The sequence below is a fragment of the Streptomyces sp. NPDC087859 genome, assembly GCF_044742595.1.
Classification (GTDB): Bacteria; Actinomycetota; Actinomycetes; order Streptomycetales; family Streptomycetaceae; genus Streptomyces; species Streptomyces canus_F.
This window is the reverse complement of the sequence record NZ_JBIUUU010000021.1, coordinates 1-56,759: the sequence shown is the minus strand read 5'-3', so window position 1 is coordinate 56,759 and position 56,759 is coordinate 1. Positions and strand designations below refer to the sequence as shown.

The 56,759-nt window shown below is 70.6% G+C and carries 51 protein-coding genes, 1 tRNA gene and 1 rRNA gene (1 of these 53 running past the window's edge); 20 read left to right on the top strand and 33 right to left on the bottom strand.

Annotated features, from left to right (window positions below; genetic code table 11):
- Window positions 1–168 carry the 5' end (the start) of a M1 family metallopeptidase gene (locus ACIOHP_RS39950; RefSeq protein WP_401895170.1) on the bottom strand. 1,326 nt of this gene lie to the left of the window's left edge, so 168 of the gene's 1,494 nt are visible here — the first part of the coding sequence; it begins with the start codon at window positions 166–168; its stop codon lies beyond the left edge, outside the window.
- Between the two features lie 88 nt (window positions 169–256).
- On the opposite strand from ACIOHP_RS39950, the gene ACIOHP_RS39945 reads away from it, so the two are divergent.
- Entirely contained in the window at window positions 257–754 is a 498-nt protein-coding gene (locus ACIOHP_RS39945) for a hypothetical protein (protein ID WP_401895167.1), read from the top strand.
- A gap of 12 nt (window positions 755–766) precedes the next feature.
- On the opposite strand, the gene ACIOHP_RS39940 is transcribed toward ACIOHP_RS39945, so the two are convergent.
- The 4 genes from ACIOHP_RS39940 to miaA form a co-directional block, all read right to left on the bottom strand.
- Window positions 767–2,884: a RelA/SpoT family protein gene (locus tag ACIOHP_RS39940; protein ID WP_401895164.1), complete on the bottom strand. Its 2,118-nt coding sequence runs from the start codon at window positions 2,882–2,884 to the stop codon at window positions 767–769.
- Between the two features lie 288 nt (window positions 2,885–3,172).
- Entirely contained in the window at window positions 3,173–4,042 is an 870-nt protein-coding gene (gene dapF, locus ACIOHP_RS39935; protein WP_401895161.1) for a diaminopimelate epimerase, read from the bottom strand.
- A 99-nt stretch (window positions 4,043–4,141) separates the two neighbouring features.
- Window positions 4,142–4,645 carry a hypothetical protein gene (locus ACIOHP_RS39930; protein WP_361549411.1) on the bottom strand — a complete coding sequence of 168 codons (504 nt, stop codon included), beginning with the start codon at window positions 4,643–4,645 and terminating at the stop codon, window positions 4,142–4,144.
- Between the two features lie 108 nt (window positions 4,646–4,753).
- Window positions 4,754–5,692, bottom strand: a complete 939-nt coding sequence (miaA, locus tag ACIOHP_RS39925; protein ID WP_361549329.1) for a tRNA (adenosine(37)-N6)-dimethylallyltransferase MiaA — start codon at window positions 5,690–5,692, stop codon at window positions 4,754–4,756.
- 182 nt (window positions 5,693–5,874) lie between these two features.
- On the opposite strand from miaA, the gene ACIOHP_RS39920 reads away from it, so the two are divergent.
- Window positions 5,875–6,162, top strand: a complete 288-nt coding sequence (locus ACIOHP_RS39920; protein WP_401895158.1) for a hypothetical protein — start codon at window positions 5,875–5,877, stop codon at window positions 6,160–6,162.
- 24 nt (window positions 6,163–6,186) lie between these two features.
- Window positions 6,187–6,453 (top strand): antitoxin, encoded by a 267-nt coding sequence (locus ACIOHP_RS39915; RefSeq protein WP_401895156.1) that lies wholly within the window; start codon window positions 6,187–6,189, stop codon window positions 6,451–6,453.
- A 104-nt stretch (window positions 6,454–6,557) separates the two neighbouring features.
- On the opposite strand, the gene ACIOHP_RS39910 is transcribed toward ACIOHP_RS39915, so the two are convergent.
- The 5 genes from ACIOHP_RS39910 to ACIOHP_RS39890 are packed head-to-tail and all read right to left on the bottom strand — an operon-like array spanning window position 6,558 to window position 10,897.
- Entirely contained in the window at window positions 6,558–7,271 is a 714-nt protein-coding gene (locus ACIOHP_RS39910) for a class III extradiol dioxygenase subunit B-like domain-containing protein (protein ID WP_401895155.1), read from the bottom strand.
- 10 nt (window positions 7,272–7,281) lie between these two features.
- The gene (locus ACIOHP_RS39905; protein ID WP_361549337.1) at window positions 7,282–7,572 is read right to left on the bottom strand and encodes a hypothetical protein; all 291 of its coding nucleotides are present in this window, start codon (window positions 7,570–7,572) and stop codon (window positions 7,282–7,284) included.
- 43 nt (window positions 7,573–7,615) lie between these two features.
- Entirely contained in the window at window positions 7,616–9,139 is a 1,524-nt protein-coding gene (gene miaB, locus ACIOHP_RS39900; protein ID WP_361549339.1) for a tRNA (N6-isopentenyl adenosine(37)-C2)-methylthiotransferase MiaB, read from the bottom strand.
- A 58-nt stretch (window positions 9,140–9,197) separates the two neighbouring features.
- Window positions 9,198–9,866 (bottom strand): response regulator transcription factor, encoded by a 669-nt coding sequence (locus tag ACIOHP_RS39895; RefSeq protein WP_361483132.1) that lies wholly within the window; start codon window positions 9,864–9,866, stop codon window positions 9,198–9,200.
- Window positions 9,863–10,897: a sensor histidine kinase gene (locus tag ACIOHP_RS39890; protein WP_401895150.1), complete on the bottom strand. Its 1,035-nt coding sequence runs from the start codon at window positions 10,895–10,897 to the stop codon at window positions 9,863–9,865. Before ACIOHP_RS39890 ends, ACIOHP_RS39895 begins: the two co-directional genes overlap by 4 nt.
- An 86-nt stretch (window positions 10,898–10,983) precedes the next feature.
- On the opposite strand from ACIOHP_RS39890, the gene ACIOHP_RS39885 reads away from it, so the two are divergent.
- Window positions 10,984–11,469, top strand: coding sequence for a cation:proton antiporter regulatory subunit (locus tag ACIOHP_RS39885; protein WP_401895149.1), 486 nt, complete (start codon window positions 10,984–10,986; stop codon window positions 11,467–11,469).
- A 4-nt stretch (window positions 11,470–11,473) separates the two neighbouring features.
- On the top strand, window positions 11,474–12,727 hold the full coding sequence (locus ACIOHP_RS39880) for a cation:proton antiporter (protein ID WP_401895146.1): 1,254 nt from the start codon (window positions 11,474–11,476) through the stop codon (window positions 12,725–12,727).
- A gap of 59 nt (window positions 12,728–12,786) precedes the next feature.
- On the opposite strand, the gene ACIOHP_RS39875 is transcribed toward ACIOHP_RS39880, so the two are convergent.
- Window positions 12,787–13,194, bottom strand: coding sequence for a MazG nucleotide pyrophosphohydrolase domain-containing protein (locus ACIOHP_RS39875; protein ID WP_361549347.1), 408 nt, complete (start codon window positions 13,192–13,194; stop codon window positions 12,787–12,789).
- 149 nt (window positions 13,195–13,343) lie between these two features.
- Between ACIOHP_RS39875 and ACIOHP_RS39870 the strand changes: the two genes are divergently transcribed.
- Window positions 13,344–14,330, top strand: a complete 987-nt coding sequence (locus ACIOHP_RS39870) for a TAXI family TRAP transporter solute-binding subunit (RefSeq protein WP_401895145.1) — start codon at window positions 13,344–13,346, stop codon at window positions 14,328–14,330.
- On the opposite strand, the gene ACIOHP_RS39865 is transcribed toward ACIOHP_RS39870, so the two are convergent.
- Both ACIOHP_RS39865 and ACIOHP_RS39860 read right to left on the bottom strand, forming a co-directional pair.
- On the bottom strand, window positions 14,320–15,702 hold the full coding sequence (locus ACIOHP_RS39865; protein WP_401895142.1) for an ATP-binding protein: 1,383 nt from the start codon (window positions 15,700–15,702) through the stop codon (window positions 14,320–14,322). The two genes, ACIOHP_RS39870 and ACIOHP_RS39865, sit on opposite strands and share 11 nt — an antisense overlap.
- A gap of 9 nt (window positions 15,703–15,711) precedes the next feature.
- On the bottom strand, window positions 15,712–16,398 hold the full coding sequence (locus ACIOHP_RS39860; RefSeq protein ID WP_046257015.1) for a response regulator transcription factor: 687 nt from the start codon (window positions 16,396–16,398) through the stop codon (window positions 15,712–15,714).
- A 313-nt stretch (window positions 16,399–16,711) separates the two neighbouring features.
- Between ACIOHP_RS39860 and ACIOHP_RS39855 the strand changes: the two genes are divergently transcribed.
- The 8 genes from ACIOHP_RS39855 (at window position 16,712) to ACIOHP_RS39820 (ending at window position 23,231) form a co-directional block, all read left to right on the top strand.
- Window positions 16,712–17,488: an amino acid ABC transporter ATP-binding protein gene (locus ACIOHP_RS39855; RefSeq protein WP_327719741.1), complete on the top strand. Its 777-nt coding sequence runs from the start codon at window positions 16,712–16,714 to the stop codon at window positions 17,486–17,488.
- Window positions 17,489–17,556: 68 nt separating this feature from the next.
- Window positions 17,557–18,405 carry a glutamate ABC transporter substrate-binding protein gene (locus ACIOHP_RS39850; RefSeq protein ID WP_361549354.1) on the top strand — a complete coding sequence of 283 codons (849 nt, stop codon included), beginning with the start codon at window positions 17,557–17,559 and terminating at the stop codon, window positions 18,403–18,405.
- A gap of 97 nt (window positions 18,406–18,502) precedes the next feature.
- The gene (locus ACIOHP_RS39845) at window positions 18,503–19,168 is read left to right on the top strand and encodes an amino acid ABC transporter permease (protein ID WP_361549356.1); all 666 of its coding nucleotides are present in this window, start codon (window positions 18,503–18,505) and stop codon (window positions 19,166–19,168) included.
- Complete coding sequence (locus ACIOHP_RS39840) at window positions 19,165–20,073, top strand: amino acid ABC transporter permease (RefSeq protein ID WP_361549358.1); 909 nt, start codon at window positions 19,165–19,167, stop codon at window positions 20,071–20,073. The genes ACIOHP_RS39845 and ACIOHP_RS39840 overlap by 4 nt, the downstream gene beginning before the upstream one ends.
- A gap of 198 nt (window positions 20,074–20,271) precedes the next feature.
- Entirely contained in the window at window positions 20,272–21,873 is a 1,602-nt protein-coding gene (locus tag ACIOHP_RS39835) for an FAD-dependent monooxygenase (protein ID WP_401895139.1), read from the top strand.
- 224 nt (window positions 21,874–22,097) lie between these two features.
- Entirely contained in the window at window positions 22,098–22,184 is an 87-nt protein-coding gene (locus tag ACIOHP_RS39830; protein ID WP_365397949.1) for a putative leader peptide, read from the top strand.
- 79 nt (window positions 22,185–22,263) lie between these two features.
- On the top strand, window positions 22,264–22,788 hold the full coding sequence (locus ACIOHP_RS39825) for a cysteine dioxygenase (protein WP_361549362.1): 525 nt from the start codon (window positions 22,264–22,266) through the stop codon (window positions 22,786–22,788).
- Window positions 22,785–23,231 (top strand): rhodanese-like domain-containing protein, encoded by a 447-nt coding sequence (locus ACIOHP_RS39820; RefSeq protein ID WP_401895138.1) that lies wholly within the window; start codon window positions 22,785–22,787, stop codon window positions 23,229–23,231. Before ACIOHP_RS39825 ends, ACIOHP_RS39820 begins: the two co-directional genes overlap by 4 nt.
- A 168-nt stretch (window positions 23,232–23,399) precedes the next feature.
- Here the strand turns inward: ACIOHP_RS39820 and recX are convergent, their stop codons facing one another.
- The 3 genes from recX to ACIOHP_RS39805 all read right to left on the bottom strand — a co-directional run bounded on the left by recX (window position 23,400) and on the right by ACIOHP_RS39805 (window position 26,209).
- Window positions 23,400–24,320, bottom strand: coding sequence for a recombination regulator RecX (gene recX, locus ACIOHP_RS39815; RefSeq protein ID WP_401895136.1), 921 nt, complete (start codon window positions 24,318–24,320; stop codon window positions 23,400–23,402).
- 4 nt (window positions 24,321–24,324) lie between these two features.
- Window positions 24,325–25,449: a recombinase RecA gene (gene recA, locus ACIOHP_RS39810; RefSeq protein WP_401895134.1), complete on the bottom strand. Its 1,125-nt coding sequence runs from the start codon at window positions 25,447–25,449 to the stop codon at window positions 24,325–24,327.
- 238 nt (window positions 25,450–25,687) lie between these two features.
- Entirely contained in the window at window positions 25,688–26,209 is a 522-nt protein-coding gene (locus tag ACIOHP_RS39805; protein WP_401895131.1) for a hypothetical protein, read from the bottom strand.
- 199 nt (window positions 26,210–26,408) lie between these two features.
- On the opposite strand from ACIOHP_RS39805, the gene ACIOHP_RS39800 reads away from it, so the two are divergent.
- Entirely contained in the window at window positions 26,409–26,819 is a 411-nt protein-coding gene (locus ACIOHP_RS39800; RefSeq protein ID WP_401895129.1) for a hypothetical protein, read from the top strand.
- A 12-nt stretch (window positions 26,820–26,831) separates the two neighbouring features.
- Here ACIOHP_RS39800 and ACIOHP_RS39795 read toward each other — a convergent pair whose 3' ends face one another.
- Complete coding sequence (locus ACIOHP_RS39795; RefSeq protein WP_401895126.1) at window positions 26,832–28,079, bottom strand: AI-2E family transporter; 1,248 nt, start codon at window positions 28,077–28,079, stop codon at window positions 26,832–26,834.
- Between the two features lie 60 nt (window positions 28,080–28,139).
- Entirely contained in the window at window positions 28,140–28,334 is a 195-nt protein-coding gene (locus ACIOHP_RS39790) for a DUF3046 domain-containing protein (protein ID WP_361483189.1), read from the bottom strand.
- A gap of 80 nt (window positions 28,335–28,414) precedes the next feature.
- On the opposite strand from ACIOHP_RS39790, the gene ACIOHP_RS39785 reads away from it, so the two are divergent.
- Window positions 28,415–29,359 carry a hypothetical protein gene (locus ACIOHP_RS39785; protein WP_401895124.1) on the top strand — a complete coding sequence of 315 codons (945 nt, stop codon included), beginning with the start codon at window positions 28,415–28,417 and terminating at the stop codon, window positions 29,357–29,359.
- Window positions 29,360–29,392: 33 nt separating this feature from the next.
- On the opposite strand, the gene ACIOHP_RS39780 is transcribed toward ACIOHP_RS39785, so the two are convergent.
- Genes ACIOHP_RS39780 through ACIOHP_RS39770 form a run of 3 tightly spaced genes read right to left on the bottom strand, consistent with a single transcriptional unit; the run spans window position 29,393 to window position 31,277 of the window.
- On the bottom strand, window positions 29,393–29,698 hold the full coding sequence (locus ACIOHP_RS39780; RefSeq protein WP_361483195.1) for an AzlD domain-containing protein: 306 nt from the start codon (window positions 29,696–29,698) through the stop codon (window positions 29,393–29,395).
- Entirely contained in the window at window positions 29,695–30,414 is a 720-nt protein-coding gene (locus ACIOHP_RS39775; RefSeq protein WP_401895121.1) for an AzlC family ABC transporter permease, read from the bottom strand. The genes ACIOHP_RS39780 and ACIOHP_RS39775 overlap by 4 nt, the downstream gene beginning before the upstream one ends.
- A complete protein-coding gene (locus tag ACIOHP_RS39770; protein WP_401895119.1) occupies window positions 30,315–31,277 on the bottom strand; it encodes an AraC family transcriptional regulator in 963 nt (320 codons plus the stop codon). The genes ACIOHP_RS39775 and ACIOHP_RS39770 overlap by 100 nt, the downstream gene beginning before the upstream one ends.
- Window positions 31,278–31,616: 339 nt before the next feature.
- On the opposite strand from ACIOHP_RS39770, the gene ACIOHP_RS39765 reads away from it, so the two are divergent.
- The 3 genes from ACIOHP_RS39765 (at window position 31,617) to ACIOHP_RS39755 (ending at window position 38,250) form a co-directional block, all read left to right on the top strand.
- Window positions 31,617–36,449 carry an ATP-dependent helicase gene (locus ACIOHP_RS39765; protein WP_401895117.1) on the top strand — a complete coding sequence of 1,611 codons (4,833 nt, stop codon included), beginning with the start codon at window positions 31,617–31,619 and terminating at the stop codon, window positions 36,447–36,449.
- Between the two features lie 170 nt (window positions 36,450–36,619).
- Window positions 36,620–37,456 (top strand): DNA-formamidopyrimidine glycosylase family protein, encoded by an 837-nt coding sequence (locus ACIOHP_RS39760; RefSeq protein WP_401895115.1) that lies wholly within the window; start codon window positions 36,620–36,622, stop codon window positions 37,454–37,456.
- Between the two features lie 32 nt (window positions 37,457–37,488).
- Window positions 37,489–38,250, top strand: coding sequence for an SDR family NAD(P)-dependent oxidoreductase (locus ACIOHP_RS39755; RefSeq protein WP_401895113.1), 762 nt, complete (start codon window positions 37,489–37,491; stop codon window positions 38,248–38,250).
- Here the strand turns inward: ACIOHP_RS39755 and ACIOHP_RS39750 are convergent.
- The 9 genes from ACIOHP_RS39750 to ACIOHP_RS39710 form a co-directional block, all read right to left on the bottom strand.
- On the bottom strand, window positions 38,198–38,467 hold the full coding sequence (locus ACIOHP_RS39750) for a hypothetical protein (RefSeq protein WP_266887271.1): 270 nt from the start codon (window positions 38,465–38,467) through the stop codon (window positions 38,198–38,200). The genes ACIOHP_RS39755 and ACIOHP_RS39750 overlap by 53 nt on opposite strands.
- Window positions 38,468–38,768: 301 nt before the next feature.
- Entirely contained in the window at window positions 38,769–39,149 is a 381-nt protein-coding gene (locus tag ACIOHP_RS39745) for a helix-turn-helix domain-containing protein (protein ID WP_266821377.1), read from the bottom strand.
- 109 nt (window positions 39,150–39,258) lie between these two features.
- Complete coding sequence (locus ACIOHP_RS39740; protein WP_401895111.1) at window positions 39,259–39,795, bottom strand: CinA family protein; 537 nt, start codon at window positions 39,793–39,795, stop codon at window positions 39,259–39,261.
- Window positions 39,792–40,511 (bottom strand): CDP-diacylglycerol--glycerol-3-phosphate 3-phosphatidyltransferase, encoded by a 720-nt coding sequence (gene pgsA / locus ACIOHP_RS39735; RefSeq protein WP_361483217.1) that lies wholly within the window; start codon window positions 40,509–40,511, stop codon window positions 39,792–39,794. The genes ACIOHP_RS39740 and pgsA overlap by 4 nt, the downstream gene beginning before the upstream one ends.
- Window positions 40,508–42,004, bottom strand: coding sequence for a 30S ribosomal protein S12 methylthiotransferase RimO (gene rimO / locus ACIOHP_RS39730; RefSeq protein WP_401895108.1), 1,497 nt, complete (start codon window positions 42,002–42,004; stop codon window positions 40,508–40,510). Before rimO ends, pgsA begins: the two co-directional genes overlap by 4 nt.
- Window positions 42,005–42,102: 98 nt before the next feature.
- The gene (locus ACIOHP_RS39725; protein WP_401895105.1) at window positions 42,103–42,942 is read right to left on the bottom strand and encodes a RodZ domain-containing protein; all 840 of its coding nucleotides are present in this window, start codon (window positions 42,940–42,942) and stop codon (window positions 42,103–42,105) included.
- A 270-nt stretch (window positions 42,943–43,212) separates the two neighbouring features.
- Entirely contained in the window at window positions 43,213–45,939 is a 2,727-nt protein-coding gene (locus ACIOHP_RS39720; protein WP_401895104.1) for a DNA translocase FtsK, read from the bottom strand.
- A 124-nt stretch (window positions 45,940–46,063) separates the two neighbouring features.
- Window positions 46,064–46,750 carry a two-component system response regulator gene (locus ACIOHP_RS39715; RefSeq protein ID WP_401895102.1) on the bottom strand — a complete coding sequence of 229 codons (687 nt, stop codon included), beginning with the start codon at window positions 46,748–46,750 and terminating at the stop codon, window positions 46,064–46,066.
- 331 nt (window positions 46,751–47,081) lie between these two features.
- A complete protein-coding gene (locus tag ACIOHP_RS39710) occupies window positions 47,082–52,547 on the bottom strand; it encodes a HAMP domain-containing protein (protein ID WP_361549399.1) in 5,466 nt (1,821 codons plus the stop codon).
- Between the two features lie 376 nt (window positions 52,548–52,923).
- Between ACIOHP_RS39710 and ACIOHP_RS39705 the strand changes: the two genes are divergently transcribed.
- Window positions 52,924–55,674 (top strand): SpoIIE family protein phosphatase, encoded by a 2,751-nt coding sequence (locus ACIOHP_RS39705; RefSeq protein WP_401895100.1) that lies wholly within the window; start codon window positions 52,924–52,926, stop codon window positions 55,672–55,674.
- A 46-nt stretch (window positions 55,675–55,720) separates the two neighbouring features.
- Here the strand turns inward: ACIOHP_RS39705 and ACIOHP_RS39700 are convergent.
- From ACIOHP_RS39700 to rrf, 3 genes are all read right to left on the bottom strand, one after another.
- Window positions 55,721–55,796 (bottom strand) — tRNA-Thr (locus tag ACIOHP_RS39700).
- Between the two features lie 93 nt (window positions 55,797–55,889).
- On the bottom strand, window positions 55,890–56,552 hold the full coding sequence (locus tag ACIOHP_RS39695; RefSeq protein ID WP_401895326.1) for a DegT/DnrJ/EryC1/StrS family aminotransferase: 663 nt from the start codon (window positions 56,550–56,552) through the stop codon (window positions 55,890–55,892).
- Between the two features lie 114 nt (window positions 56,553–56,666).
- Window positions 56,667–56,759: ribosomal RNA gene (rrf, locus tag ACIOHP_RS39690) — 5S ribosomal RNA — on the bottom strand; the annotation flags it as partial.

Genomic DNA, 56,759 nt, shown 5'->3' with positions numbered 1-56,759 from the left:
CGACGCCACGTCGTACCCGGGGTTGCCCAGGTGCGGGAAGAGGCGGTCGCCGACGCCCAGCGGGGCGGCGGGCGCGCTCGCGGCGACGAGACAGACGGCGACGGCGGAGGCGAGCAGCGCGGCCGCCTTCAGCCGGCGAGGGCTCCTGGCGTGGGGGGTGAGCAGCATGCACCACGGCTACCAGCGCGCGCGTGCCGCACGGCGGCGACTCGCGCCCGGCCCACCCGAACGGGTAACGGCCTGGTTGGATGCGGACATGGACGTGAACGAGGAGTCCGGACTCACGAAGGCGGTCTGGAGCGACGCCGATTTCGAGCACATGGGGTGGCACGACGTCACCGTGCACGGCATGTACGTACAGCGGACCGATGACGTGCTGCCGCGCCTGCTGTTCGATCTCGACTACGTCACCCGCTGGGTCCATCCGGTCCCGCCCAAGACGCACTTCAGCTTCTGGATCGCGCCGTCGACGCTCGTCTTCGACGACGTCTGGGATCTCGAAGGGGATCTCGACTTCAAAGGGCTGGGCGTGGACCTGGAGCTCGACGCGCTGCACCGGCTGACGCCCGAGGACGACCGGCCCGGGTGGAGTGACGCGCCGCTGTGGCACCTGGAGGGACACGCGTTCGACCTCAGGTTCCGCGCCCCCGGCTTCCGCCAGTACGTCCGGCAACCGCCCCGGCTCTCGCCCCGTCTCGTCCTGGGTCACGCCGAGCGTGGCGGCTGCTCCTTCGCCGAGACGGCGTTCGAGTAGGGCGAGCGCCCGTCACACACCTGTCGTCTGCGCCCTGCTCACGTCGTACACACCCGGGACGTTCCGCATCGCCCGCATGAGCGCGGGCAGCAGTGCCGCGTCCGGGAGGTCGACCGTGTAGGTGTGGCGGACGCGCTGCTGGGTGGGGGGTTCGACGGTCGCCGAGACGATCTCGGCGCCTTCGTGTGCCATGGCCTCGGTGAGGTCGGCGAGCAGATGAGGGCGGCCGAACGATTCGGCGAACAGCGTGACCCGGCACGCGGTGGTGTCGCCCCAGCGCACATCGACCTCCGCGCGCTTCGCGTCCTTCATACGCGCCACCGCGGCGCATCCCACGCGGTGCACGGTGACCACTCCCCCGCGCACGGCGAACCCGGTGATGTCGTCGGGCGGTACGGGCGTGCAGCACCCGGCCAGCCGTACGGTCGCGCCGGGCAGGTCGACGAGGACGTCGGCGGTGCCGGGGCGGGCGGCCGGACCGTCCGCGACCGGCGCTTCGGCGGCGGAGCGCGGGGCCGGCTCGCGCTCCTCGGCCTCGTGCGGCTCCTCCTGCGAGGGATGCGTCGCGATCCAGCGCTGGATGGCGATCCGCGCGGCGGGCGTGTGCGCGTGCTCCAGCCACTCCCTGGAGGGCTCGGAGGCCGGGTCCTGGCCCATGAGCAGCTGGACGGTGTCCCCGTCCCGCAGAACGGTGCTGAGCGTCGCCAGCCTGCCGTTGACGCGGGCGCCGATGCACGCGTGCGCGTCCTCGCCGTACTGCTCGTAGGCGGCGTCCACACAGGTCGCCCCCTCGGGGAGGCCGAGTGTGCCGCCGTCGGGCCGGAAGACGGTGATCTCGCGGTCCTGGGCGAGGTCCTCGCGCAGGGTGGACCAGAAGGTGTCGGGGTCGGGTGCGGCCTCCTGCCAGTCGAGGAGGCGGGAGAGCCAGCCGGGGCGTGTGGGGTCCTCGCGCTCGCCGTCCACGGACTCCTCCGAGGGAGGAGCGTAGGGATTGGCGAGCGCGACGACGCCGGCCTCGGCGACCTTGTGCATCTGGTGGGTGCGGATGAGGACTTCGGCGACCTGGCCGTCACCGCGGGCGACGGCGGTGTGCAGCGACTGGTACAGGTTGAACTTCGGTACGGCGATGAAGTCCTTGAACTCCGAGACGACGGGCGTCAGACAGGTGTGCAGCTCGCCGAGCACGCCGTAGCAGTCGGCGTCCTCGTTGACCAGCACCAGCAGTCGGCCGAAGTCGGCGCCGCGCAGCCGGCCGCGCTTGCGGGACACCCGGTGCACGGAGACGAAGTGCCGGGGCCGGATGACGACTTCGGCCTGGATGTCCGCGTCGCGCAGGACGCCGCGGACCTCGTCGGCGATCTCCGCGAGGGGGTCGTCCGCGCGGGAAGCGTTGTCGACGATCAGCTCCCGTGTGTGCTCGTACTCCTCGGGGTGCAGGATCGCGAAGACCAGGTCTTCCAGTTCGGTCTTGAGCGCCTGCACGCCGAGCCGTTCGGCGAGCGGGATGAGGACGTCGCGGGTGACTTTGGCGATGCGCTCCTGCTTCTCGGGGCGCATCACGCCGAGGGTGCGCATGTTGTGCAGCCGGTCGGCGAGTTTGATCGACATCACACGGACGTCGTTGCCGGTGGCGACGAGCATCTTGCGGAAGGTCTCGGGCTCGGCGGCGGCGCCGTAGTCGACCTTCTCCAGCTTCGTCACACCGTCGACGAGGAAGCGGACCTCCTCGCCGAACTGCTCCCGTACCTGATCGAGGGTCACATCGGTGTCCTCGACGGTGTCGTGGAGGAGGGACGCCGTCAAAGTCGTGGTCTCGGCGCCGAGTTCGGCGAGGATCAGGGTCACGGCGAGCGGATGTGTGATGTACGGCTCACCGCTCTTGCGCATCTGGCCGCGGTGCGAGGACTCGGCCAGGACATAGGCGCGGCGCAGGATGTCGCGGTCGGCGTCGGGGTGGTGGGCCCGGTGGGCCTCGACGACGTGGCTGATGGCGTCGGGCAGCCGGTCGCGGGTCGCGGGGCCGAGCAGGGCGGCGCGGCCCAGACGGCGCAGGTCGATCCGCGCCCGCCAGCGCGCCGCAGGTCCTGTTACCGGACCTGGGGTCGCGGGGTTCGTGGCCTCCGCACTCATGGGCACCTCCGGCTGCGTCAACCGGCGGACGGGGTGCCCCAGGGCGGACACGGCTCAGGGGATGGCATCGGTCCCCCGTCCGGGCCGGTGCTTGATGCTACCGAGCCCACCACGTGCGACTGACCGCCTCTCGTCGAGCGTGAAACGGATCACCCATTCGAGCGACGATTCCGAGGTTTACGATTTCGCGCCAGCTGACCGGTGATCGTCCGTCGATTCAAACCGCTCCAGCTGCCTGGAGCTGCGGATCCCAGCGACCGGGGGCGCCGGACCCCATGATTCACGCGCTCAGCGGACCGCGCTTTCCAGCCATTCCGGTTCGATCTCCCCCTCGGCGACGATCACCGCGGGGCCGGTCATCTCGATCTCCCCGTCCGGCCGCTCGGTGATCACGAGGGTGCCGCCGGGCACATCGACGGTGTACGTCACCGGGGTCCCGGTCACGGCCGGGTCGGCGCCGTCCCTGCGGGCGGTGGCCACGGCGACGGCGCACGCGCCCGTGCCGCAGGACCGGGTCTCGCCGGAGCCGCGCTCATGCACGCGCAGGGCGACGTGACGCGGACCTCGGTCGACGACGAACTCCACGTTGACCCCGTCCGGGTAGGCGGCGGCCGGGCTGAAGGGCGGCGGGGTGTACAGGTCGCCCGCGTGGGCGAGGTCGTCCACGAAGGCCACGGCGTGCGGGTTGCCCATGTTCACGTTCCGCGCGGGCCAGCTGCGCTCGCCGACACTCACGGTGACGTCCCCTTCGGGGAGCCGGGCCGTGCCCATGCCGACGGTGACGTCACCGTCCTTCGCGAGATGCACGGCCTTCACACCCCCGCGCGTGGCCACGGCCAGGTCGCCCTCGGTGATGTGCCCGGCGTGCTGGAGGTAGCGCGCGAAGACGCGTACGCCGTTGCCGCACATCTCCGCGACGGAGCCGTCGCCGTTGCGGTAGTCCATGAACCACTCCGCCTCGGCTGCCATGTCCCGTGCCTCCGGGTGGGCGGCGGATCGCACCACGTGCAGCAGGCCGTCACCGCCGATGCCGGCGCGGCGGTCGCACAGGGCGGCGACGGCGGCCGGGGGGAGGTCGATGGCGTTCTCGGGGTCCGGGACGATCACGAAGTCGTTCTCGGTGCCGTGACCCTTGAGGAAGGCGATCCGCGTGCTCATTCCTCGATCGTACGGGGTGGGTACGACACCCGGTCACGGACAGCCGTACGACGTCTCCACGCGTACGTGGTCGTACGTCACGCCACGCGCGCGTGGAGGTCAGCGCAGCCGGGCCACGCGGAACACGGCCAGCGCGATCACCGCGGCCACGACCACGACGTACAGCAGCACCACGCGCCAGTCGGGACGCCGCCCTGAGCCCCGCTGCGGCAGCCCGGGCCACGTGTAACCCACCCGGCGGGCGGCCATCATGCCCCACCCCGCCGCACAGGAGCAGATCAGCAGGCCCAGCATGGCGATCACGGCCCCGCTGTCGCCGAAGTCGAAGGCCAGCGGGAAGGCGAACATCAGGGAGCCGACCGCGGCCAGGGTGACGATGGGCGCGAGCTGCCAGATGCGCATCCGGCGCTGCGGGCGCAGCTCGACCTCGACCTCCGGGCCGCCCGCGAACATCTCCTCGGGCTCGGGACCGTCGGCGGTCACACCGCCCTGCGTGTCGTCGGGCCCGTCGGGGCTCAGACGGTCGCCGTCCTGCTCCGCTTCACCGTCGTCGACGGTGAGGGGCTCGGTGCCTTGTGCGGTGTCGCGAGGGCCGGCCTCCATCGCCACGCGCCCTCCCAACTCGGACTCCACTTGGTCGATCGAAGCTCGATGATGGCACGGCGCCGGAGGGCCGGATGACGGCCTGAGCGTCCCGATGCCATGACGTGATCAGGCTGTGACCGGTCGTTCGACCAACGCCAGCGCGAGCTGCGGAAGTTCTGTGAGATCCGCCGCAGCCCCACTCAACCAGTGCACCCGCGGATCGCGCCTGAACCACGAATCCTGGCGGCGCGCGAAGCGCTTCGTGGCACGGACGGTCTCGTCCCGCGCTTCCTCGAGCGTGCACTCCCCGGCGAGCGCCGCGAGCACCTGCTGGTACCCGAGCGCGCGCGATGCAGTACGCCCCTCGCGCAACCCGTGCGCCTCCAGCTCCCGCACCTCGTCCACCAGGCCGGCGTCCCACATCCGGTCGACCCGGCGCGCGATGCGCTCGTGGAGCTCGGGGCGCGCGACGTCGACGCCGATCTGGAGGGTGTCGTAGACCGAGTCGTGGCCGGGGAGGTTGGCGGTGAAGGGCTTGCCGGTGATCTCGATGACCTCCAGGGCCCGGACGATGCGGCGGCCGTTGCTGGGCAGGATCGCCTGGCCGGCCTCGGGGTCGGCGGCGGCCAGGCGGGCGTGCAGCGCGCCGGAGCCGCGGAGTGTGAGCTCCTCCTCGAGCCGGGCCCTGACCTCGGGGTCGGTGCCGGGGAACTCGAGGTTGTCGACGGCGCCACGGACGTACAGGCCGGAGCCGCCGACCAGGATCGGCCAGCGTCCCTCGGCGAGCAGCGCGTCGATGCGCTCGCGCGCGAGTCGCTGGTACTCGGCGACGGAGGCGGTGACGGTCACGTCCCAGATGTCCAGGAGGTGGTGCGGAACGTCGTCGCGCTCCTCCGGCGTCAGTTTCGCGGTGCCGATGTCCATCCCTCGGTAGAGCTGCATGGAGTCGGCGTTGACGACCTCGCCTCCGAGACGTCGGGCCAGGAAAACGCCCAGATCGGACTTTCCGGCCGCGGTCGGTCCGACGACGGCGATGACGCGGGGGGCGGGGGGTGCACTGCTCACCGCCCCAGTCTCGCAAACGTCAGGGCGTGGTCTCGAACGAGTTACGTGACGGCACGCGCGCGGGGTCGTTGCCTGTTGCGAGGTTTTCGCCGCCGGTTTCGAGAGGCGGCGCCCCGGGCGACGCAAACGGACGCACCGGGCAACGCGGGATTTCCCCCGCACGAGTAGCGTATGGAGTGGATATGGGCGTTTTCGCACGACTTCTCCGGAGGTCAAAGGCTGCGGAGGAGGCGTCAACCGCCGAGGCAGAGGCCGCCACACCGACGGCCGAACCCGAGGCGGAGAAGGCGGCAGAGGCGAAGGAGCCGGCCGAGGCGGACGCCACGGCCGGGACCGACGCCGGGGACACGGCAGAGCCGACGGCGACGGAGGCCGTCGAGGCCGGTGCCGCCGAAGGCGTCGACATCCCCAAGCAGCAGTCCGCCGAGGCGGCGGCCGACAGCGAGGCCGGCGAGGGCGCCCGCACGTAACTGCCCCGCGCGGGAAGGTGAACGATGGGTCTCCTGGACAATTTGAAAGCCAAGCTCAGCCCGGCCAAGGACAAGGTCTCCGGCCTCGCACAACAGCACGGGGACAAGGTCCACCACGGTCTCGACAAGGCCGCGAAGGTCGTCGACGAGAAGACCAAGGGCAAGTACAGCGCCAAGATCCAGACAGGCACGGGCAAGGCCAAGCACGCCATGGACCGACTCGCACACAAGGACGACGGCACGGGTGGCGGCACGACCACGCCCCCCTCCACACCGCCGCCTGCTTCCTGAACGGCACACCGACGGACGGCCGCGGGGCATGACGCCTGGCGGCCGTCCGCCGTTTCACACAGCCCGCACCGGCGCCACCACCGGGCCGGTCACGACCAGGCCCGTCACGACCAGGTCGCGACCACGTACCCCACGCCGTACGGCGCGTCGTCGTACAGCAGCCGGCCATCGAGGCCCGCCCCTTCGGCGGCGCCCGCGAGGACCTGCCAGGGGGCCCGCCCGGACACCTTGAGCTCGTACGCCAGCTCGGCGTCCAGTGCTTCGAGGGCCGCCACGTCCGCCGCCCCCAGCGCACGCGCGACCTCCGCGTCGAAGGGCGCCGCGCGCTCGTCGAGGTAGCCGGGTGACTTGAGCGTGCGGCAGGCGCTGGCGTCTCCCATCACCAGCAGCGCCACGCGCTCGGCTCGCGCGGCGATTTCCCTCCCGGTCTCGATACACCGCTCGGCGGCCAGAGGTTCCCCCACGCCGAGTCCCTCGATCGGGGCGTCCGCCCAACCGGTGCGTTCCAGCAGCCACGCGGCCACGGCGAGGGAGGGCGGAAGCGCACGACCGGACGCCGCGCCCTTGTCCGCGCCGAGCCTGACGTCGAGCTCCACTCCGAAGCCGCGGAAGGACCCCGCCGTGCCCTCCGGATGCGTACCACGCCCGCTCTGCTCGGCGGGTCCGAGGACCACCAGCAGATCGGGCCGGGCGGCGGCGAGCACCCCGAGCGCGTCCGTGCACGCGGTCCGGGCCGCGTCCAGCTCGGGCGCGGCGCCCGCGGCGACCTCGGGCACGAGGAGCGGCGGACAGGGGCAGACGGCGGCGGCGACAAGCATGATCGGCAGCCTACTGCCAGGGGTTCGGCTCGGTATCGGTGCTCCACGCCAGTTCGGCCAGGCGGTACAGCACGTGATGCTTGGAGATCTTGCCTTCGACGGTGACGAAGTACGCGTCCCCGTCACCGATCCGGTAGACCTGTCGGCTCTTCTGCCGCAGCCCGGTCCGTGGCCGGTGCGTACAGGCGATCTCGTACAGCCTCGCGCGAGCCCGTTCGAGGGTGTCCTCGATGTGCTCCACCTCATCGAGGGAGTACGACTCCCCGTAGCCGGCCTGCACCACGACCACCCAGCGCGCCATGGCCCGCCCCCGTCCCTCGTCGGACGACGAGTATGGCGTGCGCTCAGTCGACGGCACAGCCTCCGGTGACCGCGGGCAGCGGTTCCGGAACGCCGATCTTCGGCAGCCCCAGCAGCACGCCCGCCGGCTTCGCCGCCTCGGTGGCGTTCCGCTTCTCCCAGGCGTCGCCCGCGCGCGTGCGGCGGACCTTCAGGACCTCGCCCTCGGCGAGGAGGTGGTGCGGGGCGGCGTAGGTGATCTCGACCGTGACGACGTCGCCGGGGCGGACCTCGTCGTCCGGCTTGGTGAAGTGGACCAGGCGGTTGTCGGGGGCACGGCCGGAGAGGCGGTGGGTGGTGCCGTCCTTGCGGCCCTCGCCCTCGGCGACCATGAGGTCGAGGGTGCGGCCGACCTGCTTCTTGTTCTCCTCCCAGGAGATCTCCTCCTGGAGGGCGACGAGACGCTCGTAGCGCGCCTGCACGACCTCCTTGGGGATCTGCCCGTCCATGGTCGCCGCGGGGGTCCCGGGGCGCTTGGAGTACTGGAAGGTGAAGGCGTTCGTGAAGCGGGCCTCGCGGACCGCGTGCATGGTCTGCTCGAAGTCCTCCTCGGTCTCGCCGGGGAAGCCGACGATGATGTCGGTCGAGATCGCGGCGTCCGGCATGGCGGCCCGCACCTTCTCGATGATCCCGAGGAAACGCTCCTGCCGGTACGAGCGGCGCATCGCCTTGAGGATCGTGTCCGAGCCGGACTGCATCGGCATGTGGAGCTGGGGCATCACGTTCGGCGTCTCGGCCATGGCCGCGATCACGTCGTCGGTGAAGTCGCGCGGGTGCGGGGACGTGAAGCGCACGCGCTCCAGGCCCTCGATCTTCCCGCAGGCCCGCAGCAGCTTGCTGAACGCCTCGCGGTCGCCGATGTCGGAGCCGTACGCGTTGACGTTCTGCCCGAGCAGGGTGATCTCGGAGACGCCCTCGCCGACCAGGGCCTCGATCTCGGCGAGGATGTCGCCGGTGCGGCGGTCCTTCTCCTTGCCGCGCAGCGCGGGGACGATGCAGAAGGTGCAGGTGTTGTTGCAGCCGACGGAGATCGACACCCACGCCGCGTACGCGCTCTCGCGCCGGGTGGGCAGCGTGGACGGGAACGCCTCGAGGGACTCGGCGATCTCGACCTGCGCCTCCTCCTGAACGCGCGCGCGTTCCAGCAGCACGGGCAGCTTGCCGATGTTGTGCGTGCCGAAGACGACGTCCACCCAGGGCGCCTTCTTCACGATGGTGTCGCGGTCCTTCTGCGCCAGACAGCCGCCGACCGCGATCTGCATCCCGGGGCGCTTGGTCTTCATGGGGGCGAGGCGGCCGAGGTTGCCGTACAGCCGGTTGTCGGCGTTCTCGCGCACCGCGCAGGTGTTGAAGACGACGACGTCCGCGTCGCCGTCGGAACCCTCCGGCGCCTTCACGTAACCGGCGTCTTCGAGCAGCCCGGACAATCGCTCGGAATCGTGGACGTTCATCTGGCACCCGTAGGTGCGTACTTCGTAGGTCTTGGAAGAGGAGACGTCCACTGCCTGGCTCCGGTCGATGCTGCTCATGCGACAAGGGTAGGCGGTGCCGGAAGCGGCTCCGGTCGCCCTGTGGACAACCGGGGGCTCAGGGCTCGATCAGCCCGGCTCGTATCGCGTACCGCGTGAGCTCCAGGCGGTCCCGCATGCCCAGCTTCTGGAGCAGGTTCGCCCGATGCCGTTCGACCGTCTTCGCGCTGATGAACAGCATCTCGCCGATCTCCTTGGACGTGTGCCCCTCGGCGACGAGCTTGAGGATCTCCTCCTCGCGTTCGGTGACGGCCCGCTCGGGCAGGGAGTCGCCGCGATGGAGGCGGTCCAGGTAGGAGCGGACGAGGGCGCGCTCGGCGCCCGGGTAGACGAACGGCCGGTCGCGGACGGCCGCGCGGCATGCCTCGACCAGATCGCGGTCGGCGACGGACTTGAGGACGTAGCCGCTGGCCCCGGCCTTGAGGGCCTCGAAGAAGTACTGCTCGTTGTCGTACATGGTCAGGATGAGAATGCGCAGGTCGGGCAGGCGGCGGGAGAGCTCGCGGGCCGCCTGGAGGCCCGTCATCCGGGGCATGGCGATGTCCAGGACGGCCAGATCGACGTCACGCGCGCGTGCGAGCTCGACCGCCTCCGCCCCGTCGCCGGCCTCGGCGACGACCGTGAGATCGTCCTCGCCGTCGAGGATGAGACGGACTCCGCGTCGTACGAGGGTGTGGTCGTCGGCGAGCAGTACGCGGACCGGGGTGCGGGGTGCCCGGGGAGTCATCGGTGGCCTCCGACGCGCAGGCGTACGTCCGTGCCCCCGCCGGGCGCCCCGGCGAGCGTGAGCTCCGCTCCTATCAGCAGCGCCCGCTCGCGCATGCCCCGTATCCCCGCCCCTTCCGCGGCCTCGCCCAGGCCCCTGCCGTTGTCGCGGACGAGCAGCTCGACACCGCCGTCGATCTGCCGGAGGCGGACCTCGGCGTGGTCGGCGGCGGCGTGCCGGGCGGTGTTGGTGAGGCCCTCCTGGGCCACCCGGTAGAGCACGAGTTCCGACTCCTCGGTCAGGGGCGGCAGTCCGCCGGGGACGTGGTGGCGCACGGTCAGACCATGGGCGCTGAACTCACCGGCGAGCGAGCGCAGGGCACTGGCCAGGCCGAGTTCCTCCAGGACGCCGGGGCGCAGCCGACGGGCGATGAAACGGATCTCGTCGAGCCCCGCGCGCGTGGCCTCCTGGGCCTGGGCCACCTCCTCGCGCAGTTCCTCGGGCGCCCGGTCGGCGACCCTCTTGAGCTGGAGGAGGACGGCGGTCAGGGTCTGACCGACCTCGTCGTGCAGCTCACGCGCGATCCGGTGGCGCTCCCGCTCCTGCGCGGACAGGGCCCGGCCCGCCCCGGCGGCGCGCTCGGCCTCCAGCCGGTCGAGCATCGTGTTGTACGTCGTGATGAGCTCGGCCGCTTCGGCGGGACCGGCGACATCCGCGCGGGCGCCGGGCCGCAGCAGGTCGGCGGTGGACATGGCCCGGCCGAGCCGCTTGAGCGGGGCGAGGCCCACCCGCAGGACCAGGGCGTTGGCGACCAGCAGCAGGGCGAGCCCGACGAGGACGACCAGCGCCTCGGCCTGTCTGATCGGGGTCGACACGGTGACCGGGCCCAGCAGCAGCGCGGCGGCCACGACCAGGCCGGCGGCGTTGAGCGAGAAGATCCGCCAGAACAGTGACACGTGCGTGTTCTCGCCCTCCTCGCCCCTGTCGCATGGCCCTTCCGTGACCAGCTTCGCCGCCCGGCGCCGGTCGCGCATATCCGTGGCAACACCCATGTCGCCACGGTACGGGCCGATGGCAGCATGCGGACTCGGCACTCACGATCACGCTTGGTACCTAGGCCCAGCACAAGAGGAGAAACGTGTCTGCACCGCGCCTGAAGGCGACGCCGCTGCCGGGGATCGGGGTCCAGTACGACCTCGTGACGCGCGAACACCGCCATCTGTCCGTGGTGGCGCACCGCGACGGTGCCCGGACGGTGAGCCTGTACCGGGCCGACGACCCCGACTCCTGTGCCCAGTCGCTGCGGCTGACCGGTGCGGAGGCGGGCTCGTTGATCGACGCGCTGATGCCGTCCCACCACAGCGCGAGCCTGCTCTACACCACGGATCTGGGGCTGGTCGCCGAGCGGATCGAGGTGGCCGCGACCTCGCGCTGGAACGGACGGGTGCTGGGCGAGACCCGGATGCGCACGGACACGGGCGCCTCCATCGTGGCGGTGCTGCGCCGGGCCGAGGCGATTCCCTCGCCGGCGCCGGACTTCCGGCTGGTGGGCGGGGACACGCTGATCGTCGTCGGTACGCGTGAGGGCGTCGACGCCGCCGCGGCGATACTCGGGCGGGAGTGAACCGGTGCACTCCGCGGTCCTGCTCATCGAGTTCGGTTCCATCATTCTCGGCCTCGGCCTGCTCGGCCGGTTCGCCGCCAGGTTCCGGCTCTCCCCCATCCCGCTCTACCTCCTCGCCGGTCTCGCCTTCGGGGAGGGCGGGCTGCTGCCGCTGGGCGCGAGCGAGGAGTTCGTCTCCATCGGCGCCGAGATCGGCGTCATCCTGCTGTTGCTGATGCTCGGCCTGGAGTACTCGGCGGGCGATCTCGTCACCAACCTCAAGGCGCACTATCCGTCCGGGCTGGTCGACTGTGCGCTGAACGCCGTACCGGGTGCGGCGGCCGCGCTGCTGCTGGGCTGGGGGCCGGTGGCCGCCGTGGTCCTCGCGGGCGTCACCTGGATCTCGTCGTCCGGCGTCATCGCGAAGGTGCTCGGCGATCTGGGCCGGGTGGGCAACCGGGAGACGCCGGTGATCCTCAGCGTGCTGGTCCTGGAGGATCTGGCGATGGCGGTGTACCTGCCGATCGTCACCGCGCTGGTGGCCGGGGCCGGACTGTTGGCCGGGAGCGTGACGCTGGCCATCGCGCTGGGAGCGGCGGGACTCGTGCTGTTCGTGGCGGTGCGCTACGGGCGGCTGATCTCACGGTTCGTGTCGAGCGACGATCCGGAGAAGCTGCTCCTCGTGGTGCTGGGGCTGACGATCCTGGTCGCGGGCGTGGCCCAGCAGCTGCAGGTGTCGGCGGCGGTCGGCGCCTTCCTGGTCGGCATCGCGCTGTCCGGGGAGGTCGCGGAGGGGGCGCACACGCTGCTGAGCCCGCTGCGGGACTTGTTCGCGGCGGTCTTCTTCGTCTTCTTCGGCCTGCACACCGATCCGGCGAGCATCCCGCCCGTACTGCTGCCCGCCCTGGCGCTGGCCGTGCTCACCGCGGCGACGAAGATCGCCACGGGCTACTGGGCCGCCCGGCGCGCGGGGATCTCCGTCAAGGGCCGCTGGCGTACGGGCGGCGCACTGGTCGCCCGCGGCGAGTTCTCGATCGTCATCGCCGGCCTCGCGGTGAGCGCCGGCATCGAACCGTCACTGGGCCCGCTGGCCACGGCGTACGTCCTGATCCTGGTCGTCCTGGGCCCGCTGACCGCGCGCTACACGGAACCGCTGGCGTCCTGGTGGACACGACGCTCCGGGGAGCGTCGGACGGTACGGGAGGACACGTCGACGGTGACGGAGGCATCGGTGGCGGAAGCATCCGTGGCGGACGGAGGGACGGCGTCGGGTGCGTGACACCAGCACCATGTCGGGTGCGTGGCATCGGCCCATCCGCCCGACAAGCCTCCGCCCTCTCAGGCAACCCCCTCCGGAACCCACCCCTGGCTCCGCAGCACGCCCGACACATCCGGTGCCTCGTAGTGCTCACCCTTGAGGACCTTGCCGTCGGCCCGGCGGGCGACGTGGCCGTCGGGACCCAGCTTGGTCATGTTGGAACGGTGGATCTCGGCGATCACCGCGTCGAGGTCGATGCCATGGACGAGAGCCGTGCCATAGGCGATGTAGACCACGTCGGCGAGTTCGTGCGCGAGCCGGTCGAGGGGGCCCTCGACGGCCACCTCGGCGACCTCGGCGGCCTCCTCCGCGAGCAGCTCGCCCCGGTGGGCGGCGAGCTCCGGCGACACCGCGGTCGGCGTACTACGGGCGTCCAGCCCGAAGGCGAGGTGGAACTGACGGACCAGGTCGGCGGGCGATGAACTCATACGGCGACTCTATCGATCACCACTGACAGTCCGGCGGGCCTCTGCCGACCCCGACGGACGCCACCGGCACTCCGCCCGGCAGCCCACACGAATGCCCCTGTGACGCCTGCCCTGGTCAGCACGGCGTCCCTGCTGGCAGGATCGCGCGCATGTCCAAGGTGTTCCCCCGTATGAGCAGGAACCGGGCGCTGCAGGGTGCGGCCGCCGGTTTCGTGGTCTTCGGGCTGCTGCTGTGGTGGCTGCTGCCGGGCGAGGAGCCGCCGGGCGGGTCGATCTCCTTCGCCACCGGCTCGCGCGGCGGGGTGTACGAGGAGTACGGCAAGGACCTGAGCGACGAGTTCGCGAAGGACATGCCCGATCTCAAGGTGGACCTGGAGACCAGCGACGGGTCGCAGGACAACGTCGCGCGCGTGGCGTCCGGCCAGGCCGACTTCGCCATCGCGGCGGCCGACGCGGTGGAGTCGTTCGCGATCGACCATCCGGTCGAGGCTGCCCGGCTGCGCGGTGTCGCACGCCTGTACGACGACTATGTACAGCTCGTGGTCCCGCGGAAGTCGGCCATCGACTCCGTGGCCGACCTGAAGGGCAAGCGGGTCGCCATAGGGCTGAAGACGTCGGGCGTGCGGCTGATCGCCACCCGGGTGCTCAACGCGGAGGGCATCGACCCGGTCAAGGACATCAAGCCGTTCCCGTACGGCATCAAGGACGTCGACCAGCTCGGCCGCACCATCGACGCGTTCTTCTGGTCCGGCGGACTGCCGACGAACGGACTGAAGGCGCTCGCCGAGACGTCGTCCTTCAAGTTCGTGCCGATCAAGGCCGACTTCGTCGCCAAGCTCCACAGCCAGAGCGCCGCCAACCGCTACTACCGGCCCACCAACATCCCGGAAGCGGCCTACGACGGCCAGGACGCGTACGCCGTGCCGACGATCGCCGTGTCCAACCTGCTGATCACCCGCGAGGACCTGGACCCGCGGCTCACCGAATGGCTGACCCGGACCGTGATCCGCAGCCGGGACTACATCGGCGGCAAGGTGCACTCCGCGCAGCTGGTCGACCTGCGCACGGCGATCTACACCTCCCCCCTGCCCCTGCACGAGGGCGCGCAGCGCTACTACCGCTCCGTCAAGCCGTAGAAGCGCTGCGGGGCACCGTCACCGTCACCTTCAGGCCGTGCGGTTCGTGAGGGGCGTACGAGATCGTGCCGCCGCCCGCGTGCAGCAAGGTCCGCGAGATGGACAGCCCGAGACCTGAGCCCTTGATGTTCTGGTGGCGGTTGCTGCGCCAGAAGCGGTCCCCGATGCGGGCGAGTTCCTCGGCGGTCAGACCGGGGCCGTTGTCGGTGACGACGACGGTCGCCGTCTCGCCGTTGGAGGAGACCGTCACCTCGACGCACTCGTCCTCGGGCGTGAACTTGACCGCGTTGTCGATGACCGCGTCCAGCGCGCTGGACAGGGTGACCGGGTCGGCCCAGCCGGTGGTGGGCGGGCAGTCGCCCACCAGGCGTACGCCCTTGGCCTCGGCGGTCGGCGCCCACGCCGCCACGCGCTCGGCTGCCAGCGCGCCGATGTCGGTGATGCGCAGATGCGCGTCCGTGTGCTCGGCCAGGGCCAGGTCCAGCAGGTCGTCCAGGACCTGGGCGAGACGCTTGCCCTCCGTCTGGACCGAGGCGATCTCCTTGTTGCCCTCCGGGAGTTCGAAGGAGAGCAGCTCGATGCGCAGCAACAGCGCGGCGAGGGGGTTGCGCAACTGGTGCGAGGCGTCGGCGACGAAGGCGCGCTGCTGCTCCAGGACGTCCTCGACGTTGTCCGCCATCTCGTTGAACGACCGGGCCAGTCGCTGGAGTTCCGGCGGACCGCCGGCGGCCGCGACCCTCGACTTCAGGCGGCCGCTCGCGATCGCGTGCGTGGTGGCGTCGAGGACACGCACCGGCCTGAGGACCCATCCGGTCAGCCGCAGGGCGGCACCGACGGCCACCAGCATCGCTGCCATCAGGCCCGTGCCGATGACCAGCCAGCCGTGCAGAATGCGCGAACGCATCTCCCCGGTGGGCGAGTCGGTGACGACGACCGCGATGACGTCACCGTCCCGGATGACCGGGGAGGCGACCACGAGCCGCCCCTGCTGCCAGGGAAAGACCTGCGGCGGATCCTCGCTGCGCCGGCTGAGCAGCGCCTCGTCGAACGCGGTCCGCACCTCGCCCGTCTCGGGGATGAACAAGGTCATGGGGGCGTTGGCCATGATGCTCTTGTTCTGGTAGAAGACGCCGACGCGGATGCGGTAGACCTCGTAGTAGCTGTCGAGTTCGCTCTGGAGCGTCTTCTGGCGCTCGCCGCCCTCGCCGGTGACGTACTGGGCGAGGGCCGCGAAGTGCGCGGTGTCGTCGATCCGGTCGACGACCACTTTCTGCTGCTGGGCCGCGGCCACGCTGAAGCCGAGCGGGATGCCGAGCGCCAGCAGCACGGCGGCCATCAGGACGATGAGCAGCGGGAGAAGTCGTGTGCGCACCCGGACACGCTACGAGGACGGGGCGACGAGCCGGTAGCCGACGCCGCGTACGGTCTCGATGAGGGCGGGCATGCGCAGCTTGGCCCGCAGGGAGGCCACGTGGACCTCGAGCGTCCGCCCGGTCCCTTCCCAACTGGTGCGCCACACCTCGCTGATGATCTGCTCCCGGCGGAAGACGACTCCGGGGCGCTGGGCCAGCAGGGCGAGCAAGTCGAACTCCTTGCGGGTCAGTTGGACGACCGAACCGTCCACACTGACCTGCCGGGTCGGCAGCTCGATCCGGACCGGCCCGAGGTGCAGCGCGGCCTCGGCTTCGGCTGCGGGGTCCTCGTGGGCGGTGCGACGGCTGACGGCGTGGATCCGGGCGAGCAGTTCTCCGGTGTCGTACGGCTTCACGACGTAGTCGTCCGCGCCGAGGTTGAGGCCGTGGATGCGGGAACGGACGTCGGAGCGGGCGGTGACCATGATCACCGGGGTGCTGGTGCGCTTGCGGATCTTGCCACAGACCTCGTATCCGTCCTGGTCCGGCAGGCCCAGGTCGAGGAGGACGACTCCGAAGCCGGCGCCTTCCGGGACGAGCGCCTGGAGGGCTTCCTCGCCACTGCGCGCGTGGGTGACGTCGAAACCGTGCCGCGCCAGAACCGCGGACAGAGCGGCGGCGACGTGATTGTCGTCCTCTACGAGGAGCAGTCTCATCCGGGCCTCCTTCGGTTCATCGGCCGTACGATCTAAATGAGGGTAAAAGTACGATTTAGCTGTGTACAAAAACGCGTGCACGCGCGCGCGTGCACCTTGTGAAGTCACGCCGATGGAAGAGGACGACGTCAAGTGGGTTCCGGTTGCGAGCCGCTTCCGTTACCCGGCCGATATGCGCCCTGCTCATAACTGCTACGACACGTGTCCGATTGCTATCGGATCGTGATGCTCAGATTCCCCTCAAAGGTAATGACGCAGGTCGCGTGGGGTCACTACTGTCCTCCGAAACCGAGGAGGACGGAGCCCGATAGCGATGACCGAAGTATCGGTGGCCAAGGAAGATGTGGCCGCGACCGGCGAACTGGTCGTCCTGAAGAGCGTCAACAAGCACTTTGGCGCGTTGCATGTTCTCCAGGACATCGATCTCACGATCGCCCGCGGCGAGGTCGTCGTGGTCATCGGACCCTCCGGGTCCGGTAAGTCCACGCTGTGCCGGACCATCAACCGCCTGGAGACGATCGACTCCGGCACGATCGCCATCGACGGCAAGCCCCTGCCCGCGGAGGGCAAGGCGCTGGCCCGGCTGCGCGCCGACGTCGGGATGGTCTTCCAGTCCTTCAACCTCTTCGCGCACAAGACCGTGCTCGAGAACGTGATGCTCGGCCAGATCAAGGTCCGCAAGGCGGACAAGAAGAAGGCCGAGGAGAAGGCTCGCGCCCTGCTCGACCGGGTCGGCGTGGCGAGCCAGGCGGACAAGTACCCCGCACAGCTCTCCGGCGGCCAGCAGCAGCGTGTCGCCATCGCCCGAGCCCTGGCCATGGACCCCAAGGTCATGCTCTTCGACGAGCCCACCTCGGCGCTCGACCCCGAGATGATCAACGAGGTCCTCGAGGTCATGCAGCAGCTCGCCCGGGACGGCATGACCATGATCGTCGTCACCCACGAGATGGGGTTCGCCCGTTCGGCCGCGAACCGGGTGGTGTTCATGGCGGACGGTCGCATCGTCGAGGAGGCTGTGCCGGACCAGTTCTTCAGCGCCCCGCGCAGCGACCGCGCCAAGGACTTCCTGTCCAAGATCCTGCACCACTGACAGCGCGTCACAACCCGCGTCACCCGCCTCGACGGCTCGCATCTCTCATCACACAAAGGATGTTCACCATGAAGCTCCGCAAGGTCACCGCCGCGGCCGCCGCTGCGCTGGTCCTCTCCCTGACCGCGACCGCGTGCGGTGGGGACGACGGCGACAGCGACAGCACCGACTCGGGCTCCAGCGGCGGCGGCAAGATCAAGATCGGCATCAAGTACGACCAGCCCGGTCTGGGCCTCAAGGAGCCCGACGGTTCCTTCTCCGGCTTCGACGTGGACGTCGCGACGTACGTGGCCAAGGAGCTCGGCTACAAGCCGGACCAGATCGAGTTCGTGGAGACGAAGAGCGCCGACCGTGAGAACGCGCTCGCCCGCGGTGACGTCAAGTTCATCGCCGCCACCTACTCGATCAACGACGAGCGCAAGCAGAAGGTCGACTTCGCCGGCCCGTACCTGCTGGCCCACCAGGACCTGCTGGTCAAGGCGGACTCGGACATCACCGAGGCCACCGACCTCAACGGCAAGAACCTGTGTTCGGTGACCGGCTCCACGTCGGCGCAGAACGTCAAGGACGACTTCGCCCCGAAGGCCAACCTGAAGACGGTCAGCGGCTACTCCGAGTGCATCTCGGGTCTGCAGAGCGGCACCGTGGACGCGCTCACCACGGACGACTCGATCCTCGCGGGCTTCGCCGCGCAGGAGCAGTACAAGGGCAAGTTCAAGCTCGCCGGCCTCAAGCTGAGCAACGAGAACTACGGCATCGGTGTGAAGAAGGGTGACACCGCGACCCTGGACAAGATCAACAAGGCCCTCGAGAAGATGGTCGCCGACAAGGCCTGGGACAAGGCGGTCCAGGACAACTTCGGCCCCGCCGAGTACAAGAACGAGCCCGCCCCGAAGATCGGCGTGATCGTCAAGTAACACCGGGATCCACTGGCGCGCCGCCGCCCGCCGCGATCAGGGCGGCGGCGCGCCGCGCCCCTCCACGTACCCCAGACACCCGGAAGCGCGGGAGATCGTGTTCGACTTTCTTGATGGTTACGACGTCCTAGCGGCGTTCTGGATGACGGTGAAACTCACCGCCATCTCCGCCCTCGGCTCCCTGATCTGGGGCACCCTGCTGGCCGCGATGCGGGTCAGCCCGGTCCCGCTGATGCGCGGGTTCGGCACCGCCTACGTGAACATCGTCCGGAACACCCCCCTGACGGTGATCATCGTCTTCACCTCGCTCGGTCTCGCCGACACCTTCGGCGTGACCATGGGTTCCAAGGACTTCGACGTCCAGGGCTTCCGGCTGGCGGTCCTCGGCTTCATCGTCTACACGGCGGCCTTCGTCTGCGAGGCGATCCGCTCCGGCATCAACACCGTCCCCGTGGGGCAGGCCGAGGCGGCACGCGCCATCGGGCTGAACTTCAGCCAGGTCCTGCGGCTCATCGTGCTGCCGCAGGCCTTCCGTGCGGTCATCGGCCCGCTGGCCAACGTACTGATCGCCCTCACCAAGAACACGACCGTGGCGGCCGCGATCGGCGTGGCCGAGGCCGCCGCCCTGATGAAGACGATGATCGAGAACGAAGCCCAGACGCTCGCCATCGGCGGCGTCTTCGCCCTCGGATTCGTCGTCCTGACCCTGCCGACCGGCCTCTTCCTCGGATGGCTGAGCAAGCGACTGGCGGTGAAGCGATGAGCTCCGTTCTGTACGACACCCCCGGACCCCGCGCCAAACAGCGCAACGTCCTGATCTCCGTGGTCTTCTTCGTCCTGCTCGCCCTCCTGCTGTGGTGGGTCTGGCAGGTCATGGACGACAAGAACCAGCTCGAGTGGAGCCTCTGGGAGCCGTTCACCACCGCACAGGCCTGGACGACCTATCTGTTGCCAGGTCTCGCCAACACACTGAAGGCCGCGGCCCTCGCCATGGTCATCGCCCTCCCGCTGGGCGCGGTCTTCGGCATCGCCCGCCTCTCCGACCACCGCTGGGTACGTGGTGTGGCCGGAACCGTGGTGGAGTTCTTCCGGGCCATCCCGGTGCTGCTGCTGATGCTGTTCGCCAACGAGCTCTACGTCCGCTCCACGGACATCAGCAGCGAGCAGCGGCCGCTGTACGCGGTCGTCACCGGCCTGGTGCTCTACAACGCCTCCGTCCTCGCCGAGATCGTCCGGGCCGGCATCCTCTCCCTGCCCAAGGGCCAGACGGAGGCGGCCTACGCGGTCGGCCTGCGCAAGGGCCAGACGATGTCCAGCATCCTGCTGCCGCAGGCCGTCACCGCGATGCTGCCGGCCATCGTCAGCCAGCTCGTCGTCATCGTGAAGGACACCGCCCTGGGCGGCGTGATGCTCAACTTCCCCGAGCTCCTCAACTCGCGCCAGACGCTGGCGGCCAACTACGCCAACGTCATCCCCAGCTTCATCGTCGTCGCGATCATCTTCATCGTCCTGAACTTCCTCCTCACCAGCTTCGCGAGCTGGCTGGAGCAGCGGCTGCGGCGCAGCAAGAAGAGCACGGGCGCGGTTCTCGGCGAGGACACGGAGATCAATCCCGCCGCGATCCCCGGCACTCTCGGCACCGGCGAGAACACCGGCGGCGGAGTGTGATGATCAGTCAAGAGGCTTGAGTGACACGGCCGCAGCGCCGTGACCAGTGCAGAGGCAGTGGCGTGATCGCCACTGCCTCCGTCACTTGACGCAAGCACCGGCAATGGGTTGCATACGTTCTGTGATCGTGCACCCTGCTCCAACCTCCTGTTCACATAGGTCTCTCGGGACGCTCTCGCGGGCAGGGGGCGCCGCGTCGTGGACCCGGTGATCATCGCCGGAGCGGGGCCCGTCGGGCTCACGCTCGCCCTTGCGCTGGCCCGTCAGGACGTGCCGTCCGTGGTCCTCGACGAGGGCCCCGGCAAGGACGAACCGCGTCCCGCCCGCACCGTCGTCCTGCGCGAGGACACCGCCGCCCTGATGGAGCGCCTGACCGGCGTCCCGCTCTCCGAGGCCGGTTGCCACTGGGCCGGATGGCGGTCGTTGCGCCGCAAGCAGGTGATGCGCGAGGTCACTTTCGACGACGTCGAGCCGGCGCCGCTGCACATCGCCCAGCACGAGCTGACCGGCGCCCTGCGCGAGGCCTGCGCCGAGGAGCGACTGGTCAAGGTCTCCGTGGACAGCCGTCTCGACACCGTCGAGCAGGAGCCCTCCGGAGTCACCGCCCACACCCGCGGCCCCAAGGGCACGTGGTGGCGCGGCAGTCACCTGGTCGGCTGCGACGGCCCCCGCTCGACGGTCCGCAAGCTCCTCGACATCCGTTTCCCCGGCCGTACGGCGGTCGAGCGCCACGCCGTCGCCGCGCTGCGCACGGAACTTCCGTGGGAGGACGAGGCGTTGCTCCATCGGATGCCTCCGTGGCGGACGACCGGGCCCTCGGCCGGGGAGGTCATCGGACGGCCCCTCCCGGACGGCGTCTGGCGCCTCGACTGGCTGCTGCCGCCCGGCAAGGAGTTGGTCACCCCCGAGCTCCTGGTGGCCCGGATCCGGGAGACCCTCGCCGGCTGGACGGGCGGCCCGACACCGCCGTACGAACTCCTCGACACCGGCGTGCACACCGTGCACCACCGTCTCGCGCGCCGCTGGCGGGTCGGGCGGGTGTTCCTCGCCGGGGACGCGGCGCATCTGCTCGGGGCGCTCGGCACGCAGGGGCTCGACGAGGGGCTCAGGGACGCCGACAACCTCGCCTGGAAGCTGGCCCTGGCCTGGCATCACGGGCCGCACGAGGCGCTGCTCGACAGCTACCAGGCCGAGCGGCGCGCGGTCGTCGCTGCCCGGCTGCGCGCCGCCGACCAGGCCCTGCCGCTGGTACGCGGCGGCGGAGGGCTGCGGGCCGTCGTCCCGGGTTCTGCACGCGGCCACGACGCGCTGCTCACGGATGGTCACCTGGGGCGCGGGGCACTCGGTGCGCCGGGGGCGTACGCCACCTCGCCGCTCGCGCCGCGGCATCTGGAGGCGGAGGTCCCGGTGGACACCGAGCCGGGCGCGCCGGTCGCCGATGTCCGGGTCACCGCCGAGGACGGTTCCTTCGTAGGACTGCGAGACCGGCTCGGTCGTGGGGCGCTGCTCGTGGTGCTGATCGCGCCGGGCACCGGGGTGTGGGAGCGCAAGCACTGGGTGGGCGCCGGGCTCATGCCCCGCCTCGCGGCCGCGGTGACGGCGCTGCCGCATCCGGCCGAGCTGCTGGTCGCGGAGAGCTATCCGGGCGCGGCGGCCCACACGGTGCTGCTGGTACGGCCCGACGGTCACCTGGTGACCGCGCTGAACGGCGTGCGGCCCGCCGATCTCTACGCGGCCGCCGAGGCGACGCTGGGCGGCCCGGCGAAGACGGAGGCGGAGGCAGGAGCGGGGGCGCGCTGACGGCGCCGGGGAGCTCGTACGGGAGCGGAATCCGGCTCGCGTCGACGGTGCCGGACGGCTCGGGCCGCGGTCGTCGCGGGGTCGAGTCCGAGTGGTGCGGATGGCCCGGCCCGAGGTCACGGGCCGGGCCACGCGGTGAGTGGCTGCCGTACGCACCGTCACCGTGAGGTCCACATCGTGACAGTGAGTTGACCGGCCTGCACCGTCATGGTGTACTCCGGATCGTGACCGACACCTGTGTGCGCCTGTGGCGGAGGGTCCATATGGACCTCGTCCGCTATGCGGGCTGCGTGTGTCGCGTGTCCTGCTGAATTCGCCTCCCTCTTTTCCAGCGCGCGCCGCTTCGGTGCTGCCGCGCGCCTCCCGCGAACGCTCATCAGGACGGTGCCCGTGTCTGTCTCCCCTTCTGTGTCCGCCGTTTCCACGCCGACGCAGGCGGAACTCCTCGATTTCGTACGGCGGATCGCCGCCGATACCGAGCTGATCTCCTCGCTCCCGCTCGACCCCGAGGGCCGCACCTGGGTGCGCCTGGAGGGGCCCGGCGGCAGCGAGGCCTGGCTGATCGGCTGGCCGCCCGGTACGGGCACCGGCTGGCACGACCACGCCGAGTCCGTCGGCGCCTTCGTGACGGCCTCCGGTGAGCTCAAGGAGAACTCGCTCAGCGCCCGGCTCCCCGCGGACGGCTGGCAGACCCTGGAACTCGCCGACGGCATCGACCGGGAGCGGAGGCTCACGGCGGGCAAGGGCCGCTCCTTCGGGCAGCACCACGTCCACGAGGTGCTCAACGAGTCCACCGCCGAGCACGCGATCTCCGTCCACGCCTACTACCCGCCCCTGCCGCAGATCCGCCGCTACAGCCGCACCGGACAGGTACTGCGCCTGGAGCACGTCGAGCGCCCGGAGGACTGGCAGTGAGCGGCTCGGGCACGCGGGAGGGGCAGCGAGTGGGCGGCCTCGGGAACGGATCGGGCGAACTCCCGGTCGGCATCGACGAGTTGCTGGAGCGGGTCCGCGCGGGCTATGAGCGGGTCGAGGCCCGGGAGGCGTACGACGCCGCCCGGCGCGGGGAGGCGCTGCTGGTCGACATCCGCTACGCCGCCCTGCGCGAACGGGACGGACTGGTCCCCGGCGCCCTCGTCGTCGAGCGCAACGAGCTGGAGTGGCGCCTCGACCCGCGGGGCAGCCATCGCGCACCCGAGGCCACGGGCCACGATCTGCGCATCGTGGTGATCTGCAACGAGGGTTACGCCTCGAGTCTGGCGGCCGAGTCGCTGCATCGGCTGGGGCTGCGCCGGGCCACGGATCTGGTGGGCGGGTTCCAGGCGTGGAAGGCCTCGGGTCTGCCCGTGGCGTCGTAGGGGCCGGACCTCAGTCGATCTCGGGTTCGCAGGGGAGCGGGGCGGCGGCAGCGCTGCCTTCGGCTTCGATGACGAGGCGGACCCGGATCGCGGCGACCGGGTCCCCGCCCTCGACGTCTTCGCCCCGCCGGCGTCCGTTCCAGAGCCCGCCGGGCCCAGCCCCCGGTTTCAGAACCCCTCGTCGAGGAACTCCGCGTCCTCGCCCTCCTCTTCGAGCGCCTGCCGGACCACCCTCAGGGCCATGCCCTCGGGATACCCCTTGCGGGCGAGCATGCCCGCGAGGCGGCGCAGTCGCTTGTCGCGGTCGAGGCCACGGCTGGAGCGCAGCTTGCGGGCGACGAGGTCGCGCGCGGTCGCCTCCTCCTGCTCGGAGTCGAGCTGCGAGACGGCCACGTCGATCAGCGTCGAGTCCACACCCTTGGTGCGCAGCTCCTGGGCGAGGGCGCGCCGGGCCAGTCCCCGGCCGTGGTGCCGGGACTCCACCCAGGCTTCGGCGAACGCACTGTCGTTGATCAGCCCGACCTCCTCGAACCGCGACAGCACCTCCTGCGCCGCCTCGTCCGGGATTTCCTTCTTGGCCAGGGCGTCCGCGAGTTGTTTCCGCGTGCGCGGGGTCCCGGTGAGCAGGCGCAGACAGATAGCCCGTGCCCGCTCGACCGGGTCCCCTGAAGACTCCCCCTGCCCGGCCCTCGACGAGGAGGGAGCGCCTTCGTCCGCACCGGACGGCTCCCCGCCGCGTCGCTGCCGACGCCCACGGGAACCGCCCTCGCCACGAGCCGCACGGCCCCCACGGGCGCCACCGCGCCCACGCCGGGAACCGCCGCCGGACGGCACCGAGCCGTCGCCCGGCTCTTCGTCGTACGGCGCGTCAGGGCCGTACGGCTGCCCGGCGCCGTGGATCCGGTCGTCGCCGAACGCTCCCCCGGTGCCGTACGACGCGGCGCGACCGTGTCCCCCGTGCGCACCGCGCCCCGCATCGTCCCCGTACGCATCGCCGCCCGGCCCGGAGAATCCCCCGTCGCCTGCCCCGCCCCGCTCGCGCGGAGCGTCCTGGTGGGCGTACTCGGCCCAGTCGGTTCGTCGTGTCACGGGGTCAGCTCTTGGCAGCCGCGGCCTTGGGCTTGGCGGCCTTGGCCGCCGGAGCGGGCACCGACTTCGCGGCGTCGTCCGACGTGGCGGTGACCGCGGCGTCCGCGCCCGGCTCGGCGGTCGGCTCCTGGGGCCGTACGCCGACGCCCAGCTTCTCCAGGATCTTCTTCTCGATCTCGTTGGCCAGGTCGGGGTTGTCCTTCAGGAAGTTGCGCGCGTTCTCCTTGCCCTGGCCGAGCTGGTCGCCCTCGTACGTGTACCAGGCGCCGGCCTTGCGGACGAAGCCGTGCTCCACGCCCATGTCGATCAGGCCGCCCTCGCGGCTGATGCCGTGCCCGTAGAGGATGTCGAACTCTGCCTGCTTGAAGGGCGGCGCGACCTTGTTCTTGACGACCTTGACGCGGGTGCGGTTGCCGACCGCGTCCGTGCCGTCCTTCAGGGTCTCGATGCGGCGGATGTCGAGTCGCACCGAGGCGTAGAACTTCAGCGCGCGGCCACCGGTCGTGGTCTCCGGGGAGCCGAACATCACGCCGATCTTCTCGCGGAGCTGGTTGATGAAGATCGCGGTGGTCTTGGACTGGTTGAGCGCGCTGGTGATCTTCCGCAGGGCCTGGCTCATCAGACGGGCCTGCAGACCGACGTGGCTGTCACCCATCTCGCCCTCGATCTCCGCGCGCGGGACGAGGGCCGCGACGGAGTCGATGACGATGAGGTCGAGGGCGCCGGAGCGGACCAGCATGTCCACGATCTCCAGGGCCTGCTCGCCGTTGTCCGGCTGGGACAGGATCAGGTTGTCGATGTCGACGCCGAGCTTCTTCGCGTACTCGGGGTCGAGGGCGTGCTCTGCGTCGACGAAGGCGACCTGGCCGCCGGCCTTCTGCGCGTTCGCCACCGCGTGCAGCGTCAGCGTGGTCTTGCCGGAGGACTCCGGTCCGTACACCTCCACCACACGGCCACGCGGCAGGCCGCCGACGCCAAGGGCGACGTCGAGTGCGGTCGACCCGGTGGGGATGACCTCGATGGGCTCGTTCGGCCGCTCACCCAGACGCATCACCGCGCCCTTGCCGAATTGCCGTTCAATCTGTGCGAGAGCGGCATCCAGGGCCTTCTCGCGGTCGGTTCCTGCCATGGGTTCCACCCGATTTGCTTGAGTCGATCGCTTCACGTCAAAGACGCTAACGCCTGCCACTGACAATGGGCCCCGACGCCCGTCCGGCCTGTGGATAACTCGGTCACTTCTCCACCGAAACCGTGCCGAAACACCCACCGTGCGCCTCACCGGAACTCCCATCAGAATGGATGTTCGATTTTCGTGTCAAGCGCACCACGCGGCACTGCCGGGTGGTATGTGTGGCGGCGTTGTGAAGCTAGCTCTGCAGGGCCGACCGCATGTGGTGGCAGCGGTCGATGAAGCGGCGGCGCGCCCAGAGCACCCACCAGCAGAACCCCACCACACCGATCGCGATGACCAGCGGAAGGATCCACGCACCGGCGCTCACTCCGAGAGCGAGTGTGCCGATCGCGATCAGCCCCATGAAACCCAGCCAGTACGGCAGCCACCGGCCGCCCCGCTCCACCCGTCCCAGTTCCGCGTCGATCAGCCGTCGCATGGTGGCCCGCTCCTCGGGCGCCCTGGGCACCTCACTGTGCCGGAGCTTGCGGTTCAGCTCGGCGACTCCGCGCGCGTCGGTGCCGGTGGCACGGCCGGCCCTGCGACGCTGCGCGGCCAGGAACCCAAGGGTGATGGCGGTGCAGAGCGCGGCCTGAACCACCCACCAGACCGGGTTCTCGTGCCGCCGGAACAGGGCGGCGAGCCCCACGAGCAGCGGGAAGATCAGGACCGCCTGCGCGGTGAGACTGCGGTCGAGTAAGCGCTTGAAGGCGCGCACGGCACGTACCTCCTCGAAGTCGACGAAATACCGCTGTCGCTTCCGAATACCCCGCCGGGGCGGGCCTATTGAGGGTCGTCCGGTGCAGCGCGGCCCGGCACGCCGCCCGGGGTTCCGGGCCGGCGTGCTTCCCCCGTCGTACGACCGGTGCCTCCGGCCGTACGACGACGGGACGGGCTCGCTTCGCGAGCCTTGGGTCATGGAGACCACCAAGAGCACCTACGAGCCCGTGAAGCCCTCCGAGGAGGGCACCATGCCGACACGCACTCCCGCCGTCACCGCCATCCTGGCCGCCCTGCTCCTGCTGGCCGCGTCCATCGCAGGCCAGATCGCCGCCGGTGCGGACTACCCGGCCGTCCCGCCGGGCCTCGTCATCCCCCTGGTGACAGCGGGTCTGCTGTTCCGGCGCACCAACCGCTGGACGACGGGGCTCGCTCTCACGGTCGGCCTGTTCATCGGCGCGGGCGCATTCCTGACCCCGGACACCGGCGACCACCTCGCGTCGGGGGACACCGCGCTCATCGTCTCGACCGGCGCCGAAATCATCGCTCTCGCCGGGCTGGTCGTCGCCGGGGCCGTCGCCACGCTGCGAAAGGCCGCGCGGGTCTGACAGGCACGCCTCTCAGGAGGAGTCGTCCGTCGAGTCCCGTTCTCCCGACCGCCTCGTCCACAGCGCACGCGCTCGTGTGAAGAGGTTGGAATCCGACAGGCGGTGGCCGTGGACCCGGGGGTCGTCCGTGACGTCGTACCGCTTCACATACGCCCCCAGGAAAGCCTGCAGCGTGGCGACCGCCGGAATGGCGATCAGCGCACCCACCGCACCGAGGAGGGCGGTACCGGCGATGACCGAGCCGAAGGCGACGGCAGGGTGGACGTCCACGGTCTTCGAGGTCAGTTTGGGCTGGAGCACGTAGTTCTCGAACTGCTGGTAGATCACGACGAAGATCAGCACCCACAGCGCGTACCAGGGATCGACCGTGAAGGCGATCAGCATCGGCAGGGCGCCCGCGAGATACGTACCGATCGTCGGAATGAACTGCGAGACCAGCCCCACCCAGACGGCGAGCACGGGCGCGTTGGGCACCCCCAGGGCCTGGAGCAGGATGTAGTGCGCGACACCGGAGATCAGCGCCATCAGGCCGCGTGAGTACAGATAGCCGCCGGTCTTGTTGACGGCGATCTCCCAGGCCCGCAGCACCTCCGCCTGCTTGGCGGGCGGCAGGACCGAGCAGAGCGCTCGGCGCAGTCGCGGGCCGTCCGCGGCGAAGTAGAACGAGAACAGCGCGATCGTCAGCAGCTGGAAGAGCCCGCCGAGAACCTGGGCGGACACGTCCAGGACGCCGGTGGCGCTGTTCTGCACGTAATTGCGCAACCAGTCGGAGCGCAGCAGCCCCTCCTGCACGTCCACCCGCTTCAGCTCGGTGTGGAAATGCGTGTTGATCCAGTTGATGACGGAGTCGATGTAGGCGGGGAAATCCTCGACGATCTTGATGATCTGGTTCGCCAGCATGGTGCCGAGCAGGGTCACGAAGCCCGCGGACACGATCAGCACGGCGAGGAAGACGAGGAAGGAGCCCAGCCCCCGGCGCACCCCGCGCGAGGCCATCCAGCTCACCGCCGGTTCGATGGCCAGGGCCAGGAAGAACGCGATGAGGATGTTGATCAGCAGCCCGGTGAGCTGGTGGAAGGCCCACGTGCCCAACTGGAAGGCGGCATAGAGGGCGAGCGTCAGCACCACGGCACGCGGAATCCAGCGTGGCATGCGCGAGTTCGCCCCGGTGGGTCCGTCGGCCGGGGGCCGGGTGGGCGGCGTCGTGCCGAACGGCGACGCGTGCTGGGGGACCTCGTCGGTCTCGTCGGTGGGTGCCACGGAGCAAGTTTCGCCCACGCGGCCGACAATGCGCCGCCCCCCTCCGATCTCAGTGACCGGTCAGCGCTGTTCTTGTGGCACGTTCATGACGCCGCACACCACACGCCATACGTCTTTGGCCTCCCAGCCACCGTCCAACGCCTCGTACACCGTGCGCCCGCCGAGCTCCGCCATGACGTGGTCACGCGCGAAGGTCTCGGCGGAGCCCGGACCGAAGTGCTCCGCCATCCGCTGCCAGAAGACCGTCAACCGCATGACACCAGTATCCCGCCCCTGAGAGTGGGCCTCGGCCGGGACCGCTTGCCGAGAACGCTTTCCGTCCTACGGTCTGACGCATGGCCGAAACAGGAGCTTCCCCACTCCCCCCGACGCCCCCGGCGCACTCCCCGCTCTTGCGCGCCGAGCACTTCGTCTGGCTCACCGCGCGCGTGCTGGAACAGCGCCTCTTCGCACACCACTTCCTGAACGGGAACGCCGACCCGGTGGAGACCGCGCTGGACGCCTACCGCAACGAGGACGGCGGATACGGCCACGCGCTGGAGCCCGACCTGCGCGGCCCGGTCAGCCAGCCGCTGCACGCCGGTCACGCGCTGCGCGTCCTGGACGCCATCGGCCGTTGCGGCGGACAGCGCGTGGAACGGGTCTGCCGCTATCTGACCTCGGTCTCCACCCCGGACGGTGCCCTGCCGACGATCCGTCCCAGCCAGCGCGGCTATCCCGCGGCCCCGTTCATCCCGATCGTGGACGACCCGCCCAGCGAGCTCCTCGCCACCGGCCCGGTGGTGGGCCTGCTGCACCGCAACGAGGTGTGGCACGCCTGGCTGTTCCGGGCCACGGACTTCTGCTGGCACGCGGTCGAGTCCCTGCGCGAGTCGCACCCGTACGAGGTGCAGGCCGCCGTGGGCTTCCTGGACTCCGCTCCCGACCGTCCGCGCGCGGAGGCGGCCGCCGACCGGCTCGGCCGGCTGGTGCGCGAGCACCGCCTCGCGGCACTGGACCCGGAGCGCCTCGACTCCTCCCCGGTGTCGCCCGGCTACGCCCCGGGCGAGCACCACTTCCCGCACGACTACGCGAAGACCCCGCACTCGCTCGCGCGCGCGTGGTTCACGGACGAGGAGATGGAGCGCTCCCTGGACTTCCTCACGGGCGAACAGCAGGAGGACGGCGGCTGGCCGGTCCGCCGGCGCCAGTGGGCCCCGAGCGCGGCCCTGGAGGCCCGCCCCATAGCGACGATCGAGGCACTGCGCGCCCTGAGGGCGTACGGCCGCTCGATCGGCTGATCTCGACGCGACGGCCCGCTCGACCGGCTGTCCTCACCCGATGGCCCGCACGCCCGCGGTCACCACCACGGCCGCCGCGACGACGAGCAGGAAGGGGGCGCGCAGCACCAGCGCGAGCGCGGCCGCCGCAAGCCCCGCGACCCTGGCGTCCAGCACGAGGTCGCGCCCGTCGGCGAAGGTCTGCTGAGCCGTGAGCGCGGCAAGCAGGGCCACCGGCAGCAGAGCGGCGAGCCGCCTGACGAGAGGCCGCTCCAGGGCACCCGCGGGGACGAGCAGCCCGACGAGCTTGACGGCGTAGCAACCGAGCGCGGTGACACCGATCGCGATCCAGACGTTCACCGGTTCCTCCTACGACGTCCCTGGACCCACAGCACGAACGGCGCCGCGAGAGCGGCCGCCAGGACAGGCACCCCGGCGGGCAGCACAGGCAGCAGACCGAGCCCCAACAGGACGGCGAGCCCGGCGACGGCACGCTCGGTGGCGGTCTTGAGCATCGGCGCGAGCAACGCCAGGAACACGGCGGGCCCGGCCGCATCGAGGCCCCACGCGTCCGTGTCGCCGATCGCCTCGGCCCCCAGCGCACCGAGCAGAGTCGTGAGGTTCCACAGCACGTACAGGCTGAGTCCCGTGACGGCGAACCCGATGCGCACGCTGCGCCGGGTGGGCTGGGCCAGCGCGACGGCCGCCGTCTCGTCGATGACCCACTGGGCGGCAAAGGGCCGTACCGCGCGCGGAAGCGCGAGCAACTGCGAAAGGCGCAGTCCGTAGAACGCGTTGCGCACACCCAGGAAGAACGCGCCGGCGGCCGCGGTGAGCGGATTGCCACCGGCGGCGAGCGCCCCCACGAGCGCGAACTGGGACGCCCCGGTGAACACCAGGAGACTGAGCGCACAGGTCTGCGGCAGCGTGAGCCCGCTGCCCGCCGAGGTCACCCCGAAGGCGAACCCCGAGAGTCCTACGGCGACCCCGACGCCGAGGGCGTCCCGTACGACGGCGGCGTCCGGCCTTCCTCCGTCGTCGGCGCGTGAGTCCGGGAGAGCTGTCTGTTCTGCCACGCATCGGACGGTAGGACCAGCCCTTGCCCGCCGTCTTGTACGTTCTTGCGCTCGCGCTGATACGCCCCGGGAGGCACGCCGACGATCCGGGTGAAGTGCCGGTTCAGATGCGGCTGATCGGTGAACCCCACGGCGAGGGCGGCCTCGGCCGGGGAGGTCCCCGCGTCCAGCAGCCGCCGGGCCCGCCGCACCCGCGCATCGGTCAGCCACGCATGCGGCGGCATCCCGTACGCGTCCCGGAAGGCCCGCAGCAACGCGAACGGACCGGCACCGAGCTCCGCGGCCAGCCGCTCCAGGGTCGGCGGCGCGACCATCCGCTCCTCCAGCACAGCACGCGCCCGTGCCGCGACCCGCGCCCCCGCCGTCCGCACCTCCCGCTCCGGCAACGCCCCACCGTTGAGCCGCAGCAACCGGGTCACGGCGACCCGCAGCAAGGTGTCGGCGGCCAGCGCGTTCCCCTCGTCCGCGGCCCGCAGCACCCGATGCACGAGCCCAGCGGCACAGGGATCGTCGAGGACCGGGCTGACGAACCCCGGGGTACCGCGGATCGCCGTGGTCTCCCCGGCGATCTCCGCCACCACCTCGGGCGACGGATACAGCGCCCCGTACCGCCACCCCTCGGGCACCCCCGCCCGCCCGGTATGCGCGGTGTCGGGATTGACCAGCGCGAGCGACCCTGCCCCCGCATACCGATCGGCACCCCGATAGTGAAAGACCTCCACCCCATCGGCGATGGCGGCGATCACGAAGTTCTCGTGGGTGTGCCGCACGAAGTTCTTCCGCACATACCGGGCCTGCAGCAGATCCACACCCGGCAACTCGGCGTACCGCCAGTGCCGCGCTCGCTCACGAGAACCCGCCATGGCCCCATTGTCCGCCTGACCCCTCACCCCCGCGGCGCGCAACGGCGCAGGCGCGCACCCCCACAGCGCCGCGCTCGCGCAACGGCGAGAAGGGGACGTACCGGGGGGTGTCCGCCCGCAGCGTCGGGCGACCGACCAACCGCACATCCCCAGCCCACAGCACCGCCCGACCGAGGACGGACACCCCCCGGTGCGGCACCGACCCCCAATCCGACCGTCGTGCGCAACGCGAACCCCCACCAAAGCCGCACAGGCCGCCGCAGGCATACGAGACGCACCCGCACCAGGGAAAACCACAGGTCAGACCCGTTTGTCAGTACCCGGGTGCAGGATGGACACATGGTCAGCGACGCACGCGGAGCCCTGGACGGCTTCTCCCCCGCCACCCGCGGCTGGTTCACGGGAGCCTTCGACGCGCCCACCGCGGCCCAGGCCGGCGCGTGGAACGCCATCAAAGAGGGCTCGGACGTCCTGGTGGTCGCCCCCACCGGCTCCGGCAAGACCCTGGCCGCCTTCCTCGCCGCCCTGGACCAACTGACCTCCACACCCCCACCCGCGGACCCGCGCAAACGCTGCCGCGTCCTCTACGTCTCCCCCCTCAAGGCCCTCGCGGTCGATGTGGAGCGCAACCTCCGCAGCCCTCTGACCGGGATCCGCCAGGAATCCGTCCGCCTGGGCCTCCCCGAGCCCGAGGTCAAGGTCGGCATCCGCTCCGGCGACACCCCCGCCGCCGAGCGCCGGGCCCTGGCCACGCGCCCCCCGGACATCCTGATCACCACCCCGGAGTCCCTGTTCCTGATGCTGACGTCGGCCACCCGCGACGCGCTGACCGGCATCGAAACGGTGATCCTCGACGAGGTGCACGCCGTCGCGGGCACCAAACGCGGCGCCCACCTCGCCCTCTCCCTCGAACGCCTCGACGAGCTCCTCCCCAAGCCGGCCCGCCGCATCGGCCTCTCCGCGACCGTCCGCCCGGTCGACGAGGTCGCCCGCTACCTCTCCCCTCGCCGCAAGGTAGAGATCGTCCAGCCGAAATCCGGCAAGGAATTCGACCTGTCCGTCGTGGTCCCCGTCGAGGACCTGGGCGAACTGGGCGGCTCCCCGGTGGCCGACGGCACCGAGGGCGCGGAACGCCCCTCGATCTGGCCGCACGTGGAGGAGCGCATCGCCGACCTCGTCCAGTCCCACCGCTCCACGATCGTGTTCGCCAACTCCCGCCGTCTCGCCGAGCGCCTCTGCAACCGCCTCAACGAGATCGCCTACGAACGGGCCACAGGCGAAACCCTGGACGAACACCACGCACCCGCCGAACTCATGGGCGGCTCGGGCGCGGCCCAGGGCGCACCCCCGGTCATCGCCCGCGCCCACCACGGCTCGGTCTCCAAGGAACAACGCGCCCTCGTCGAAGAAGACCTCAAAGCGGGCCGCCTCCCCGCGGTGGTCGCCACGTCCAGTCTCGAACTCGGTATCGACATGGGCGCGGTGGACCTGGTCGTCCAGGTCGAGTCGCCCCCCTCCGTGGCCTCCGGCCTCCAACGCGTGGGCCGCGCGGGCCACCAGGTGGGCGCGGTCTCCACCGGCGTGGTCTTCCCGAAGTACCGAGGCGACCTGGTCCAGGCGGCGGTCGTCACCGAACGCATGCGCACCGGCTCCATCGAGTCCCTGAAGGTCCCCGCCAACCCTCTGGACGTTCTGGCCCAGCAGGTGGTCGCGATGACGTCGATGGACACCTGGCAGCTGGACGACCTCCTCGCCATGGTCCGCCGAGCCGCTCCCTTCGCCTCGCTGCCCGACTCCGCCTTCACCGCGGTCCTCGACATGCTCGCGGGCCGCTACCCCTCCGACGCCTTCGCGGAACTGCGCCCCCGCGTGGTCTGGGACCGGGTCGCCGGCACGATCACCGGCCGCCCCGGCGCCCAGCGCCTCGCCGTCACCTCCGGCGGCACGATCCCCGACCGCGGCCTCTTCGGAGTGTTCCTCGCCGGAGCCGACCCGAAGAAGGGCGGCGGCAGAGTGGGCGAGCTCGACGAGGAGATGGTCTACGAATCGCGCGTCGGCGACGTCTTCACGCTCGGCACCAGCTCCTGGCGCATCGAGGACATCACCCGCGACCGCGTCCTGGTCTCCCCCGCCCCCGGTGTCCCGGGCCGGCTCCCCTTCTGGAAGGGCGACCAGCTGGGCCGCCCTCTCGAACTCGGCCGCGCGGTGGGCGCGTTCCTCCGCGAGGTCGGCTCGCTCCCCAAGGACAAGGCCCGCCCACGCCTCCTCGCGGCGGGCCTGGACACCTGGGCGGCCGACAATGTCCTGGCGTACCTCGACGAACAACGCGAGGCCTGCGGCCACATCCCCGACGACCGCACGATCGTCGTGGAGCGCTTCCGCGACGAACTCGGCGACTGGCGCGTGGTCGTCCACTCCCCCTTCGGTGCCCAGGTGCACGCCCCGTGGGCCCTCGCCCTGGGCGCCAAGCTCTCCGAGCGGTACGGCATGGACGCCCAGGTCATGCACGCGGACGACGGCATCGTCCTGCGGCTGCCCGACGCCGACCTGATGGGCCTGGACCTGCTCGACCAGGAACCGGCCAGGCTCGGCACGGAGTACGACGCGGACCAGGCCCCCGTGGGCGCCGCGGACGTCGTCTTCGACAAGGGCGAGGTCGACCAGGTCGTCACCGACCAGGTGGGCGGATCGGCCCTGTTCGCGTCCCGCTTCCGCGAGTGCGCCGCCCGCGCGCTCCTGCTGCCGCGCCGCAACCCGGGCAAGCGCACCCCGTTGTGGCAGCAGCGCCAGCGCGCTGCCCAGCTGCTCCAGGTCGCCAGCGAGTTCGGCTCGTTCCCGATCGTCCTGGAGGCGGTCCGCGAGTGCCTCCAGGACGTCTTCGACGTCCCCGGCCTCGTCGAGCTGATGGGCGACCTGGAGTCCCGCAAGGTCCGCCTGGTCGAGGTCACCACCCCCGAGCCGTCCCCCTTCGCCCGCTCCCTCCTGTTCGGATACGTCGCCCAGTTCCTGTACGAGGGGGACTCGCCGCTCGCCGAGCGCCGCGCGGCGGCCCTGTCGCTCGACTCGCGTCTGCTGGCCGAACTGCTCGGCCAGGCGGAGCTGCGCGAGCTGCTCGACGCCGAGGTGCTGGCCGAGCTGGAACAAGAACTCCAGTGGCTCACCGAGGACCGCCGGGCCAAGGACGCCGAGAGCGTCGCGGACCTCCTCCGTCTCCTCGGCCCCCTCACGGACGCGGAGCTGGCCGAGCGGGGCGCGGAGCCGCAGTGGGCGCAGGAGCTCGCCCGAGCCCGGCGCGCGATCAAGGTCCGTATCGCCGGCACCGACCACTGGGCGGCGATCGAGGACGCCGGCCGCCTGCGCGACGCACTGGGCACAGCGCTGCCGGTCGGCGTACCGGAAGCCTTCACGGAACCGGTCAAGGATCCGCTGGGCGACCTCCTCGCACGCCATGCCCGCACCCACGGCCCGTTCACCTCGACGAGCGCGGCGGCCCGGTTCGGCCTCGGCGTGGCGGTCACGGAAGGCGCGTTGCAGCGCCTCTCGGCGAACGGACGTGTCGTGCAGGGCGAGTTCCACCCTGCGGGCATCGGCCAGGAGTGGTGCGACGCCGCCGTACTGCGCCGACTGCGCCGCCGCTCCCTGGCCGCCCTGCGCCACGAGCTGGAGCCGGTGTCGCCGCCCGCCCTCGCCCAGTTCCTCCCCCAGTGGCAGCACATCGGCACGGGCCACGGGCTGCGGGGTGCCGACGGACTGGTGCGTGCGGTCGAGCAGTTGCAGGGCGCCTCCGTGCCCGCCTCCGCCCTGGAGAAACTGGTCCTGCCGTCCCGCGTCGCGCACTACACCCCGGCGATGCTCGACGAACTCACCTCCGCGGGCGAGCTGGTATGGGCCGGAGCGGGCTCCCTCCCCGGCAAGGACGGCTGGGTGTCCCTGTATCTCGCCGACGCGGCGCCCCTGCTCCTGCCACCACCGCACCCCTTGGAGCTGACGGCTCTCCACGAGTCCGTCCTGACCGCCCTCTCCGGCGGCTACGGCCTGTTCTTCCGTCAGATCGCCGACCAGGTCCGCGCGACCACCCACCCCGACGCCACCGATCCCCAACTCGCCGACGCCGTCTGGGACCTGGCCTGGTCCGGCCGCCTGACCAACGACACGCTCACCCCGATGCGCTCCCTGCTGGGTTCGGGCCGCACGGCCGGCTCCACGGCCCACCGCGCCAAACGCACGGTCCCGCGCGGCCGCTACGGCTCGCTCACGGCCGCCGCCCGCCCCGCCTCCCGCACCGGCCCGCCCACGGTCGCCGGCCGCTGGTCCCTGCTGCCCGACCGGGAGCCCGACCCCACCCTGCGGGCCCACGCTCTGGCTCGCACTCTCCTCGACCGGCATGGTGTGGTGACCCGGGGCGCGGTCTCCGCGGAAGGCGTCGAGGGCGGCTTCTCGGCGACGTACCGCATCCTGTCCGCCTTCGAGGAGACCGGCCAGGCCCGCCGCGGCTACGTCGTGGAAGGCCTCGGCGCCGCCCAGTTCGCCATGGACGGTGCGGTCGACCGCCTCCGCGCGGTGGCCAACGCCCGCGACCGGGGAGACGGCCTGCCGGGCGCGAACTCCGGTTTCGGCGCCCCCGGTGCACACGACGGCTTCGAGGCGCCCGTCGGCACCGCCCCCGTCGACGACTTCGCCGACTTCGACTGGCTGGACGAGGCCCCACGCTCCCCCGGCGACCTGGCCCCACCGGCAGGCCGCCGGGTCACCCCCCACCGGTCCCCGACCCGCACCCCCGACTCCCGCGCCGTCGTCCTCGCCGCCGCCGACCCGGCGAACGCGTACGGCGCCGCCCTCCCCTGGCCGGAGCCCCCGACCGGCGCGGGCCACAAGGCAGGCCGTAAGGCGGGCTCCCTGGTGGTCCTGGTGGACGGTGAACTGACCCTCTACATGGAGCGCGGCGGCAAGACCCTGCTGGCCTGGCCGGAGGACCCGGACGGCAAGGCCACCGACGACCCCCGCCTCCAGTCGGCCGCCGAAGCCCTCGCCACGGCCGCCCGCGCGGGCTCCCTCGGCACGGTCACGGTGGAACGCATCAACGGCACCCCGGCCCTGACGTCCCCCATCGGCACCCTCCTGGAGGGATCAGGCTTCATCGCCACCCCACGGGGCCTACGCCTACGGGCCTGACGCCCCACGGACACTCTCCGGGCCAACGGCTGTCCAGACCCACCCAGGGGCGCGGGGAACAGCGCGACAAGCCACATACGGCCCGCACCCGCCACACCACAGCAGCCCCCCGACCCGTGAGGCGCCCGACCACCACGCCACGCCACGCCACCCCGTGCCACCCTTGACCCATGCCCGAAGGAGACACCGTCTGGCAGGCAGCGAGCCGACTGCACACCGCCCTCGCCGGCAAGGTACTCACCCGCAGCGACCTCCGCGTCCCCAAGTACGCCACGGCCGACCTCACGGGCCGGACCGTCCTGGACGTCACCCCGCGCGGCAAGCACCTGCTCACCCGTATCGAGGGCGGCCTGACCCTCCACTCGCACCTCAAAATGGACGGGTCCTGGAAGGTGTACGCCACGGACCAGCGCTGGACCGGCGGCCCGGCCCACCAGATCCGCGCGATCCTCGGCACCGCCGACCGCACGGCCGTCGGCTACCGCCTCCCCGTCCTGGAAATCCTGCGCACCACCGACGAGCACCGTGCCGTGGGACACCTGGGCCCCGACCTCCTGGGCCCCGGCTGGGACCCGGACCGCGCCCTCGCCAACCTCCTCCAGGACCCCGCCCGCCCCCTCGGCGAGGCGCTCCTCGACCAGCGCAACCTCGCCGGCATCGGCAATGTGTACAAGAGCGAGCTCTGCTTCCTGCTCGGCGTCACCCCGTGGCTCCCCGTCGGCGCCCTCCCCGAGGACCGCGCGGCCAAGCTGCCCCTCCTCGCCAAGAAGCTCCTGGAGGCCAACCGCGACCGCCCGGTCCGCACCACCACGGGCCGCCGCGGACAGGACCTCTTCGTCTACGGCCGCGCCCGCCACCCGTGCCTGCGCTGCCACACCCCCGTCCGCAAGGCCGACCAGGGCGACGGCTCCCGCGAACGCCCCACCTACTGGTGCCCGGCATGCCAGACCGGACCGGCCCCCGGTACCGCCCGACGCCCCGGAACCCCACACCGTACGACTAATTGACGACCCGTCAGATCCCCTCGTACCGTCCCACCATGACCGTCAGCGCGTACGACCTGACCGGACGCACCGCATTCGTCACCGGCGCCGCCGGCGGTATCGGCCGCGCCTCCGCGATGCTGCTCGCCGAAGCCGGCGCCACCGTGCACTGCGCGGACCGGGACGCGCAGGGCCTGCACGAGACGGCGACCCTGATCAAGAGCGCGGGCGGTACCGCCCACACCCACCACCTCGACGTCACGGACCGCGACCAGCTCCACCAGGCCGTCGCCTCCTGCGGGCGCCTGGACGTGATGGCGGCGATCGCCGGCATCATGCACAGCAGCCCGGTCCTGGAGACCCGGGACGAGGACCTCGACCGGGTCCTGAACATCAACTTCAAGGGAGTCCTGTACGCCTGCCAGGAGGCGGCCAGGCTGATGCTGGAGCACCGGACCAGGGGCAGCATCGTCACGATGGCCTCCGGCGCCGTCGACACCGGCGGTCCCGGGCTGCTCTGCTACGGCGCCGCCAAGGCGGCCGTCGTCCAGCTGACGAAGACCCTGGCGACCGAGGTCGGCCGCCACGGCATCCGCGTCAACGCCGTCGCCCCGGGCTGGATCCGCACCCCCATGACCGACCGCCACGGCGAGGCCCAGGAGCGGACCGAGGCACTCATGGCCCGGATGTCCCCGCTCGGCCGGGTCGGCGAGCCGGAGGACATCGCCCACGCCGTGCTGTATCTGGCCTCCGACGCCTCGTCCTTCACGACGGGCCAGATCCTGCGTCCGAACGGCGGAGTGGCGATGCCGTGGTGACCCCCCAGGCCGCCCGCCACCGCCCCACGGCAAGCGCCCCTGCCGCCCGCGCCCTGGGCACACAGTGCACCGGCAGCAGACTCAGCCCCCACCCTCCGGCGGCGACCGCGCCCTCCAGCACCCCCGCGCCGGGAGCGAAGGCCAGCCGCAGCACGGCCCACCACCACACCACCCCGGCCCCCAGGGCCACCCCCCACCGCACTATCGGCCGCGCCATCAACCCACCTCCAGCCGGAGCAGGACGAACGGGGTGAGCGAGACAAGCAGGCCGACCAACCCGAACAACCCGAAGCTAGGTCACCTCCGTCACCCACCGCGCGGGCGCACCGACAGCGCAGAGAGGCATCGTCCGCACAACCGGCACCGGTGACCGCGAACCACGTCACTCCACGATGCACGAAAGCCCCGGCCGACGCCTCTCCGGATGATCCGGAGAAACCTGGCCGGGGCCTCCCGCACTTCTCTGAACGCCCTCGACTCGTCTTCGAGCGCGTCTCAAGCGCAAACGCCGGTGACGCTCAAGCGGCGACGACGTCCACCGCTTCGGCGGGTGCCTTGATGGTGACCCGTTCCGGCGGCACACCGGCCACCGAGACGGAACCCAGCATCGGACGTACCGACGTGGGCACGGGCTGGCTGGGGGTGGCCGCAGCGGACTGGGCCAGCTCGGCGAGAGCGAGCTCGTCGCTCACTTCCCGCATCAGTTCGGACATCCGTACGTCCAACGCGTCGCAGATGGCGGAGAGCAGCTCGGAAGATGCCTCCTTCTGCCCCCGCTCCACCTCGGAGAGATAGCCGAGTGAGACTCGGGCGGACGAGGAGACTTCGCGCAGAGTACGGCCCTGGCGCTGGCGCTGCCGACGCAGCACGTCACCAAGCAGGCGACGGAGCAGAATCATCGGTGGCTCCCTCCTCGGACCGCGTAGCCGCATCCTTCACGCCCCACCGTACCGCCTTGCGCCGCGGCCGTGCGGGGAGCGATGTCGTGTTCACTCAGGGCTGCAAACATCAAAACCCCCCGTTCCGTTCCGTATCCTGTGCCCGCTCATTCCCGGTCTGTTCGCCCGCAAGCTCCTGAAGGAGCAGTGCGAGTACGCTCCGTACACTCTCCATACGAATTTCCGCCCGGTCGCCGTTCAACCGCAACGACGCCACTTTCCCGCCACCGGAGAGTTCCGAGGCGGGTCCGTCGACCGCCACATAGACCGTTCCGACGGGCTTTCCGTCCTGTTCCTCCGGGCCCGCGACACCCGTGGTGGCGATGCCCCAGGCGGCACCGAGCGCCTTGCGCACTCCGGCCGCCATCTGGGCCGCGACCTGCGGATCCACCGCTCCGCGCTCAGCCAGCAGGGTGGCGTCGACGCCGAGCAGTTCATGCTTGAGCTCGGTGGCGTAGGCAGTCACCGAGCCCCGGAATGCCTTGGACGCGCCGGGGGCCGCTGTGATTTCCGCCGCAACCAACCCACCGGTGAGCGACTCGGCGACGGCGAGCGTCTCCGCCCTCACCGTGAGTAGTCGCACCACTTCGGTGGCCGGGGAATTCACGCTTCCGTCTCCTCCAACGCCGCCTCGCGCTCGGCGATTCCCTGCCGGCGCAGCACAATGGCCTGTCTCACATAGTCGAGGCCGGTCACCACGGTCAGCGCGACCGCCACAGCCATCACCCAGAACCGCGCGGTGGCCAGCCACCCCGTCAGCGCCAGGATGTACATACCCACCGCGATGCCCTGGGCGAGCGTCTTCAGCTTGCCGCCGCGGCTCGCCGGGATGACGCCGTACCGGATGACCACAAAACGCAGCAGCGTGATCCCGAGTTCCCGTCCGAGGATGACGCCGGTCACCCACCACGGCAGATCACCGAGGGAGGACAGACAGATGAGCGCAGCTCCCATGATCGCCTTGTCGGCGATCGGGTCGGCGATCTTCCCGAAGTCGGTGACGAGGTTGTAGGTGCGCGCCAGGTGACCGTCGAAGAGGTCGGTGATCATCGCGACGGCGAAGGCCGCCCAGGCGAACGAACGCCAGGCCGGGTCGTACCCGCCGTCGGCCAGCATCAGCGCGACGAAGCCCGGCACCAGCAGTAGGCGAAGCATGGTCAGGAGGTTGGCGATGTTCCAGAGACTGGCCTGGTCGACGGCCGCCGCCGCGATCTTCCCGCTCCGCGCGGACTTGGCACCGGTCTCGGTGCCGGACGCACCCGCCGTGCCGGTCGCACCCGCCTGGGAGGGGCCACCCGCGGCGGATGCCGGTGCTCCGGTCATCTGCCCGCCTCCTCACTACACGCGAGCGAGCCGGCCAGCGGCTCGGCCACCAGGTCGACACCCTCGGTACCGATCACCTTCGCCTCGACCATACGACCGACACTCAGACCTTCGCCGCTCGTGAGCAGCACCTGGCCGTCCGTCTCGGGGGCCTGGTGCTCGCCGCGTCCGTGGACGCCCTCGTCGTCCATGGACTCCACCAGCACGTGCACGGTCTCGCCCACGCGCTCCTCGGCCCGCTGCGAGACGAGTTCCTCGGCCAGCCGGGAGACCCGCGCGAGGCGCTCGGCGACGATGTCCTCGTCGAGCTTGTTGTCGTACGTCGCCGCTTCCGTGCCCTCCTCGTCGGAGTAGCCGAAGACGCCGATGGCGTCCAGCCGCGCGCCGTTCAGGAACCGCTCCAGCTCCGCCAGGTCGTCCTCGGTCTCGCCCGGGAAGCCCACGATGAAGTTGGAGCGCACACCGGCCTGCGGGGCCTTGCCCCGGATCGTGTCGAGCAGCTCCAGGAAGCGGTCGGTGTCACCGAAGCGGCGCATCGCGCGCAGCACACCGGGGGCGGAGTGCTGGAAGGAGAGGTCGAAGTAGGGCATGACCTTGGGCGTGGAGGTGAGCACGTCGATGAGCCCGGGCCGCATCTCGGCAGGCTGGAGGTAGCTGACGCGCACCCGCTCCAGGCCGTCGACCTCGGCGAGCTCGGGCAGCAGGGACTCCAGCAGACGGATGTCGCCCAGGTCCTTGCCGTACGAGGTGTTGTTCTCGGAGACCAGCATGATCTCCTTGACGCCCTGCTCGGCCAGCCACCGCGTCTCGTTCAGCACGTCGGAGGGGCGGCGCGAGATGAAGGAGCCGCGGAAGGACGGGATGGCGCAGAAGGTGCAGCGCCGGTCGCAGCCGGAGGCGAGCTTCACTGAGGCGACCGGGGCGCCGTCCAGGCGGCGGCGCATGGGCGCCCGGGGGCCGGAGGCCGGAGCGAGCCCTTCCGGGAGGTCCGCGGGCGCGGGCGCGGCGACGTCGACGGCCGACCCGTGGCCCGGCAGCGCGACCGCCGCCGACGATTCCTGCCGCTGCGAAGGGCTGATCGGCAGCAGCTTGCGCCGGTCGCGCGGGGTGTGGGCGGCGTGGATGCCACCGCTCAGGATGGTCTGCAGGCGGTCCGAGATGTCGGCGTAGTCGTCGAAGCCGAGCACGCCGTCCGCCTCGGGGAGGGCCTCGGCGAGGTCCTTCCCGTACCGCTCGGCCATGCAGCCCACCGCCACGACGGCCTGGGTTCTGCCGTGCCCCTTGAGATCGTTGGCCTCCAGGAGGGCGTCGACGGAGTCCTTCTTGGCGGCGTCGACGAAGCCACAGGTGTTGACGACGGCGACGTCCGCGTCCTCGGCGTCCTCGACGAGTTCCCAGCCGTCCGCCTCCAAGCGGCCTGCGAGCTCCTCCGAGTCCACCTCGTTACGGGCGCAGCCAAGAGTGACAAGTGCGACGGTACGGCGTTCAGGCATGGGCTCAAGACTACTTCGTTCCACCGACAGCCCACGTCGAAGGGGTTGGCGATCTTGGCGCCAACCCCTTCCATGCCTGCCGGAACGCTCACCCGGGCCTAGCCGACCGTCGGGTCACCCTTCGTGTACGTGAGCCGCTCCACGGCTCCCGGCTGCCAGTCGTCGTCGATCTTCTTGCCGTTCACATACAGCTGGATCGCCCCGGCGTCGCCGAGGACGAGGTTGATCTTCTCGTTGTCCTGGAAGGTCTTGCTCTCGCCCTTCTCGAGCACCCCGTCGAACAGCAGCCGGCCGCTGTGGTCCTTGGCGGAGATCCAGCTCCTGCCGTCGGGGGCGCCGACCTGGACGGTCACCTTGTCCTGGGGCGCGGCCGCGATGGCGCTGTCGGACGGGTCCGGCTTCGGCGACTCGGGCTTCTCACTCTTGGGCGTGGGCGAGGACGACTTGCCGGCCGAGGGCGCGGCGCCCTCGGCGACCTGGGCCTTCCCGCCCTCGTCGTCCCCCTTGAACGCGGTGAACCCGACGAAGCCGACCACGGCGACGATCGCGGCGACCATGGCCGCGGTCCAGTTGGGTCCACGCCGCTCGGGACGGATGCGTTCCGCCTCGAACAGCGGGGCGGCCGGGGTCGGCGCGGGACGCCCGCCGCCGTGGTCGGCGGCGAACTGGTCCAGCAAGGGGGCCGGATCGAGATGGACGGCCTTGGCCAGGGTCCGGATGTGCCCACGGGCGTAGACGTCCCCGCCACAGGGGGCGAAGTCGTCCGCCTCGATGGCATGCACGATGGCGATGCGGACCCGGGTGGCGTTGCTGACGTCGTCGACGGTCAGCCCGGCCGCGATACGTGCCTGCTGGAGGGCACGGCCGATGGAGATACGGGCTTCCTCGCGGTCGTCTTCGAACGGACGCTCGTCTTCAGGGGAGTTGCCGAGGGACACGGGGGCGCCTTTCGAGCGTTTAAGCCACCTGTGCTGAGGATTCAGTCTAGGGGGGGTGCGAAAGGGTGGGGCAACCGGGCGGTGGGACTTTGTACGCCATCGGTATGGCCGGACACACCGATGGTGGGACAGCAGCTTTTCGCTTCCCTCAACTTGACGTACGCCGAAGGGAAACGGTTGCTCAATGATCCCTTACGGGTGAGTCACGATCGAACACCCATCGGCGGCTCATCCGGGGGCCCGGCGACCACTGCGCCCCGTTTCCTGCCCTTAAGCCTCCCCGCGGATCACCGCGAGCACTCCGTCCAGCTCATCAGCCTTCACAAGAACGTCACGAGCCTTGGATCCCTCGCTCGGTCCGACGATCCCCCGGGACTCCATCAGGTCCATCAGGCGTCCCGCCTTGGCGAAGCCGACGCGCAGCTTGCGCTGGAGCATGGAGGTCGACCCGAACTGGGTGGAGACCACCAGCTCGGCCGCCTGGCACAGCAGGTCCAGGTCGTCGCCGATCTCCTCGTCGATCTCCTTCTTCTGCTTCGTGCCCACGACGACGTCGTCCCGGAAGACGGGCGCCATCTGGTCCTTGCAGTGCTGGACGACCGCCGCGACCTCGTCCTCGGTCACGAAGGCGCCCTGCATACGGGTGGGCTTGTTCTGGCCCATCGGCAGGTACAGCCCGTCACCCTTGCCGATCAGCTTCTCGGCGCCGGGCTGGTCGAGGATGACCCGCGAGTCCGCGAGCGAGGAGGTGGCGAAGGCGAGCCTGGAGGGCACGTTCGCCTTGATCAGACCGGTGACGACGTCGACCGAGGGCCGCTGCGTGGCGAGCACCAGGTGAATACCGGCCGCGCGCGCGAGCTGCGTGATGCGCACGATCGAGTCCTCGACGTCCCTCGGCGCGACCATCATCAGGTCGGCGAGCTCGTCGACGATCACCAGCAGATACGGGTACGCCTTCAGCTCCCGCTCGCTGCCTTCCGGCGTCTTGAGCTTGCCTTCGCGGATGGCCTCGTTGAAATCGTCGATGTGCCGGTACCCGAACGCCGCCAGGTCGTCGTAGCGCAGATCCATTTCCCGTACGACCCACTGGAGCGCCTCGGCGGCCCGCTTGGGGTTGGTGATGATCGGCGTGATCAGGTGCGGAATGCCCTCGTACGCCGTCAGCTCGACGCGCTTGGGGTCGACGAGGACCATCCGCACGTCCTCGGGGGTCGCGCGGACCATGATGGAAGTGATCAAGCAGTTAATGCACGACGACTTACCGGAACCGGTCGCTCCAGCGACGAGCACATGCGGCATCTTCGCGAGGTTGGCCATCACATAGCCGCCCTCGACGTCCTTGCCGAGCGCGACCAGCATCGGATGCTCGTCCTCGGCCGCCGCGGCCAGCCGCAGCACGTCACCGAGGTTGACCATCTCGCGGTCGGTGTTGGGGATCTCGATGCCGACCGCGGACTTGCCCGGGATCGGGCTGATGATCCGGACATCCGGGCTGGCGACGGCGTACGCGATGTTCTTCGCCAGCGCGGTGATCCGCTCGACCTTCACGGCGGGACCGAGCTCGACCTCGTACCGCGTGACCGTCGGCCCGCGCGTGAAGCCGGTGACGGCCGCGTCGACCTTGAACTCCATGAAGACGTTCGTCAGCGAGGCGACGACGGCGTCGTTGGCCGCGCTGCGCGCCTTGCCCGGGCCCCCGCGCGTGAGGAGGTCGAGCGAGGGCAGGGAGTACGTGATGTCACCGGACAGCTGGAGCTGCTCGGCGCGCGGCGGCAGTTCGCCCTGGGCCTCGGGCGCGGGCTTGGTGAGGTCCGCGACCTCGACCTTCAGCTTCTCCTGGACCTTCAGCTTCTCCTGCCGGGGTCGCGCGGCCGGGGCCGGCACGGGGGTCGGCACCGGCGTCGGTGTCGTGTCCTCGCGGTCCCCGACGCTCACGCCCTGGGTGAGGTCGGCGACGATCGGCGACGGCGGCATGCCGTGCAGGACCGCACCGTCGAGCGCGGCGGCCGCCGCCGCGGCGACGTCCACGGCGTCCATCGGGCGGTCCATGTCGGGCTGCGGCACCGCGGAGCGCCGGGGACGACCGCGACGCCGCGAGAGGGCCTCCTGCTCGGCGCCGTCGGGGTCGTACGCCTCGGGGGCCGGCCCGCGCCTGCGGGTGCGCGCGGGCAGGGCCTCGCGCCACTGGTCGTCGTAGCGCTCGTCGTCCTCGGCGAACTCGTCCTCGGCCGGATCGTGCATGACACCGAGCCGCACACCGAGCTCCCGCAGTCTCCGCGGGATGGCGTTGACCGGAGTGGCCGTCACGACCAGCAGCCCGAAGACCGTGAGCAGCACGAGCAGGGGTACGGCGAGGACCTCGCCCATGGTGTACGTCAGCGGGGTCGCCGCGCTCCAGCCGATGAGGCCGCCCGCGTCCCTTATGGCCTGCATGCCGTCGCTGCGGGCGGGTGCGCCGCACGCGATGTGGACCTGCCCGAGCACACCGACGACGAGCGCGGACAGGCCGATCACGATGCGGCCGTTGGCCTCGGGCTGCTCGGGGTGCCGGATGAACCGCGCCGCGATGACCGCGAGCAGTATCGGCACGAGCAGATCGAGGCGGCCGAAGGCGCCGGTGACGATGATCTCGACCAGGTCGCCGACGGGACCGCGCAGATTCGACCAGGTACCGGCCGCGACGATCAGTGCGAGGCCGAGCAGCAGCAGCGCGACACCGTCCTTGCGGTGCGCCGGGTCGAGGTTCTTCGCGCCATTCCCTATGCCGCGGAACACGGCGCCCACCGCGTGCGCGAGACCCAGCCAGACGGCGCGCACCAGCCGGTAGATGCCGCCGGTCGGACTGGGCGCCGGCTTCGGGACCGGCGCGGTCTTCTTCGCGACGGCTTTCCTGGCGGGCGCCTTCTTCGCCGGAGCCTTCTTCGCAGCGGCCTTCTTCGCCGGAGCCGCCGCCTTCTTCGCGGGCTGCTTCTTGGCAGCGGAGGGACGTGAGGCCATAGGTGTGAGGTTACCGGGGGAGACGACAACGGACACGTGTGCCCGGTGCTTCACCCGTTCGTGTCGCCCTTGCGGGGACGCGGAACTGACACGCGCTCACCCGCAACTGAGCCGCGCGTGGGGGTCAGTTCTGCGAGGGCACCGACTGCGAACTGCCCGTTCCCGGCTCCAGGGCGTCCAGTGCCCGCCGCAGGCCGGTGAGTTTGCGCTCGAGATGAGCCGCGGTGGCCACGGCCGCCGCGTCCGCCGACTCGTCGTCCAGCTGCTTGGACAGGGCCTCGGCCTGCTCCTCGACCGCGGCGAGCCGCGCCGAGAGCTCGGCCAGCAGTCCCGCCGGCTCCTTCGCCTCACCGGCCGGAGCCTTGCCCGCGGCACCGCCCTCCAACTGGAGCCGCAGCAGCGCCGCCTGCTCCCTCAGCTGGCAGTTCTTCATGTACAGCTCGACGAAGACGGACACCTTCGCGCGCAGCACCCACGGGTCGAAGGGCTTGGAGATGTAGTCGACCGCGCCCGCCGCATACCCCCGGAAGGTGTGATGCGGACCGTGGTTGATCGCGGTGAGGAAGATGATCGGGATGTCCCGGGTGCGCTCGCGCCGCTTGATGTGCGCCGCCGTCTCGAAGCCGTCCATGCCCGGCATCTGCACATCCAGCAGAATCACCGCGAAGTCGTCGGTGAGCAGCGCCTTGAGCGCTTCCTCCCCGGACGATGCCCGCACCAGTGTCTGATCGAGCGCGGAGAGGATGGCCTCCAGCGCCAGCAGATTCTCCGGCCGGTCATCGACCAGGAGGATCTTGGCCTTCTGCACCATGGCCCGCCCTCCTCGCCCCGGCTTGGGGCCTCCCCTGTCCTCAGGACTCGTGGCGACACCCGCAGGTGCCGCCCCGGGGGACGGCTCCCTTGCGCCGCCCGTCCTCGTGCCGGTCATGGTAGCCGCACCCCGCCCGTCGCCACACCCTGTCACCGCGATGTCACTGTGCACGTAGCAGAAACGCAGCGGGAGACCAGAAGGTTCCCCGAATCCCGTACTTCTACACGGCTTCGAGCACACTGAGTCAGCAACTCCGCGTGAACTCAGAAGGTCCTCGCAGCATCCACGCGAAGTCCGACCGATCCCGTCACGCGTCCTGCATCCGCCGCGGTCACGCGCCCCGCATCCACTGCTCCATCACCGACAGCAGATGATCGGGATCGACCGGCTTGGTGACGTAGTCGGAGGCGCCCGACTCGATCGCCTTCTCCCGGTCGCCCTTCATCGCCTTCGCCGTCAGCGCGATGATCGGCAGGCCCGCGAACTGCGGCATCCTGCGAATCGCCGTCGTCGTCGCGTACCCGTCCATCTCGGGCATCATGATGTCCATCAGTACGACCGTGACGTCGTCGTGCTGCTCCAGGACCTCGATGCCCTCGCGGCCGTTCTCGGCGTACAGCACCGACAGCCCGTGCTGCTCCAGGACGCTGGTGAGCGCGAAGACGTTGCGGATGTCGTCGTCGACGATCAGCACCTTCTCGCCGCCGAACCGGATGCCGCGCCGCACCTCCGGCGCCGGGCTCTGCGCCGTCGTCGCCGACCACTGGTCCAGCTGGGGCCGCTGTTCGACCTCCGGCAGGGTCCTGCGGCGGCGCCTGAAGAGTGCCGCGGCGCCGTTCTGGGTCTCCTGGTACGACTTCACCTCGGCCGGCGTCCCGATCTCGACCTCGGCGCGGCCGTTCTCGGAAGCGCTCGGGTCACCGACGTCCAGGACCGCCGCGGACTGCTGGTAGCCCTGCGGAGGCAGTTCGCTCGGGTGCAGCGGCAAATACAGCGTGAACGTCGAGCCGCGGCCCGGCTCGCTCTGCGCGTGGATCTCACCGCCGAGCAGCTGGGCGATCTCCCGCGAGATGGAGAGCCCGAGCCCCGTACCTCCGTACTTCCGGCTCGTCGTGCCGTCGGCCTGCTTGAACGCCTCGAAGATCACCCGCATCTTGCTCGCGGCGATCCCGATCCCGGTGTCGGTCACGGAGAACGCGATCAGGTCGGCGTCCGGATCCCGCAGCGAACCGGTCTCCAGCAACTGCTCACGGATCTGCATCGGCACATCCGCGCCGGCGGGCCGGATGACCAGCTCCACCGCCCCGGAGTCGGTGAACTTCACCGCGTTGGACAGCAGATTGCGCAGCACCTGCAACAGCCGCTGCTCGTCGGTGTGCAGCGTGGCGGGCAGCTCCGGCGAGACCCGTACGGACAGGTCGAGGCCCTTCTCCGCGGTCAGCGGGCGGAAGGTGGCCTCCACGTAGTCCACGAGCTGGACGAGCGCGATGCGCGTCGGCGAGACGTCCATCTTGCCCGCCTCGACCTTCGACAGATCGAGGATGTCGTTGATCAGCTGGAGCAGGTCGGAGCCTGCGCCATGGATCGTCTCGGCGAACTCGACCTGCTTCGGCGAGAGGTTGGCGTCCGCGTTGTCGGCGAGCAACTTGGCCAGGATCAGCAGCGAGTTGAGCGGCGTGCGCAGCTCGTGCGACATGTTGGCGAGGAACTCGCTCTTGTACCGCATCGACACCGCGAGTTGCTCGGCGCGCTCCTCCAGGACCTGCCGCGCCTCCTCGATCTCGGTGTTCTTCACTTCGATGTCGCGGTTCTGCTGGGCCAGCAGCTCGGCCTTCTCCTCCAGTTCGGCGTTGGACGACTGGAGCGCCTTCTGCCGGTTCTCCAACTCCGCCGACCGCTCGCGGAGTTGCTCGGTCAGTTCCTGCGACTGCCGCAGCAGCACCTCGGTCTTGGTGTTGACGGAGATGGTGTTGACGCTGGTCGCGATCATCTCGGCGATCTGGTTGAGGAAGTCCTTCTGGATCTGCGTGAACGGCGTGAAGGACGCCAGCTCGATGACGCCGAGCACCTGGCTCTCGAAGAGCACCGGCAACACGATCACCTGCGCGGGCGGCGCCTCCCCGAGCCCCGAGGAGATCTTCAGATAGCCGCTCGGCGCGTTCTCCACGAGGATCGTGCGCCGTTCCTGCGCGGCCGTCCCGATGAGTGCCTCACCCGGCCTGAAGGACGTCGGCATCGATCCCATGGAGTAGCCGTACGACCCGAGCATGCGCAGTTCGTACGACTCCTCCTGGTCGGCGCTCGCGTCCTTGCCGTCGACGAGCGGCATCGCCAGGAAGAACGCGCCGTGCTGCGCGGACACCACGGGCGTCAGCTCGCTCATGATCAGCGAGGCCACGTCCGCGAGGTCGCGGCGGCCCTGCATCAGCGCGGAGATACGCGCCAGGTTGCCCTTGAGCCAGTCCTGCTCCTTGTTGGCGATCGTGGTGTCGCGCAGGTTGGCGATCATCTTGTTGATGTAGTCCTGGAGTTCCTGGATCTCCCCGGACGCGTCCACGTCGATCTTCAGGTTCAGGTCACCGCGGGTCACCGCGGTCGCCACGCGCGCGATGGCACGCACCTGCCGGGTCAGGTTCCCGGCCATCTCGTTCACGGACTCGGTGAGGTCGCGCCAGGTGCCGTCGACGTCACGCACGCGTGCCTGGCCGCCGAGCTGTCCTTCCGTGCCCACCTCGCGGGCGACTCGGGTGACCTCCTCGGCGAAGGAGGACAGCTGGTCGACCATCGTGTTGATGGTGGTCTTCAGCTCGAGGATCTCGCCCCGGGCGTCGATGTCGATCTTCTTCGTCAGGTCGCCCTTGGCGATGGCGGTCGTGACCATGGCGATGTTCCGCACCTGACCGGTCAGGTTGGACGCCATCTGGTTCACCGACTCGGTGAGGTCCTTCCACGTACCGGCCACACCCGGCACCCGTGCCTGCCCGCCGAGGATCCCGTCCGTACCCACCTCACGGGCCACCTTGGTGACCTGGTCGGCGAACGAACTCAGCGTCTTCACCATGGTGTTGAAGGTGTCCGCGAGCTGCGCGACCTCGCCGCGCGCCTCGATGGTCACCGTCCGGGTCAGGTCGCCGTTGGCGACGGCCGAGGCGACCTGGGAGATGTTCCGCACCTGCACGGTCAGGTTGTTGGCCATCAGGTTGACGTTGTCGGTGAGGTCCTTCCAGATGCCCGTGACCCCCGACGCGTGCGCCTGTCCGCCCAGGATGCCCTCGGTACCCACCTCGCGGGCGACGCGGGTCACCTGCTCGGCGAAGGACGACAGCTGGTCCACCATCGTGTTCACGGTGCTGACGAGTTCGAGGATCTCGCCCTTCGCGTCGACGGTGATCTTCTTCGACAGATCGCCCTTGGCGACCGCGGTCGTGACCTCGGCGATGTTGCGCACCTGAATGGTCAGGTTGTTCGCCATGAAGTTCACGGACTGCGTGAGGTCCTTCCAGGTGCCGGAGACCCCCTGCACCTCGGCCTGGCCGCCGAGGATGCCCTCGGTGCCCACCTCGCGGGCCACACGGGTGACCTCTTCGGCGAACGACGACAGCTGGTCGACCATCGTGTTCAGGGTGTTCTTCAGCTCGAGGATCTCGCCGCGCGCGTCCACGGTGATCTTCTGGGACAGGTCACCCCGGGCCACCGCGGTGGCGACCTGGGCGATGTTGCGCACCTGTCCGGTCAGGTTGGACGCCATGCCGTTCACGGAGTCGGTCAGGTCGCGCCACACACCGGCGACGCCGGGCACCTGCGCCTGCCCGCCGAGACGGCCCTCGGTACCCACCTCCCGGGCGACCCGGGTCACCTGGTCGGCGAAGGCGGAGAGCTGGTCGACCATCGTGTTGATGGTGTTCTTCAGCTCGAGGATCTCGCCACGCGCGTCCACGTCGATCTTCTGGGACAGGTCACCCCGCGCCACCGCCGTCGTCACCTGGGCGATCTGCCGCACCTGCGAGGTGAGGTTGCCACCCATGAAGTTGACGGAGTCCGTGAGCTCCTTCCACGTCCCCGAGACCCCCGGCACCACGGCCTGACCGCCGAGTCGGCCCTCGGTGCCCACGTCCCGGGCCATCCGCGTCACCTGGTCGGCGAAGGCGGAGAGCTGGTCCACCATCGTGTTCACGGTGTTCTTCAGCTGGAGCATCTCGCCGGAGACGTCCACGGTGACCTTCTGCGACAGGTCACCGTTGGCCACGGCCGTCGTCACCTGGGCGATGTTCCTCACCTGTCCGGTGAGATTCCGGAACGCCGTGTTGACGGAGTCCGTGAGGTCCTTCCACGTACCGGCCGCACCCGGCACCTGCGCCTGACCGCCCAGCTCACCCTCGACACCGACCTCGCGCGCCACGCGCGTGACCTCGGCACCGAACGCCGACAGCTGGTCCACCATCCCGTTGACGGTGTTCTTCAGCTCCAGCATCTCGCCGGCCACGTCGACGGTGACCTTCTGCGACAGGTCACCGTTGGCCACGGCCGTCGTCACGGCGGCGATGTCCCGCACCTGTGTGGTGAGGTTCCGGAAGACCGTGTTCACCGAATCGGTGAGGTCCTTCCACGTTCCCGCCGCACCCGGCACGTTGGCCTGCCCGCCGAGCTGACCCTCGGCACCGACCTCGTTGGCCACGCGTGTGACCTCGTCGGCGAAGATCCGCAGCGTCTCGGTCATCTGGTTGATCGTGTCGGCGAGCTGCGCGACCTCACCGCGTGCCGAGACGGTGACCTTCTGCGACAGGTCACCGCTGGCGACCGCGGTCGTCACCTGCGCGATCCCACGCACCTGGGCCGTCAGATTGCCGGCCATCAGGTTCACCGAATCGGTGAGGTCCTTCCACACACCCGCCACACCGGGCACCTGCGCCTGCCCGCCCAGCTCGCCCTCGACGCCCACCTCGCGCGCAACGCGGGTCACCTCGGAGGAGAAGGACGACAGCTGGTCCACCATCGTGTTGACGGTGTTCTTCAGTTCGAGCATCTCGCCGGCCACGTGAACCGTGACCTTCCGGGACAGGTCACCCTTCGCGACGGCCGTGGTGACGAGCGCGATGTCCCGCACCTGCGCCGTCAGCCGGTACGCCATCGTGTTGACGGAATCCGTCAGGTCCTTCCAGGAACCGGACATACCGCGCACCTTGGCCTGCCCGCCCAGCTTGCCCTCGGTGCCCACCTCACTGGCCACGCGTGTGACCTCGTCGGTGAACGTCGACAGCTGGTCGACCAGATTGTTGACGGTCCGCCCGACCTTCAGGAACTCACCGCGCAGCGGGTGCCCGGACCCGTCCGCCGCCTGCGTCCGCAGCTCCATCCGCGGCGACAGATCGCCCTCCGCGACCGCGGAAAGCACCCGGCCGACTTCCGAGACAGGCCGTACGAGATCGTCGACCAGGGCGTTGGAGGCGTCGATGGCCGTCAGCCACGACCCCTCACAGGCGCCGATTTCCAGCCGTTCCGTGAGCTTGCCCTCACGGCCCACCATCCGCCGCACCCGCGACAGCTCACCCGTCAGATGCAGATTCCGGTCGGCCACCTCGTTGTACACAGCGGCGATCTCGGACAACACGCCGTCGCCGGACACCGTGAGCCGCTTCCGGAAGTTCCCGTCGCGCATCGACACGAGGGCCGCCAGCAGTCGGTTCAGGGCCGCCGTGTCCACCGCGGTGGTCCCACCGCGTGGTTTGCGCTGGTTATTCAGGGACTGTCCGCCTTTCGCGCGCGTCTTAGTGCCCCGCGTCGCTGCGCCAGACTCCACTGTGTCCCTCCCGCAGGGGTCGACCGTTACTGCTGCTCCGGTACTACTGTTCGACGTACCAGTTAATGCTGCGCGTTTTCGCCGGGCGGACCAGGCCACGCCCCGGGCTGCTGCCCACACTGCGCGGACCACACTCAGCCTGCCCGGACCTTCACAAGAAGCTTGCCCAGTGTTTCACCCTGGCTGAACCAGGCCATAACAGTTCGGCAGCTTCGCACATCGTCCGCACACCCTCCGGACGGAAACACTGGTGACCGGCATCCGCATGGACGGGGAAGGTAAGTAACCTTGCATGCGGCTGTCCAGCCGCGCCGGTCCGTCCGGCCTTGGGCGGTGGCACGAGAACGAGCGGGCATCGGAGGGGCGGCCGCACAACATGACCACCGGACTGATCCCTGGGGGACATCCCCCGGACCGCCGGCCGACGGACAGCCTGCCGCACCAGCGGCACGAGCCGACCGTCAGCGCAGCCCTGCACGTCGACAACCGGTCGAGGAGTTCTGTGATCACCGCGCGCGCGGCCGCCAGCTTCGAGCCCGTCGGGCGCTCGGTCGCGAGTGCCCGCTCCTTCGTCCGCGACACACTCCAGGGCTGGGGCTTCGCGGACATCGTCGACGACGCGGTGGTCCTCACCAGCGAACTGGTGACCAATGCCGTGGTGCACGCGGGCACCACGGCGGACGTCCTGTGTCTGCGCAGCGACGACGGCGTACGCATCGAGGTCGCCGACCGCTACCCCGAGCGCGAGGTCCCCCTCCAGGGCTCCCTCGCCACCATGGGCAGCCCCGATCGCGAGGGCGGCCGCGGCCTCCAGCTGTGCGCGGCCCTGGCCGGCCGCTGGGGCGTCGAGTACACGCCCACACACAAGCAGGTCTGGTTCCAGATCGCCCTCCCCGAGCGCCAGGTGGGCACCCGAGCCGCCGGGCCCTCGCTCCCCGCGGACCTCCTCCCCCTCGCCGACGGCCGTGTCCGCGTCGCCGTCGTCCAGATCGACCGTACGGCGGCCATCTCGGCCTGGAACGAGGACGCCGAGGAACTCTTCGGCTACCCGGCCGAGCAGGTCACCGGCAAGCCCCTGACCGACCTCGCGGCCTGGCCCCACACCCCGGGCACCAGTACGGGCATCGCGGAGGCGCTCCAACTCTCCCGCTGGGAAGGCAGTTACGGCATAAGGGGCGCCAACGGCCGCGTCACCCCCGTGTACGCCTCCCACCTCCGCGTCCGCGACACGGAAGGCGAGCCCTCCACGGTCTGCCTCCTGGTCCGCGACCACGAACGCGCGGTCCTCCAGACCCCGCTGCGCATCCCGGCCTCCGACACCTCATCCTCCTCCGACGGCCAGAGCACCGATCCCTTCGAGGTGTTCATCGGCTCCCCGGCCCCGGACGACCTCGACGGTCTCCTCCAGCGCACGGTGGAACGCGCCCGCGACATGCTCGACGCCGACTCCGCCTTCCTCCTGTTGGCCACCGACGACGAAACGGAGTTGGAGGTCCGCGCCTCCACCGGCCTGCCCTCCGCCCGCCAGCGCTTCGCCCGCGTCCCCGTCGAGGCGGGCCCCGGCCGCTACGGCTCGGCCCGCATGCCGGCCGTCCACGAGGACCTCACGGCGGTACCGGGCGCCGTCCCGCTCCTGAGCGGCACCGGCATGCGCTCGGTCGTCACGGTCCCCCTGAAGGTCGAGGGCCGCCTCACGGGCTCCCTCGGCGTCGCCGCCGAAGGCCCCGGCAGATACTCGAACGAAGAAGCCCTGCGCCTCCAATTCGCCGCGGACCGCATCGCGTTGGCCGTCGAATCGGCCCGTCTCGGCGAACTGGAACGCCTGCGCCGAGGATCGCTCAGCTTCCTCGTCGAGGCCTCCGATCTCCTGGCCGGCACCCTGGACCGCGACCAAACGCTGGCTCTGATGGCCCAGATGACCGTCCCGACCCTGGCGACCTGGTGCGCGGTCTACACAATCGCCGACCAGGCCTCGGAGCCGTATCTGTCGTACGTCCTGCACGAGGACGAGGAACTCATCGACGGCATCAAGTCGTTGCTCTCGAAGATCTCCCCGCCCGACCCCGTACCCACCCCGGGCGCCCGCGTCTGGTCGGCCCCCGCCGAGGCGGCCCACCAGGCGGCCCTGCGCACCTCCATGCGCAGCCTGGGCCTGGGCGAGCCCATCGGCCGCCTCAGCGCGGGCATCGGCCCGACCCTCGCCACCGCGTCGGCCGTGGGCGGCGAGACGGTCGTCCTGCCTCTGGTGGCCCGCAACCGCGTCATCGGCATGCTGACCCTCGGCAAGCCGACCGACGAGCACTTCCGCCAGGAAATCCTGGAACTGGCCGAGGACTTGAGCCGAAGGGCAGCGCTGGCTCTGGACAACGCCCGCCTGTACTCCGAGCGCACGGCCATCAGCCAGTCCCTCCAGCGCAGCCTCCTGCCGCCCGAGCTCCCCGAGATCGACGGCGTCGAGGTCGAGGTCATCTACCGCGCGGCAGGCGAGGGCAACGAGGTCGGCGGCGACTTCTACGACGTCTTCCCCATCAGCGACGGCGCCTACGGCTTCGCCATCGGCGACGTCTGCGGAACGGGCCCGAACGCGGCGGCGGTGACGGGCCTGGCCCGCCACGCCTTGCGGCTGCTGGCCAGGGAGGGCCTCAGCGGCCCGGCCGTCCTGGAGCGCCTCAACTCCGCGATCCTCGACGAGGGAGCCCGCAGCCGCTTCCTGACGCTCCTCTACGGCGAGATGCGCCCCCAGGCGGACGGCAGCGCCGAACTGAAGGTGGTCTGCGCCGGCCACCCCCTCCCGCTCCGCCTCCGCCAGGACGGCACCGTCGAGCCGGCCGCCGAGCCGCAGCCGCTCCTGGGCGTGATCGAGGATCTCGAGCTGTACGAGGAGATGGTCACCCTGGACCCTGGCGACGTCCTGCTGTGCGTCACCGACGGCGTCACCGAACGCCGCGAGGGCACCCGCATGTTGGGCGACGACGGCCTCACCGACGTCCTCACGACCTGCACGGGCCTGACCGCCGGCGCGGTCGCCGCCCGCATCATGCGCGCCGTGGAACGCTTCGCGTCGGATGCCCCGTCCGACGACATGGCGATCCTGGCCATGCGGGTCCCGGGCCTCCACAAGGACTGAGAAGGGTACGAAAAAGGCCCCGCCCAATTGGGCGGGGCCTTTCAGTTGGAGCCCCCTAACGGAATCGAACCGTTGACCTTCTCCTTACCATGGAGACGCTCTGCCGACTGAGCTAAGGGGGCCTGTCGCTTCGAGGTTTCCCTCGCGGCAACGGGATAGATCATACCCCGAACGGACCGGTGTTCCCAACCACGCCCACGAGGTACGAAAGCCGATCAGAAGGCTGCCTGAAGCAGCCCCCCGAGCGCATTGCACGCGCCCACGACCCGCTGCATGTCCCGCTTGGTCAGGGACGCGTCCACCGGCAGCGCCAACGTCTCGTCCGCCGCCAACTCCGTCTCCCGCAGCGACACACAACGCCGGAACTCGGGCAGCCGGTGCACGGGCGTCTTCACCGGCACGCGGCACTCAACACCCTTGCCACGCAAGGCACGAGCGAAGGCATCGCGATCGGGCCGCCCGTTCCCGGGCACCCGCACGACGTACTGCTGATAGGTGTGCCCATCACCGCCGTCGGGCTTGCCCACACCCTTCAACTTCCCATCGAGGTAAGCCGCCCGCTCCCTGCGCTGAGCGACCTCGTCGTACGGCGCCTCGGACTCGCCCTGCTCCAGCACGAGCAGCCCATGACGCTGCCCCAGAGCGTGCAGCGCCGCGATGCCGGCCCGCCGCCCGAATCGATGTACGACCACCACGGCCGCGGTCCGTGCGGTCACGGCCGCCTCGACAGCGGACGCATCCAGGCAGTAGCTCAACGGATCTATGTCGGCGAACACCGGAAGCGCACCGGCCAGGACAACAGCCTCGGCGACTTCGACGTTCCCGAAGGCCGGCACCACGACCTCGTCACCGACTCCGACGCCGGCGGCCCTGAGCATTGCAGCAGTACCCATGCCTCGGATGGTGGTTGTGGAACGTGAACGTCAAGTGACGCAGAACAAAAAAGGGTTGGACCCCGAACCGAAGTTCAGGATCCAACCCTTTGAAGAATTGTTCGGCGGTGTCCTACTCTCCCACAGGGTCCCCCCTGCAGTACCATCGGCGCTGTAAGGCTTAGCTTCCGGGTTCGGAATGTAACCGGGCGT

Coding starts and splice junctions, on each gene's coding strand:
- ACIOHP_RS39945 (WP_401895167.1), top strand. CDS start 257: ATGGACGTGAACGAGGAGTCCGGACTCACGAAGGCGGTCTGGAGCGAC.
- ACIOHP_RS39940 (WP_401895164.1), bottom strand. CDS start 2,884: ATGAGTGCGGAGGCCACGAACCCCGCGACCCCAGGTCCGGTAACAGGA.
- dapF (WP_401895161.1), bottom strand. CDS start 4,042: ATGAGCACGCGGATCGCCTTCCTCAAGGGTCACGGCACCGAGAACGAC.
- ACIOHP_RS39930 (WP_361549411.1), bottom strand. CDS start 4,645: ATGGAGGCCGGCCCTCGCGACACCGCACAAGGCACCGAGCCCCTCACC.
- ACIOHP_RS39920 (WP_401895158.1), top strand. CDS start 5,875: ATGGGCGTTTTCGCACGACTTCTCCGGAGGTCAAAGGCTGCGGAGGAG.
- ACIOHP_RS39915 (WP_401895156.1), top strand. CDS start 6,187: ATGGGTCTCCTGGACAATTTGAAAGCCAAGCTCAGCCCGGCCAAGGAC.
- ACIOHP_RS39910 (WP_401895155.1), bottom strand. CDS start 7,271: ATGCTTGTCGCCGCCGCCGTCTGCCCCTGTCCGCCGCTCCTCGTGCCC.
- ACIOHP_RS39905 (WP_361549337.1), bottom strand. CDS start 7,572: ATGGCGCGCTGGGTGGTCGTGGTGCAGGCCGGCTACGGGGAGTCGTAC.
- miaB (WP_361549339.1), bottom strand. CDS start 9,139: ATGAGCAGCATCGACCGGAGCCAGGCAGTGGACGTCTCCTCTTCCAAG.
- ACIOHP_RS39895 (WP_361483132.1), bottom strand. CDS start 9,866: ATGACTCCCCGGGCACCCCGCACCCCGGTCCGCGTACTGCTCGCCGAC.
- ACIOHP_RS39890 (WP_401895150.1), bottom strand. CDS start 10,897: ATGGGTGTTGCCACGGATATGCGCGACCGGCGCCGGGCGGCGAAGCTG.
- ACIOHP_RS39875 (WP_361549347.1), bottom strand. CDS start 13,194: ATGAGTTCATCGCCCGCCGACCTGGTCCGTCAGTTCCACCTCGCCTTC.
- ACIOHP_RS39870 (WP_401895145.1), top strand. CDS start 13,344: ATGTCCAAGGTGTTCCCCCGTATGAGCAGGAACCGGGCGCTGCAGGGT.
- ACIOHP_RS39860 (WP_046257015.1), bottom strand. CDS start 16,398: ATGAGACTGCTCCTCGTAGAGGACGACAATCACGTCGCCGCCGCTCTG.
- ACIOHP_RS39855 (WP_327719741.1), top strand. CDS start 16,712: ATGACCGAAGTATCGGTGGCCAAGGAAGATGTGGCCGCGACCGGCGAA.
- ACIOHP_RS39850 (WP_361549354.1), top strand. CDS start 17,557: ATGAAGCTCCGCAAGGTCACCGCCGCGGCCGCCGCTGCGCTGGTCCTC.
- ACIOHP_RS39840 (WP_361549358.1), top strand. CDS start 19,165: ATGAGCTCCGTTCTGTACGACACCCCCGGACCCCGCGCCAAACAGCGC.
- recA (WP_401895134.1), bottom strand. CDS start 25,449: ATGGCAGGAACCGACCGCGAGAAGGCCCTGGATGCCGCTCTCGCACAG.
- ACIOHP_RS39800 (WP_401895129.1), top strand. CDS start 26,409: ATGGAGACCACCAAGAGCACCTACGAGCCCGTGAAGCCCTCCGAGGAG.
- ACIOHP_RS39790 (WP_361483189.1), bottom strand. CDS start 28,334: ATGCGGTTGACGGTCTTCTGGCAGCGGATGGCGGAGCACTTCGGTCCG.
- ACIOHP_RS39785 (WP_401895124.1), top strand. CDS start 28,415: ATGGCCGAAACAGGAGCTTCCCCACTCCCCCCGACGCCCCCGGCGCAC.
- ACIOHP_RS39770 (WP_401895119.1), bottom strand. CDS start 31,277: ATGGCGGGTTCTCGTGAGCGAGCGCGGCACTGGCGGTACGCCGAGTTG.
- ACIOHP_RS39765 (WP_401895117.1), top strand. CDS start 31,617: ATGGTCAGCGACGCACGCGGAGCCCTGGACGGCTTCTCCCCCGCCACC.
- ACIOHP_RS39760 (WP_401895115.1), top strand. CDS start 36,620: ATGCCCGAAGGAGACACCGTCTGGCAGGCAGCGAGCCGACTGCACACC.
- ACIOHP_RS39755 (WP_401895113.1), top strand. CDS start 37,489: ATGACCGTCAGCGCGTACGACCTGACCGGACGCACCGCATTCGTCACC.
- ACIOHP_RS39750 (WP_266887271.1), bottom strand. CDS start 38,467: ATGGCGCGGCCGATAGTGCGGTGGGGGGTGGCCCTGGGGGCCGGGGTG.
- ACIOHP_RS39745 (WP_266821377.1), bottom strand. CDS start 39,149: ATGATTCTGCTCCGTCGCCTGCTTGGTGACGTGCTGCGTCGGCAGCGC.
- pgsA (WP_361483217.1), bottom strand. CDS start 40,511: ATGACCGGAGCACCGGCATCCGCCGCGGGTGGCCCCTCCCAGGCGGGT.
- rimO (WP_401895108.1), bottom strand. CDS start 42,004: ATGCCTGAACGCCGTACCGTCGCACTTGTCACTCTTGGCTGCGCCCGT.
- ACIOHP_RS39720 (WP_401895104.1), bottom strand. CDS start 45,939: ATGGCCTCACGTCCCTCCGCTGCCAAGAAGCAGCCCGCGAAGAAGGCG.
- ACIOHP_RS39715 (WP_401895102.1), bottom strand. CDS start 46,750: ATGGTGCAGAAGGCCAAGATCCTCCTGGTCGATGACCGGCCGGAGAAT.
- ACIOHP_RS39705 (WP_401895100.1), top strand. CDS start 52,924: ATGACCACCGGACTGATCCCTGGGGGACATCCCCCGGACCGCCGGCCG.
- ACIOHP_RS39695 (WP_401895326.1), bottom strand. CDS start 56,552: ATGCTCAGGGCCGCCGGCGTCGGAGTCGGTGACGAGGTCGTGGTGCCG.